Raw genomic sequence first — 57,671 nt, forward strand, 5'->3', positions numbered from 1 at the left:
CAACGCACTCCATGGCGGCAACCGGGCACACGTCGGTGCTGGCGGTGACGGTAAAGCCTTCGGGCACCTCGGAAACGGCGTCGCGGTGGCTCATCCACACGGTCTGCTCCATGGGCGTGGAGTTAAAGAGCTTGGCGCCAGCCGTGCGCGTAATGGTAGCGCGGCCGTACTCGCCCACCTCGGAGTGACCGACCTTGCCGCCGAGCGTCACGGCCGTGATCTGATGGCCGTAGCAAAAGCCCAGGACGGGAAGGCCCAGGTCAAAGATGGCAGGATCGATGGACGGAGCGTCCTCGGCATACACAGAAGCCGGGCCGCCAGAAAGGATGAGCGCAGAGGCGTTCATCTCGCGAATCTCATCGGCCGAGATGTCGCAGGGAACGATCTCGGAATACACGTTGAGGTCGCGGACGCGACGGGCAATGAGCTGACCGTACTGCGCACCAAAGTCGAGTACGAGGACCTTTGCGGAAGCCTTTTGATCCATGGTTTCCCCCTCTTGTTGGCGGGGAGCCGGTGCCCACCCGCGTGAATGAACGAAAATAACTTTCATAGTGTACACGTTATATGGGGTTTCTCGTCCCTCGCAGCCATCAGCGCACGGCAAACGCACGACCGGTGCCCTATTTGACGGCAATTGGAGTGATACTAAACGTTACAGATGATGTAATACGTTTGAACATTGGACGCCCTGTGCCACAATACTGCCGAACGACCCCGCCTCTGCGGCGGCAAATACGATAGGAATACCAGCATGAAGCGCATCCTTCTCATCGCCACGGGCGGCACCATCGCATCGACCGAGGACGGCAATGGCCTCTCCCCCGCCCTGACCGGTGAGGAGCTCGCCCAGAGCGTCCCCGAGATCTCGGGTCTTTGCGAGTTCAATGTCGTGCAGCCCATGAACATCGACAGCACCAATATGCGCCCCAGTGACTGGATGCGTATCCGCGACGTCATCGTCGAGGGTTATGCCGACCACGACGGCTTCGTGATTCTGCACGGCACCGACACCATGAGCTACACCGCGGCAGCGCTTTCCTACCTGATTCAGGACAGCCCCAAGCCCATCGTGCTCACCGGCTCGCAAAAGCCCATGGGCAATCCCTTTACCGACGCCAAGCTCAACCTGTACCAGAGCCTGCTCTATGCGCTCGACGAGCACTCGCATGACGTCTCGATCGTGTTTGGCGGCGTCGCCATTGCCGGCACACGCGCCCGTAAGCAGCGCACCATGAGCTTTAACGCGTTCATTAGCGTCAACTATCCGCCCATCGCCTATATCCGCAACGACCGTATCGTGCGCAGCGGGCTTCACGGCACGCATCAAGGCGAAAACCCGGTGCGCTTCTACGACCACATCGACCCACGCGTGTTTGTGCTCAAGCTCACGCCCGGCGTGAACCCTGGCGTTCTGGACGCTCTGGCCGATAGCTACGACGCCGTGATTCTGGAGACCTTTGGCATTGGCGGCATCCCCGAGTTCGGCGAGTCCGGCGAGTCGTTCCAAGAGGCAATTTTCCGCTGGGTCGATTCGGGCCGCACCGTCGTTATGACCACGCAAGTCCCCGAAGAGGGCCTTGACCTGGGTGTTTACGAGGTCGGCCGTGCTTACGCCGACCATCCGGGCATTCTGCGCGGCGATGACATGACCACCGAGACGCTCGTGGCCAAGACTATGTGGGCACTCGGCCAGTCACGCGATGCCGCCGAGATTCAGCGCCTGTTCTACAGCCAAGTCAACCACGACCGCGTCCCGATGGCGTAATTCAGTTGTCGACGGGTATCCCCTATTCGATACCCTCGAGAAGCTCTGACACCGTCATGCCAAGGGCGGGCGCGATCTTAAATAGAACCTTGAGCGTGAAATTTGCCGTTCCATCTTCGATTCTGTCGAGATAGGGGCGGCTGATTCCTGCTGCCACACAAAAATCGACCTTGGAGATACCAAGGTCCCTGCGCGTCTCTTCGACCCGCCTGCCAAGAATCTGTTTAGCACGTTCGTCCATGCAGACGAGTTTGAAATGGAGCCGAACATAAACGTAAACTATAGTTTACGTTTTGCCGAATACACAGGAGTTTTCTATGTCGGGTTCTTCGGTCCGCACGTACCGAGCCACGCTTCGCACAAACAGCGCACCGCCCAAGCTCGTCGTCGTTGAAGCAGAATGTCTTTCGCCCGATGAGCGCACAGCATTTGCATTGCTATCAAGTCGCGTCGCCGCCGTTCTGGTCCCTTGCCCGGCGCAAGGCGAACTTGCCATCCAATGCCAAGCGCACAGCTGCTCGCTCAATCAGGCTGCCGTAATCACAACCAGCCAACGCGGTCTGCCCCTTCTCCTAGAAGCCGGTACCGCGCTCACCCTTCGCGGCGCCGGATACGAAAACGAGGCCGCCGCCGATATGGTCTTTAAACCACGATCGAGCGGCGGCCTCGCAGCAGCCATTGAATATGCGTGCAGGCTCGTTGCCTAGAAGAACAAGTTAGAAACCAAAGCCAAAGCCCGTTCCGGTAATCGCCGAGTACATAAAGTAGACGTTGATTACGTTGAGAAACACACCCGTGATGCAGCCGTTTCGCAGGTAGCGCTCGCACACGATGCGCGCCATGGCGGCGGAGTCATCATTGTTTTTAGCCTGGCGTCCTGCCGTAAAGTACGTCGCCACGCTCAGCAGTAGGTTGAGCACCGGCAGTGCCAGCAACTCGTAGCTCTTGCCCCAGCGCGTCACCTCGCCGGCTGCGTTAAACTTCGTTGCCACCTCGGGACCAATGTTGGGGATAACACACGCTGCGACCACCAGCGGAATCACCGCAAGTACGAGCAGAGCAATACCCATGTAGCCAGCTTTTTTGCCATACTTAAACATATGCGTCGTCCTTACACGTTAAAGCGGAAGTGCACGACGTCGCCATCGGCCATGACATAGTCCTTGCCCTCAATACGCAGCTTGCCGGCAGCCTTGGCGCCCTGCTCGCCGCCAAGCTCGATGTAGTCGTCATAGCCAATGACCTCGGCCTTAATAAAGCCGCGCTCAAAGTCGGTATGGATGACACCGGCAGCCTGCGGAGCGGTCGCACCCTGACGCACCGTCCAAGCCTTGACCTCCATCTCGCCAGCCGTAAAGAACGACTGCAGGCCGAGCAACTTGTAGGCCGCCTGCGCGAGCACGTCCAGACCGGGCTGCTCCAGGCCCAAGCTCTCCAGGTAGTCGGCAGCGTCCTCGGGATCGAGCTCGGAAAGCTCGGCCTCGATCTTGGCGCAGATGGGCAGCGGCTTGACGCCGTCGATGGGCGCCAGGTCCTCGTTGAGCATGTCCTCGTCTACGTTGGCCACATACAGGATGGGCTTCATAGTGAGCAGGAACAGGCCCTTAGCGGCGGCGCGCTCCTCATCGGTCATCTCCATGGATGCGGCGCGCTTGCCCTCGTTGAGCCAGGCAAGCAGGCGCTTAGCGACCTCGAACTTGGGCATGAGCTCCTTGTCGCGCTTGGCCTCCTTCTCGAGCTTGGGCAGCTGCTTCTCGAGCGTGCCCATGTCGGCCAGGATGAGCTCGGTCATGATGGTGTCGGCATCGCCGGCGGGATCGACGAACTCGCCCGTGCGGCCCACCTCACGCATGACGTTGGGGTCCTTAAAGTAGCGCACGACCTCGCAGATGGCGTCGGTCTCGCGGATGTTTGCCAAGAACTGGTTGCCCAGGCCCTCGCCCTCGTTAGCGCCCTTCACCAGACCTGCAATGTCGACGAACTCGACCGTAGCCGGCACAATGCGACCCGGATTGACGATGTCGGCGAGCTTTTGCAGGCGGCTATCGGGCACATCGACGATACCCACGTTGGGGTCGATCGTGGCGAACGGGTAGTTGGCGGCAAGGCCGGTCTTTTTGGTAAGCGCGGTGAACAGCGTCGACTTGCCCACGTTGGGCAGGCCCACGATACCGATGGAAAGGGACACGACAGCTCCTTTTGGTACAGGTACTTCAAACCTCATAAGTATAGCGCCGCCGCAGCATCCGGGCGAATCCGGACACCGCGGCGGCGCAAATGAAGCAGAGATGCGTGAGAATTCGAGACAGCAGTCCTTACTTAAGCTCGGGCCAGAAATCCTTGTTGACCTCGATAAGCTCGTCCAGAATCTGCTTGGCAACGCTCGCCGAAGGAATGGTCTTGGAGAGCGTGAGTGCCTGCCAGAGCTTCTGGTAGCTGCCCTCGACCCAAGCCTGGACAACGAGCTTCTCGACGGAAACCTGCTGCTCCATCAGGCCCTTCTGGAACTGCGGAATCGGGCCCTGGCAAATCTTCTCAAAGCCGTTGGAACCGACGATGCAAGGCACCTCGACCATGGCCGTCGGGTCAAAGTTGGGCACAGCGCCATCGTTGGGGACGATCAGTAGGAAGCGCTCGAGCGTATTCTCGGCCAGTGCGCAGGCAAGGTCGACGATGTAGTTGGCATGTACATCTGGCTCAAAGCCGCCGTCTTTAGCCGTACCCTTGGCGATGATGTCGCGGCAAGCGCCAAAGACCTTCTTCTCGCGGCCGTCCATAACCTCATTGGCGCGAGTGTAGTTGGGGTCAGACGTCTCGACGACATAGTCCGGGTACAGGTAATACTTGAGGTAGGTATTGGGAATCGTCTCGGGATCGACAGCATAGACATCCTTGGCCTTGCCGAAGGTGTGAATCCAGCTCTCCTCGACATGCTGCTCCTTACCAGCCTCGTGCTCGATGCCGTCCAGGTAGCCGTTCTTAGCCATGTGCTCCTTAATCTGCGGCATGAGGTCGTTGCCGTCCTTGTCGTAGATTTTGCTCCACCAACCAAAGTGGTTGAGGCCGTAGTAGCTATACTGCAGCTCGCGACGATCCTTGATGCCGCACATACGGCTCATCTTATCCATGAGGTCGATCGGCATGTCGCAGATGTTGATGATGCGGCTGTTGGGGCGCAGCACGCGGCAGGCCTCGGCGACGATGGCCGCAGGGTTGGAGTAGTTGAGCATCCAAGCGTTGGGGCTGTACTTCTCCATGTAGTCGAGGATCTCGATGACGCCACCGATGGAACGCATGCCGTAGGCGATACCGCCGGCGCCGCAGGTCTCTTGGCCAACGCAGCCGTACTTGAGAGGAATCTTCTCGTCGAGCTCACGCATAGCGTACAGTCCAACGCGGATGTGAGCGAGGACGAAGTCAGTACCGGTAAAAGCGGTTTCGGGGTCGGTGGTGTAGTTAAACTCAACCTCGGGAGCGTTCTCGTGGAAGTAGATCTCGCAGGCCTTAGCCACGGTCTCCTGGCGCTCGGCGTTGTTGTCGTAGAAGGTCACCTTGTTGACCGGGAAGCGGTCGCGCTCCTCAAGCAGCATCAGGGCAATGCCCGGAGTGAAGGTAGAGCCACCGCCGGCAATGGTCACGGCATAGTTTTTCTTGGACATGATGTCCTCCTCATTCTGGCCGCTTGCTCAATCCATCCCCGCACGCGGCCTGTACGGTTTGGAATTGTTACCTAGAAGTGGAGTTTTTTATCTCTAGAATCGGCCTTGCGGTGCATACCGGCTCTGCAAGGCCGATTGTTTCGATGGACGATGGTTTACAGAAGACTCTCGAACTTCAGAAGACTCTCGAACTTCTCGCGAACCTGCGGGACGGTAAGGCCGATGATGACCTGGATTGACTGACCTTGGACCACCAAGCCATGCGTACCGATCGCCTTGAAGGAAGCCTCGGGTGCAACGACGCCCTTGTCCTTGACGTTAACGCGCAGACGGGTAGCGCAGTTAGTTACATCGATGATGTTATCCGCGCCACCGAGCAGATCGAGGATTTTCTCGGCAAGCACCAAGCGCTCATCATCTTTACTCTGGGCGACCGATTTGCCAGCAGCAGCACCGCCCTGCTTTTGCTTGTAGTCGGCCTTGGACTTGAGCTCGACCTCAACATCGTCATCCTCGCGACCGGGGGTCTTAAAGTCGAACTTGACGATCAGGAAACGGAAGACCACGACCCAAAGGGCGGTAAAGCACAGACCGACAAGGATGGAGATGGCGTACTGCAGACCGTGTGCAGCCCAAAGGGGCAGCCAGTCCCACGAGAGCATCGAGATGATGCCTCCGTCAAAGATACCCACGACGCCAAGGAGGTTTTGAGCCATGCAGCCAAGCGCTCCGAGCACGCAGTGGACGACGAACAGGCCGGGCGCGATGAACAGGAAGGTGAAGTCAAGCGGCTCGGTAATACCGCAAAGCATAGCGGTAAGGGTGACCGGGATCAGCAGAGCCTTGACGCGCTGCTTGCGCTCGGGTTTGGCGGTCATATAAAACGCAATGGCGACGCCAAGCGAGCCGAAGACTTTAGTCCAACCAGGGCAGGTATAGGCAGCCCAGGGTGCGGCATCCTTAAGAGCAATGCTCGGATCGGCAGCCAGTTGGGGCAGGATGTTGGCCCAAGCAGCAAAGATGCCGCCGTTGACCGCCGCGTTGTCGTAATAGAACGGCGTATAGATAAAGTGGTGCAGGCCTGTAGGAATCAGCACGCGCTCGAAGAAAGCAAAGACGCCCACGCCAAACGTACCGGCGGAAAGGATGAATCCCTGGAAGGCAGCGATAGCAGCCTGAACATGCGGCCATACCAGGCAGGCGATAAGAGCGACCGGAACCATAACGAAGAAACCGATCATATAGATGAACACGGAGCCCGAGAACACGCCCAGCCACTCAGGAAGTTCGGTGTCGAAGTACTTGTTGTGAAGCATCGTGGCAATACCTGAAATGATAAGCGCACCCATGATGCCCATATCAAGCGTTTTGATGCTTGCGATAGTGGCAAGACCAGTACCGCTGCCCGCCTCGACAGAGTAGTCGACCCCAAAGACAGGGCCCCACTGCCCCAAGATTGTGCTTACAAAGTAGTTGAAGGTAAGGTAGATGGCCAAAGCCTCCATGCAGCAGCGAGCGTTCTGCTTGTTCGCGAGCGAGATTGGCAACGCTACGCAAAACAGCAACGGCATCTGGTTAAAGAGCGTCCAACCACCCTGGAGCAGCACATTCCAGCAATCAAACCAAAGATGGCCCGCAGTGGCCATCTCGCCAAAGATCGCCTCGGTGGTAAACAACGTACCCAGGCCGACGACGATTCCGGAAAATGCGAAAAGAATTGCAGGCGTGTACATTGCACCGCCGAAACGTTGTATCTTTTGCATCATGACGGGGAATCCCCCTCTCTTCATTCGGAGCGACTGCGGTTTTGGCTTCACTCGAGACCGCAGACGCGCCGTTTGCGTGTACCTCGTGCAATAGGACGGGTGGGCCCGCTTCCCTGACTTCTTGCGCTTCTATTTTTATCATATCACTTATCTAGACAAGTTAATACGGTTTCCATGTTCGGTCAACGGTCGATAATTGACGATGAACGGTTTATTTCAAAGGTTTTGCCTGTTATTGCCTGTTTGTGTAAAACTTCTAAAACAAAATATTTATCAACTTGTCTAGATAGGCTTGTATAAGGGTGTTTGCATACCTATACTTCATTACAACATTCACCGCCACGTTAAGGAGTCACCATGAAAAGCGCGGTCTTCTATGGAAAGCACGATCTCAGGGTCGAGGATTCAACAAAACCGGCCGTGGGCAAGCGTGACGTTCTGATCAACGTCAAAGCTTGCGGCGTTTGCGGCACCGACGTGCATATCTATGAAGGCGACAAGGGCGCAGCCGACGTTACCCCGCCCACAATCCTTGGTCATGAGTTCGCTGGCGTTATCGAGGCCGTGGGCTGCGATGTCACCGGCTTTAAGCCGGGCGATCGCGTGTGCATCGACCCAAACCATCCCTGCGGCTGCTGCGAACCCTGCCGTGACGGAATCAACCACTACTGCGAGCATATGACCGGCTACGGCACTACCGTTAACGGCGGCTTTGCGGAGTACTGCTCCGTCGATATGCAGCAAGTCTACAAGTTGGGCGAACACACCAGCTTCGAGCAGGGCGCCATGACCGAGCCCGTGGCGTGCTGCCTGCACGGCATCGATATGTGCAACATCAAGCCCGGCAGCACGGTTGTCGTTATCGGCGGCGGCATGATCGGCCTGCTCATGATGCAGCTTGCCAAAAACGCTGGTGCAACCAAAGTCGTTTTGCTCGAGCCTGTCGAGGGCAAGCGCGAGGTTGCGCTCAAACTCGGCGCCGACCTGGCAATCGACTCCATCCGCGAGGATGTCCCCGCCCGCCTGGAGCAGGAAGGCGTCGGCAACGTCGATGTCGTTATCGAGTGTGTTGGCAAGCCCGTCACCATCGAGCAGGCCATTAGAATCGCCGGCCACAAGGCTACGGTCATGATGTTCGGACTTACCAAGCCCGATGAGACAATCACCGTCAAGCCCTTCGAGGTCTTCCAGAAGGAGCTCGTGCTCACCTCGTCTTACATCAACCCTTACACCCAGCGTCGCGCGCTCGAGCTCATCGACTCCGGCAGGCTCGACGTATCCTCGATGGTCGCCAAGGTGGCTTCCCTCGACGAGCTCGGTGCCATCCTATCGAACCCGGCACTGCGCGCCATGGGCAAATATATAATTGACCCCAGTAGGTAATTCGATCGACGCCCGTGCGGACGGCTCCCCACCTGCCGTCCGCACGCGCACATCTAGGAGACCGTCATGGCGCGAGCCATCTTTCAAACTATTTATGACAACGTGAAGCAGTCGATTGACGACGGCACATACGCCTATCAGAGTTATCTGCCTTCGGAGACTGAGCTCACGCAGCTGTTTGACTGTTCGCGCATGACGGTCCGTCGCGCTATCTCGATGCTTGCGGCAGATGGTTACGTGCTCCCCCAGCAAGGCAAAGGCATGCGCGTCATTCGCAACATCAGTGACGAGAAGAGTCGTGGCGGCGGCGGACTCGAGACCTTTAAGGAAATCGCGACCAGCCGAGGCTTTGAGCTCAAGACTGTCACCACCGTCTTTGAGCTCCTCGTCTGTAGCAAGGCACTCTCCAAGATTACCGGATTTCCCGAAGGCTGCGAGCTCACGCGCGCCAAACGCATCCGTTATGCAAACGGACATGCCGTGTGCTCCGACGACTCCTATTACCTAAGCTCACAGGTACCGGGACTGACACCCGAGATTGTCAACGATTCAATTTATCGTTACCTCGAAGAAGATCTTGGCATTAAGATTGCCACGGGCAAACGCGATGTAACGATTGAGCATCCCACGCCCGAAGATGCGCGCGTGCTCGATCTCGACGACTTTAACGCACTCGCCGTTATACGCGGGCAGACCTACAACGCCGACGGCATCCTTATGGAATACACCGAGACCAAACAGGTCCCCGGGTTCTTTTTGCTCCATGAAACCGTGACGCGCAACGGCACCGGTCGAACCGGCCACCAAAGCAGCATGAACTAACCATCTATTAGTTGCGGTGGGATAGTTCCTAGAATGACCAGCTTAAGGGCAAAACAGGAACTATTCCACCGCAATTTTTTTGGCTGGTGGGGCAGTATCTGTCCCACCGGCCATCATTTACGCTCTTTTAGCTAGTCCGCGAGCTTCTCCACCTGATCGAGCATCTTGCCGAGTTTGGCCTTCGCCTCGGCCTTGACCTTCTCAGCTTCTTCGTGAGCCTTCGCCTTCTGGGCGGCCTTCTCCTCGGCCTCGGGGTCGACGACGATCAAGTTGGACGCATCGTGCTCAACAAGCTTGAGCGCATGTTCGGGACAAACCTTGACACAGGCACCGCAACCCAAACAATACGTGGATTCCAGTGCAAAGCGACCGCTTCCTACCAAATCGCAGGCGAACGTGGGGCATACATTGACGCACTCGCCGCACGACGTGCACTTGTCAAAATCGCACTCCGGCGTGCTCACCTGCATGTTCTGGGCAAGCTCGGGGTGGTTTTGCAGCGTCGAGAGCACCAGCTGCTGCCCGTGCGTGAGCGAACGGCGACGCTTGGTCGTCGTGGTGCCGCACATGGTGTTGAGCGTGCGCTCCAGCTGGGTAATCTGGTGGCGGTGGGCTTTGAGCTTCTGCGTCACCGAGGCCAGCGCCGCCGTCGCCGGGTTGAGCTTGGTCACCGTCAGGCCCGTGGTGCGGGCGATCTTTTCCATGTACTCCTTGCGCTCGTACTCGCGGCGCTTATGGCACTTGAGGCTCTTGGGGTCGACCTCCAGGCCCATACCCGTACCGGCCCATTCCTCGGCCTTCGCAATCGCCTCGCCCAGCATGTCCTCGCCACCGGTGTTGCGGCATTTATCGCACACGCCCAGCGGCAGATACACGCTCACGTTGGGATAGTCGGCCAGTACCGAGAACCAAGTCTCGGCCGTAATATCGCCCACGCAGGCAACGACGACCTCATTCTCGCGCGGCATGCGCTTAAGGGCACGCGTGCAGGTAACGTAGGCGGTCTCGTGGCTCGTGGCCGCCGAGACAATGTCGTCATACAGGTTTTTGGGCGCCAGGCGCGGCGAGATAATCGCCTCGGTCGGGCAGGCGGCGGCGCACAGGCCGCACTTGCGGCAGGAGTCGAGAATCTCGATGGCGTCTTCCTCGACCTCGATGGCGTCCACCGGGCACACATCCATGCACGCGGTGCAGCCGCTCTTTTCGTTTTTGCAGGTCAAGCACGGAATGGTGTTGCCGCGCGGACGTTCCTTGTAGTCGGCAGGATTCCACTGCGGCGCCGACGGATCGAGTGCATCGGCCACACCGCCAAGCGGGTTTTTAAGAAAGTCGAAACCCTTGCTGATCTCGATAATGTCATCAAACAGATCGTGTTCCTGCGCCATGCGCGGCCCCTCCCTGAGCAGTGCAAACAAGCAAGAGATAATAATACGCTATCGGTCCACGCCTCGGGCAAATTTCACGCGGCGCATCTTTGCGGCAAATAGCCCATGGCCTATCGCCGCCTCGATTGCACAAGGTCAATCAAGCGCCAAACTATGCCTCGCGCATGAGCTGCACGAGCTTTTGTTTGGTCACCTTGGCCTGCTCGTTGGCCATGTTGCGCTCGTTTCTAAAGACCGCATTTGCAACACTTTGCAGATCGGCATCGGAAATCTCGCCAAGACCCAGCTCCTCGAGCGTCGTCGGCAGACCGACGCGCTGGCAAAACTCGAGCACCTGATCAAGCTCGGGCGCACGCTCCAGGCGCAGCTGCACCACCAGGCCAAATGCCACGGCTTCGCCATGCATGGCCTTGCACTCGGGCAGGATCGTCAGACCGTTGGCGATGGCATGCGCCAACGCCAAGCCACCGCTCTCAAAACCGACGCCCGAGAGCAGAATATTGCACTCGATCAGACGCTCAACCGCCGGCGATGTACGGCCCTTTTTGAGATCGCGCTTGGCAGCGACACCGCACTCCATGAGCGTGTCGTAGCAGGTACGTGCCGCGACCAGGGCCAAGTGCCCCGGCGCGCCACCGTGCTCGTTGGCGCCGTGCGCCGCAGCGCACGAACGCGCCTCGAAGTACGTTGCCAGCGCATCGCCCATACCAGCAACCGTCATACGCAGTGGGGCCGCCGCGACCACGTTGGTATCGACCACGACCAGGTCTGGATTCTTCTCGAGCATCAGGTAACGGTCGAACGACCCATCCTCGTGGTACAGCACCGAAATCGCGCTGCACGGACCATCCATCGAGGCCGCCGTGGGGCATACGCACAACGGCAGCTCGGCATAAAACGCTACTGCCTTGGCGATATCGAGCATCTTGCCGCCGCCAATACCCACCACCATGTCGCAATACTCAGCCTGGGCTTCCTTAGCCATTTTTACAACGGCCTCTTCCGTACACGGACCGTCATAAATCTTAAAGAACGGCTCACTCAGATCGTCGTCCAGAAATCCATCGACAATCTGCCTGCACAGCCGATCCTCGGTGCCCTGGTCAAACAAGACATAGGCAGCGCAACCCAGCCATGACAAATACCTGCCCTGACGCGAAAGTTCGCCCGGCCCTTGAACATACCGGCCGGGACCGCCATAAACCATGGGAAGCGCCATACGAGAATCCGCCCTTCATCAAACAACGATTGGTGCAAAGTAACCTGCCCCCTTTGCACCATAGCAAAAAGGGGCAAAGCCATCTGCTGGCTTTGCCCGTTCCTTAGCTTGATTTACTCATCCATAAGGTAGTAGTGGCCCAGCGCGTCGGCACCCAGGATGGCGTTTGCGACCATCTCGGGCGTCACCTCAAACGGCATGTTGCACATGGTGTCATCGGGCGCGCAGGCGGCCTCGGCAACAATCATGGCCTGCTCGCGCGTAAGCTCGGCAACGCCAAGTTCCTTCATCGTGACCGGCAGGCCCAGCTCAATGCAGAAGCCCAAGACTTCCTCGAGCTTCTCGGTCGGGGCATCCTCGAGTACCAGCTGAACGATGGTGCCGAAGGCGACCTTCTCGCCGTGATACATGCCGTGGCACTCGGGCAGCATCGTCAGACCATTGTGGATTGCATGGGCAGCAGCAAGGCCCGAGCTCTCAAAGCCAATGCCCGAAAGCAGCGTGTTTGCCTCGATGATGTGCTCGACGGCAGGCGTGAGCGCACCCTTCTCCAGCGCAACCTTGGCCTTGACGCCATCGGCCATAAGCGTCTCGTAGCAGAGCTTGGCGAGCGCCAGGCCGGCCATCCCGCCCTTGCCGCCGGCGCAGGTGCCGCCGTCGGCATCGTGCGTTGCCTGGGCCTCGAAATAGGTTGCGAGCGCATCGCCCATACCGGAAACCGTCAGGCGCACCGGGCTCGCCGCGATAACCGTCGTATCCATAAGGACAATGTTGGGGTTTGCCTTAAGGAAGAGATATTTATCGAACTGGCCGTCGTCGGTGTAGAGCACCGAAAGTGCCGAGCACGGTGCATCGGTCGAGGCGATGGTGGGGCAAATGATAACCGGGGACTCCAGGTAATAGGCGACGGCCTTCGCGGTGTCGAGGATCTTGCCGCCACCGACGCCGACGATGATGTCACAGCCGTTGTCGCGAGCGAGCGCAACCAGGCGATCGACCTCGCCCTTGGAGCACTCGCCGTTAAAGTCCTCAAACAGCAGCTCGGCCTTAGCCTCGGCAAAACCGCCCTCAATCTTGGCGCCGACACGTTTCTTGCCCGAAGGCGTCACGATGACGAGGGCCTTGCCGCCGAGCGGCTCAACGTAGGAGCCGAGCTTTGCAAGCTCATCGGGACCCTGGATATACTTGCTGGGGCTATTGAAAATTGCAGCCATGTTAATCCCAATCTCTAAAGAAAAAGGGCTCCGCACAGCTGTGTGCGGAGCCCCTCATCAGAACAAGGCGAACTGATTAGAACGTAACCGGGGTGTCGGTGTAGACGCACTCGAGCAGCTGCTCCATCTCCTCCTGGGACGGCTGGCGCGGGTTGGAGCCCGTGCAGGCGTCGAGGATAGCGTTGGCGGCAACGTCGTGCTTCTTGGCCTCGAACTCATCGTAATCGATGATGGACTCGTCGGCCTTCACGCCCTTGGCACCGTAGTTCTTGATGCCCTGCGGGATATCGAGCTTGTCGTTGAGGTCGCGGATCTCCTGAACCAGAGCCTCGACCAGCTCGTCCTCGGTCTCGCCGGCGAGATGCAGGATCTCCTTGGCGATGAAAGCGTAGCGGCTCTTGGCGCGAGCATCCTTGGCGTTGAACTGGATAACCTTGCCCAGGTACATGGCGTTGGCGCAACCGTGGATGATATGATCGCCGGAGAAGGCGGCACCGGTCTTGTGAGCCATGGAGTGGACGATGCCCAGCAGACCCGAGGAGAAGGCGATGCCGGCGATGCACTGAGCGTCATGCATGTGCTGGCGAGCCTCATGATCGCCAGCATAGGACTTGGGCAGCCACTCGACGATCTCGCGGATGGCGTGCAGGGCGTTGGCGTCGGTGTACATGGAGCCGGCAGTGGAGACATAGGCCTCGATGGCATGGGTCAAAGCGTCCATACCGGTGTGAGCGCACAGCTTGGCAGGCATGGTGTAGGTGAGCTCGGGGTCGACGATGGCGACATCAGGGGTGATGTTGAAGTCGGCCAGCGGGTACTTGATGCCCTTGGCGTAGTCAGTGATGACGGAGAACGCGGTGACCTCGGTAGCGGTACCGGAGGTAGAGGAGATGGCGCAGAAGTGAGCCTTCTGACGGAGCTCGGGGAAGGAGAACGGGACGACGGCCTCCTCGAAGGTCTCCTCGGGATACTCGTAGAACAGCCACATAGCCTTAGCGGCATCGATGGGCGAGCCGCCGCCAATGGCGACAATCCAGTCGGGCTCGAACTCGCGCATGGCCTCGGCGCCCTTCATGACCGTCTCGACGGACGGGTCGGACTCGACGCCCTCGAACAGCTTGACCTCGAAACCGGCCTCCTTAAGGTCGGCCTCGACGTCCTGCAGAAAACCGCCGCGACGCATGGAGCCGCCGCCGCTCACGATGATGGCCTTGCTGCCCTTGAGGTTCTTGACCTCGTGACGAGCGCCCTCACCAAAGTACAGATCGCGAGGATTGGTAAAACGTCCCATACTGTGCCTCCTAAACAAGCCCCTCTTAGACTTGCGTATATAACGGAGCACCCGATTGGCTCCGTTAGGACCATTTTGCGCGTTGCCGGCGATGACAATGCGCAATGTCTAAACGTCTCAACGCTCAGACAAACACTATTTTACCGTTCTGGTTGGTCAGTTATTCATCTAAAGCCGCCAATGATGAAACGTTTTTTCTATCCCTGAAGACCCTTGTGCGGCATCCATACTCCCAAGCTGGGCAAACGTTTTATCAAGGCTGACTACATATCCCGGGCAGGACTGTGCCCCTCCAAAATATGCACCGTTCGCCGCCAAAAATCGACCGTTTGCGGCACCGTGATACCACTCGGTCGTCCAAGGTGCCGACATTTGTGTGACATCCGTCTTCGTGGTGCAAAGGTGCAAGTCCAAGTGCGGCACCCCCGGTGTGCCACATGCGGGTAAACTAGAACCTTATATAGAGATATTTGAACCCTAACCGCAGCAAAGGAGGCCCCATGGCATTCGATCCCATTCAAGAAGATTGCCATCGCCTCGTTCTTGAGGCCTTGCGCCGCGACAATATCTCGCTCACCGACGGCCCCGCCGTCGAGCGTCTGATGGAGCAATTCACCCGCAACCCCGCGCCGCTCATCGTGCACGACCGCGACCGCGCCGGACATCTGATTGCCAAGGTGGTCGAGGCCGTCGACTACCGAATTCCCTTTATCCCTGACGATGCCCAGGCAGAGCAGGAAGAGGCAGCTGCCGAGAACATGCTTCGCGAGGCGGCCGCACTCGATCCGGCCAACTGGGATGCCCAGCGCATGCTGACGGCACTCACCGCCGACTCCAACGAGGACTACGTGCAGTATCTGGTGTCCAAGTGCGACGAGGTGGAGCACGATCTGGCACTCAAGATCGCCTCGGCGCAAGACCCCTACGAGCGTGAGGCTGCAGGCGACCTGACCCGCCGTCCCTACCTGCGCTGGCTTGCCGCCTTAGCATCGCGCGCGCTCATTAGCGGCCGTTACCGCATGTCACTGGAGGCAGCGAATCGCAGCTTGGACTTTGCGCCCAACGACCCCGCAGGTGTCCGCCACACCGCGATGCTCGCCATGGCAAAGCTCGAATACCCCGCCGAGGAGCTCAAGCGCTTTCGCTCCGCCCACTCCGTCCCCTATCTCGCCAACACGCCGCTGCGCCGTCGTCCCAAGGACGCGGAGCGCGACTTAGACCCGTGGACGCTCATCGCGCTGATGAGCGCTGCCTGGCGCGAGCTAGACTACGAGGACGCCGAGCACTACCTGCGCATCCTTGCACGCTCATGCCCGCACGCAGCCGAGGCGCTCTACTTCCAAACCGAATTTCCCGATGGCGTCTATGCCCGCGTCAACGTGGGCGTGGGCTCCACCGATGAGCTCGTCCTTGCACTGTCCGAGGCGACGCCGGTGCTGCAGGAGGGCCTGGGCGCTCCCGACAACGCCAGCTTTGCCGCCTGGGTCGCCACCAGCGACATCGTGCGTTCCCAGATCGACGAGCGCATCCTGCGCGCAGCCGAGCAGGGGCTTCCATTTAAGGGAGGGGACCTCTAATGGATCCAAGCGTCTACATCCCCGCCTACTTGGAGCGCACCTATCTGGCGTCGCACCCCGAGCTCACCGATGCAGCACGCGAGCTTGTCCATAACGACATTAGCGCGAATCCCCAAAAGTATGCGCAGTCCGAGCATGCCCAGGCACTGCTGTCCTATGCCGGTGTTCACTGCCACCTGCTCGACGAGCTCCATCGCATCGAGGACATGGGCAGCGACGAGGAGTTTGAGCAGACGCGCAACCGCCTGTTCGACGATATGCGCGATGAGCTGCTCAAGATCGTCCGTATCGATGCGCTTGCCGTCGATGCCCAGTTGCTCGCCATCATCCTGGCCGACACGCCCGTTGACGCCTGCCTGGGCGACCTGATGAAGCTCGAGGCGACCACGGCCGATTACCTCCAACAAAGCGTGCCCGGGTTCGATATGGAGGCCCCACACTACTGGGCCAACAAGGTTTTGACGGACGGTGTGACGGCGTCAGATCTCACCGTGAGCGAGCCGGCACTTATCGGGTGGCTCCACACGCTCGAGGCCATCTCGCAGCTGTGCATGGCGAGCGCCCGCTACCGCGCTGCCGCCAACTACGCCCGCCGCGTCCTTAAGGCAGAAGGCTATCCCACCCGAGCTGCCGGCACCGTGTTGCTCGCCCTCGCTCGCCTGGAAGACCAGGACGGCTTTTTTGCCCTGGCTCACCAGCTCGAGGAACAGGTGGGGGCCGATGCACTCGAGAACTCCCCCTGGTACCTGCTCGCCCGCACGATCCTCTTGTTCAAAACGAACAAGATGCGTCCGGCGGCGCGTGCGCTGCGTGAGTTCGCTAACCGCTGCGAGGGCGGCGCGTTCTTCTTGCTGAATCCCATGTACCAGACACCGTACCTTCCCTGCCGACCCGAGCCACGCGATCCCTGGGATCTTTCGCACCAAGCCGTTTGGGAAGCGGACGGCATTATCTCGGACACCCCCGACTTTGCCCCCTGGGCCAATGCCTGCGAAGACGTGTCGCAGCTTGCCCAGGAATTTGCGCGCCGCTACGGATTTTAGTGACGCACTCGACCCGACCATGTCGTTTACGTTAGGAACGGTTTCATGAACCTCCGCTCATCTCTTGCCTGCACCTCGAGCGATATCGCTCGCTGGGGACTGCGCTCCGTCCTTAAGCGCCAGGGCGGCGTACTCCCCGGCCGCATCGCCATGAAGATCGACCCCGAGTTGCTGAGCGACCTCGCGGGCCTTGTCGACCGCAGCGTAGTGATCACCGGCACCAACGGCAAGACCACCACTTCGAACCTGATCGCCGACGCCGTTGCCGCCAGCGGCGTCACCGTGGTGTGCAACCGCGCCGGCAACAACATGGAGCCGGGCGTGGTGGGCGCACTGCTCGAGGCCCGCGGCGGCCTTAAGCACACTGCCAGCGGCAAGCGCGTGGGCGTTTTTGAGTGCGATGAGCTTTACACCGTACGCGTTCTGCCCAAGCTCAAGCCGACGTACTTTGTGCTGCTCAACCTGTTCCGCGACCAGCTAGACCGCTACGGCGAGATCGACCATACCCAAGACGTCATCGCCCATGCGTTGGAGCTCTCTCCGGCAACAACGCTCATCTACAACGCCGACGACCCGCTGTGTGCCGCGATTGCCGCGCGCGTTCCCAATGCAAGCATCGCCTTTGGCATCGACGGCGCCACCAACACCGAGTCCGACCGCATTAGCGACTCACGTTTTTGCTCACAGTGCAACGCACCGTTGGAGTACGACTATGTGCAGTACGGACAACTTGGCGCCTACCATTGCCCCTCGTGCGGCTGGGCCCGCCCTGGGCTTGTCCGTCGCGTGACGGGCGTGGAGCTCGGCTGCGACGGCTACGGCTTTGACCTGGTCTTTGGATCTGCGCCCGACGCTGCTGCCGTACACATCGCCACACGCTACAACGGCCTGTACATGGTCTATAACGTTGCCGCCGCCTTCTTTACCGCGCACGAATTGGGCGTGGACGCGGCGCTTCTGCAGCCTACGCTCGATGCCTATGTGCCCGCCGGTGGTCGTATGGGGCGCTGGGATATCGCCGGCCGCACCGTCGAGGCCAACCTGGCCAAGAATCCCGTAGGCTTCGATCGACAAATCCAGTCCATCAAAACGGCCGGCGGCAGACTCTGCGCTTTCTTCCTCAACGACAACGATGCCGACGGCCACGATGTATCGTGGATCTACGACGTCGACTTTGAGCGCATCGCCGACACAACGGGGCTTGTCGCCTTTGCCGGAGGCACACGCGCGCACGACATGCAGGTGCGCCTCAAGTACGCCGGCATCGATGCCGCGATTATCTCGGACGTCGCGCAGGCAATTGGCGCCGTGGCAGACGAGGCCGCCGATGACACCTTCTACGCCGTCGCCAACTACACGGCCTTTCCACCGCTGGTCAAGGAGCTCGACGGACTTAAAGACACCGATGCGGCTACGGTTGCCGCCCACGCTGCAAAGTGCACCAATGGCAGTGCCGTCCCCGTTGGCGTCGCGCCAGTCGAGCTCTCGCGCCCGCTGCGCATCGTCTACCTGTATCCCGATGCCCTCAACCTCTATGGCGACGGCGGCAACGTCATCGCCCTCGAGCGCCGCTGCGCCTGGCGCGGCATCCCCGTTCGCGTGGATGAGGTCCGCATGGGCGAGGTGCTCGATCTGCATGATGCCGATATCGTCATGATGGGCGGCGGATCCGATCGCGACCAGCTAGCCGTGGCACACGAGCTGCTCGCCCAAAAAGACAAGGTCGCAGCCTATGTTGAGGACGGCGGTTCGCTGCTCGCCATCTGCGGCAGCTATCAGCTGCTCGGCCGTTCGTACTATATGGGCGAAAATCGCATCGATGGCCTGGGCGTCATTGCCGCCGAGACTGTGCGCGGCTCCGACCGCCTGATCGGCAACGTCGCCGTCAAGACCGACCTGGCGCCCGAGCCCTTTGTTGGCTTCGAGAACCACGGCGGCCGCACGCTTTTGGACGCCGATGCCACGCCGCTTGGAACGTCCGTCGTCACGGGCACCGGCAACAACGGCGACGATGGCTTTGAGGGTCTCATCTACAAGGGTGTCATCGGCACGTACCTACACGGACCGGCACTGCCCAAGAACCCCGAGCTCGCCGACTGGCTCATCGCCCACGCCCTCGAGCGCCGTGGCGACGCACAGGCCGCCGCCCTGCTGCCGCTCAAACCCCTCGACGACACCTACGAGCACGCCGCCCACGACGCCGCGATGAAGCTCCTCCCCTAGCACCCCACCACCACAAAGGGGACAGGCACCTTTGTGGTGGTTTTGACCCGTCCCAGCGGTTTGTCTCAATCTGTAACATCTAGACCGTTAAAAGTCGTCTTACTGTTACAGAATGAGATGTTCGTCCCGACGCCTGCCTTTTGTCTCGATCTGTAACACATAGAGCCGATTTATCAGCCCAGATGTTACAGATTGAGATGTTTGAAAATCGGGATAGAGAGCCAGCTCCTATGTGGTGGTTTTCCAGTTTGCCAACGATATACGCGCCGGCAAAAAAGTCTGCTATACTCTTTCCCGCTGTCCCCATCGTCTAGCGGCCAAGGACGCCACCCTTTCAAGGTGGATATCGCGGGTTCGAATCCCGCTGGGGGCACCATTTGCATTTTGTTCGAACCCGCGCGATGTTAAGTCGTGCGGGTTCGTTTTTCATCTTGGCCTGTTTTCGTTTCGGCACATGTGCGCCAAATGTGCGCCAAAACAGGTTACATCTTTTGAGATGCCTCACACGAAACGCTTGCCCGGCAGCACGTCCATAATAGATCTGAGCAGCAAAAAAGGGGCCTCGCACAGGCGAGACCCCCTTCGCGCGCAAAATCAAACGTGTCTGTTACACGTAGAACAGAATGTCATCGTAGGTCGGAACCGGCCAGTAGTCGGCAGCCACGATCTCTTCCATGGCGTCCACGGCGGCACGCAGCGTATCCATAGCGGGAACAACCTCGTGAGCGTACACGTTGGCCTGCTCCTGGCCATCGAGGGCCTCGGCCTTCTGATGCACGGCGTCGAGCGCCTTGATGGAGTCGTTGATGGTAGTGATGCCGTTGCAGAGCTTGTTGAGCGTGTTCTGCTCACACTGCATGGCGGCCTCGGCGCCGGCGGCACGGATAGCCTCAAGGCCCTTAGCGACCTTGGTGGCATAGGCGGTAATGACCGGGCGATAGGTACGGCGTGCCTCGCGAACCATCGTGGTGGCCTCGATGTTCATGAGCTTGTTGTACTTCTCGAGCTTGCAGTCGTAGCGGCACTGAGCCTCGGCCTTGGTCAGGACACCCGTCTCCTCAAAGAGCGCAATGGCCTTATCGGAAACAAAGGCGGGCAGGGCATCGGCCGTGGTCTTGTTGTTGGCAAGGCCGCGCTTCTCGGCCTCAACGGGCCACTCATCGGAGTAGCCGTCGCCAGAGAACAGGATGCGCTGGTGATCGGTCAGGACCTTCTTGCAGTACTCGAGCGCGGCGTCCTGGAACTTATCCTCGGGCGTGCCCTCAAGCGCGTCGGCGAAGGACTTGAGCGACTTGGCCACGGCGGCATCGAGCACCAGGTTGGAGTCGGAGACGTTCTGCTCGGAGCCGCAGGCACGGAACTCGAACTTGTTGCCGGTGAAGGCAAACGGGGAGGTGCGGTTGCGATCGGTGTTGTCCTGCATCAGCTTGGGCAGGGTATCGGCGCCCAGGTCGAGCACGCCGCGCGTGGCATGGACGGAAGCCTTGCCATCGATGATCTTCTCGACAACCTCGGTAAGCTGGTCGCCCAGGAAGATGGACATAATCGCCGGAGGAGCCTCGTTGGCGCCCAGACGATGGTCGTTGCCGGCCGAGGCAACAGAAGCACGCAGGAGCTCCTGATAGTTATCGACGGCCTCGATCACCGCGGTGAGGAAGACGATGAACTGCAGGTTGTCGAGCGGGGTGTCGCCCGGATCGAGCAGGTTCTCGGACTCGGTGCCAAGCGACCAGTTGTTGTGCTTGCCCGAACCGTTGATGCCCTCGAACGGCTTCTCGTGCAGCAGGCAGACCAGGTCGTGGCGGGAGGCGATGAGCTTCATCTTCTCCATCATGACCAAGTTCTGGTCGATGGCCTCGTTGACCTCACCGTAGACGGGGGCGAGCTCATGCTGGCAGGGAGCGACCTCGTTGTGCTTGGTCTTGGCGGGAATGCCGAGCGCCCACAGCTCGTCGTCCAGATCCTTCATATAGGCCGAGACAGTGGGGCGGATAGCGCCAAAGTAGTGCTCCTCGAGTTCCTGGCCCTTGCAGGGGGCAGCACCAAAGAGGGTGCGGCCGGTGATGACCAGGTCCTTGCGCTTGCGGTAAGCGTCCTTCTTGATCAGGAAGTACTCCTGCTCGTCGCCCACGGAAGGAACGACCTTCTTTGGCGTCTTGCCGAACAGCGCCAAAACGCGCTTGGACTCACGCGAGAGCGCGGTCATGGAGCGCAGCAGCGGGGTCTTCTTGTCCAGGGCCTCGCCCGTGTAGGAGCAGAAAGCCGTGGGGATGCACAGGACATCGTCCTTGATAAAGGCGGGGCTGGTGGGATCCCAAGCGGTGTAGCCACGGGCCTCGAAGGTGGCGCGCAGGCCGCCGTTGGGGAAGCTGGAGGCATCGGGCTCACCCTGGATGAGGTTCTTGCCCGTAAACTTGGTAATGGCGGTGCCGTCGTGGTTAGGCTCGAGGAAGCTGTCGTGCTTCTCGGAAGTGATGCCCGAAAGCGGCTGGAACCAGTGCGCGTAGTGCGTAGCACCCTTGGAGATGGCCCAGACCTTCATGGCATGGGCAACGGCGTTGGCCACATCTAGGTCGAGCGGCTCACCGCCCTCGAGGGTTGCAGCAAGGCGCTTCCAAATGTCCTTGGGGAGGCAGTCCTTCATGACTTCCTCAGAGAACACCATGGTCCCGAAGCGGTCAGTAAGTTCGGCCATACGGAACTCCCTTCGTATCGGCACCGCGTGAGAAGCGGTGTTGATTACTAACGAACGAGCCTTAGCTTAGACTCGCCGTGTTTCCGCGACATTACCGTTATGTTGCTGTCACGAAACCAATCAATGAGGTTACAGCAACACAGGATTATTACCACCCTCAACAGCCAACGAACTGCATAAATTGCAGACCTCCCCGCATGGTTTAAGGGTAGTCTTTTGGGACGGGGCTTTTTTAGCTACCCATCCGGTATCTTCGAAGCTCAAGGCAATATTTGACATAGGGTAGCTAAAAAAGCCCCGTCCCAAAAAGACTACCCTGGGCAACTGGTTGATGGCTATAGAGGCACGTCCCAAATGAGCTACGTTGTTATAGGGAATGACGATAGCGAAGCATCTTCGATTGGTATTCCCAAATGGCAAGTAAAACTCCAGCGTGGCGCAGCGGTGCTGTAGAATCCTTACAACACATCGCACTAAAGTATCTAAAGGAGCACGATATGCGCGTCGACGAGGTTTTTAAGCAGGCGGCATCCCTGGGCACCGTGCCCGTTTCGTTTGAGATGTTCCCGCCCAAGGGCGAGCTCACCCTCGATACGGCTCGCAAGGTGGCAGGCAGTCTGTGCAAGCTTTCGCCGAGCTTTGTCTCGGTCACCTGCTCTGCCGGCGGCTCGGGCAACGGCGCCACCACCGCCCCCATCGCGCATATGATTGCGAGCGAATTCGATACGCCCTCGGTGGCGCACCTCACCTGCGTCGGCCGCACGCATGCCGATATCGCCGCCAAGATCGATGAGTATCGCAGCGCCGGCGTGGAAAACGTGCTGGCCCTGCGCGGCGACCTTCCCGCCGGCGCGACCGAGGACGACAAGCCCGCTTCCGACTACGCCTATGCCCGCGACCTCATCCCCGAGCTTGTCGACGCCGGCTTTTGCGTGGGTGCCGCAGCCTACCCCGAGGGCCACATCGCCTGCGAGGACCTTAACCTCTCGGTCGAGCACCTCAAGCAAAAGCAGGATGCCGGCGCGAGCTTCTTTGTGACCCAGCTCTTCTTTGACAACGAGTGCTTCTACCGCTTCCGCGAGCTAGCCGACAAGGCGGGCATCACCGTGCCCATCACCGCTGGCATCATGCCGTTTATGGGCAAGTCGCAGATCAGCCGCATGGTCTTTATGTGCGGCGCGTCGCTGCCCTCCCCCGTCATCAAGATCCTCGCCAAGTACGAGAACGACCCCGAGAGCCTGCAGGCAGCCGGTGTGGATTATGCCGCCCGCCAGCTTTGCGACCTCAAGGAGCACGGCGCCGACGGTCTGCACCTGTACACTATGAACCGTCCTGCAATCGCCGCGACCATTATGGAGCGCCTGGGGTAATGGAAAAACCGCACATCGATACAACCACTGTCGAAGTGCCGGCCGACCTTTCGTCGGTGGCGCTTTACCGTGTCGATGCTGCCCACCACCCCCGCGTCGATCGCGCCGAGATGCTTCGCTATCTGGGCTACGGCGGCCAGCAGATCGAGCCCGAACTGTCGCAACGCATTGAGCTTGTGGTCGAGCGCCTGGAGTTGGATATCGAGCCACGCGGTGTACGTCGCGTCTTTGCCGTCGATGCCACGGGCGTCGACGAGCAGGGCGAACCTTGTATCCGCCTGGTTGGCTCCAATGTCGAGCTGCGGGGTCGCGATATCTACCGCCACCTTAAGGACGCCCGCATGGCCGCGCTGATGGCCTGCACCCTCGGCATGGCCGCCGAGCGCCGTCTGCGCACCACCGGAGCCCAGCAGCCTCTGGAAGGTGCCGTGCTCGACGCCGCATGCTCGGCATATGTTGAGGCAGCCGTTGAGCAGATGGACCAGCAGGTCAAGGCTGCGGCTGCCGCACACGGACTCGCCGGCAACTGGCGCTTTAGCCCCGGCTACGGCGACTGCCCGCTCTCGGCTCAGCGCTCGATCGTGGATGCGCTCAACGCCACGCGCCTCATTGGACTCACCGTCACACCCACCAGCCTGCTCATGCCCACCAAGAGCGTGACCGCGGTGATTGGCCTGTTCGACGGTGAAGTCCACGACGCCCAAACCCGCCCCACCTGCAATATCTGCCGTATGCGCGAACACTGCCGCTTCCGCGCCGCCCACACCACCTGCTATTCGTATTCTGAATAAAATGTCAATTGATGGCTCGGTATCGAGGGAATCGCATCCGTTTGTAAGCAGATGTCCTCGCAAACAAGTACCATAAGAGGCCAAATAACAACTATCTGAAAGCCAGTACATGCACAACATTCTGCAGTTCTCGCCACAACTTACCGCGCTTGAGTTTTTTTCAGGCATTGGCCTGGCTCGTGCCGGCATGGCAAAAGCCGGAATCAAAACAATCTGGGCAAACGACATAGACCATACTAAATGCGCCATGTACAGCCAGCGTTGGGGCGATGAACATCTAGTCGAGCAGGATGTCCACGCACTCGATCCCGACCTGATACCCCAAGCCGACATCGCATGGGCATCAAGCCCTTGCACAAACCTATCTCTCGCGGGGAACCGGGAGGGGCTTATCTCTGGCAAAGAGTCTAGTGCGTTCTTTGGCTTTATTAAGGCCATCGAAGGAATGGGCGATCGCGCCCCGCGGGCAATTGTTCTCGAAAACGTCATCGGCCTTGCGACGTCTAATAACAGTGATGACTTTAGACTCGTTTGCCAGGAATTTAATCGATTGGGCTATTCATGCGATGCCTATTTTATCGACGCACGGCACTGGCTTCCCCAGTCTCGCCCCCGCATGTTTGTCGTCGGATTAAAAAATCCCCTTCCCAACAGCCGACTCGATTCCTCGCTTCGACCTGAAAAGGTCTCCTGGATTCACTCCGACCCTTCGCTCATTACACACATCTCTCACCTAAACGAGCCGAGTCCACTTCGCATGACAGGCCTCGCAACGGTAGTTGAAAATATTCCCGAGGACGACAAGCGTTGGTGGGACAAGAACCAAGTGCAAGCATTTACCGATTCACTTGCGCCACATCAAGAAGATCGCCTTCAGCGCTTCTTAAATGCCAGTGCAAAAATTGTTCGCACTGCTTATCGTCGCACGCGGTCGGGCGTTGTACGCTGGGAAATCCGCGAAGAGGAAATTGCCGGATGCCTAAGAACGGCTCGCGGCGGCTCATCAAGACAGGCAGTCGTTATATGCGAAAACGGAAAGTTAAAAGTTCGCTGGATGACTGGAACTGAATATGCTCGTCTCCAAGGTGCCGGCTCATATCAATTTAGCGGCTTCTCGGATGCTCAGATTCGTTATGCATTCGGCGATGCAGTTGCCGTGCCAGTTGTCACCTGGCTTATAAAAAATGCAGTCAAGCCCGCGTTAATGTCTTCAAGGAATGGAGTGAGCGATGATGGAAATGGCAAATTACTCCTTGAGCGAGCCCAATAAAAACGTCTTGAATGCCATTGAGCTCTGGTACGAATCCAAGCGAAACAAGCGAGGCAATGTCAACCGCAACGTCATGGCGGTTGGCATAGGCATAAGCGAGCTGTTGCAAAACCGTTTCCCGCTCACCAACGATTACGTGCAATCGGACAAGGGGAGCCAAGTACGAGGCCTAAGTGGGGCATGCATCAAAACAGTTTTAGCCAGACATGGGGAAACGCGCGCCTTCGCATCAGAAGGCGGCAGGACCTCACGCGGCACGCTTCCAATGGCGCTTGAGCTTGCCGCGATCATCAACTCTACCCTGCCCAGCGACACTTGTGAAGACGCTCGTCTTGAAGCTGCGAATGCAATCGCCAACTTCTTCGTCGAGCGTATCCAGGTCGACTTCTTCAACCGGCAGAGAATCAAAGTCGAAATCGATCTTCAAAAACCAATTTCTGCCATTGTCGAAGATATCCTGGCCGAAGCAAGCCTGCGATCCGATAAACCAACAGGCACGGTCGCACAGCACCTGGTAGGTGCAAAACTTGAAATGTTATTTCCAACCATAGAAATCGGAAAGGACAACTCAAACGCTGCTGACCAGCAGACTGACCGTTCTGGCGATTTCCAAATCAATGATGCTGCATTTCATGTAACTGTATCGCCGATGGCCAAATTGACCGATCGATGCCGAGATAACATTCGAAATGGCATTCGGCCCATCGTTGTTGTCCCCCGCAATAAAGTTTCCTTCGCTTACGGACTGTTCGAAAGTGAGGGGCTCGGCGATTGCGTACAGGTTATCGCGCTCGAATCGTTTATTGGCATCAATATTGAAGAATTATCGTTCTACAAGCGAAGCCTAATTCGATTAAATGTTGCACGACTTCTTGTCTACTACAACAAACGAATCGAAGACATCGAGCCCGACAAATCCCTACAAATAGAAATCCCTCAGTGGGCTCTAGACGAAATGGACGCACATGGCGAATAGCTCAAACATACTTATCACCCATGATTCTGACGGCGCTGCACTGGCGGCACCTGTCAATACTGCGCGCTGCAACGGCGCCGCGTACAAGACGCGCACGATCGACGACCTGCACATTAAGGATGAACGCCTGCGTGCGGCCATCGAGGGCACGGGGCACCTGCTGTTTGACGGCGGCATGGGCACCATGTTGCAGGCCGCCGGCATGAAGGCGGGCGCTCTGCCCGAGCTGCTCAACTTTGAGGAGCCCCAGGTTATCACCGATATCCAACGTCAATATGTCGGGGCTGGCTGTGACGTGATCACCGCCAACACCTTTGGCGCCAACGCCCACAAGCTCGACGGTGCTGCCACCGTGGCAGACGTCTTTGCCGCGGCCGTCACCTGCGCCCGCGAGGCCGGCGCCCGCTACGTCGCCGGCGACATCGGCCCCATCGGCGCCCTGCTGCGCCCCCTGGGCACCCTCAGCTTTGACGAGGCCTACGACCTCTTTGCCGAGGAAGTGCACGCCGGCGTCGCTGCGGGCGTCGACCTCTTTATTATCGAGACTATGACCGACCTGGCCGAGATCAAGGCGGCAGTCCTCGCCTGCCGCGAGAACTCCGACCTGCCCGTCTTTGCCACCATGACCTTTGAGGAAGACGGACGCACCTTCCTGGGCACGAGCCCCGAGGTCGCCGCCATCACGCTCGACGCCATCGGCGCCGACGTTTTGGGCATCAACTGCAGTCAGGGACCGGCCGAGCTCCGCGGGCTCGCCGAACGCATGCTCACCGTTACCGACAAGCCCGTTATGGTGCAGGCCAATGCGGGACTCCCCCGCGTGGACGACAACGGCAACACCGTCTTTGATGTCCAGGCCCCCGAGTACGCCGAGGCCGTCGCCGGCATGATCGAGGACGGCGTGAGCGTCGTGGGCGGTTGCTGCGGTACCACGCCCACGCACATGGCCGCCTTGCGCACGCTCATCGACAACCACACGCCCAGCTCGCGTCACCGCAAGCCCAGCATGTCGGTCACGAGCGCCCAGACCGTGGTGGACCTTCCCTGTGACGGCCACAAGATCGCCGTCATCGGCGAGCGCATCAATCCCACCGGCAAAAAGCGCCTACAGCAAGCGCTGCGCGACGGCGACCTGGACTACGTCGTGAGCCAGGGCATCAGCCAGCAGGAGCAGGGCGCCGACATCCTGGACGTCAACGTGGGCCTGCCCGAGATCGACGAGGTCAAGATTATCCAACAGGCCACCGAGCAGCTCCAAGGCTCCACGCTGCTGCCGCTGCAGATCGACTCCACCGATCCCGCCGCCGTCGAGGCCGCCGTACGCCGCTATGCCGGCAAGCCCATCATCAACTCCGTCAACGGCAAGCAGCAGATCATGAATGAGATCTTTCCGCTGGTCGCCCACTACGGCACCAACGTTGTCGGCCTCACGCTCGACGAAGGCGGCATCCCCGATACCGCCGAGGCCCGCTTCGCCATCGCCGAGCGCATCGTGGCCGAGGCTGCCCGCTACGGCATCGGACCGGACCGTATTCTCATTGACTGCCTGGTCATGACCGCCTCAACCAACCAGCGCCAGGCCGAGCAGATCCTGCGCGCCATGTCCCTGTGCAAGGAGCGCCTGGGCGTCAAATGCGCGCTCGGCGTGTCGAACATCAGCTTTGGCCTGCCCGCGCGGCCGCTCCTGGGTTCGGTCTTTTTGGCTGCCGCCTTTGGCGCTGGCCTGGACGCCCCCATCATGAACCCGGGTTCCAAGCGCTTTATGGATACCGTCTACAGCTATCGCGTCTTGAGCGTTGAGGACGAGGGCTCGACCGGATACATCGAGCGCTACGCCGGCTGGACCGATCCGTACAAGATCGCCGCGAACCCGGCGGCGGCCCAGGCGGTATCGACCGACGCTGCGCCCGCTGTTGGCACCGCCGGCACCGACGGCAACGACGACCCGATTCGTCGCATGGTCGTCTCGGGCCGCAAAGGCGAGATCGCCGCCGAGACCGAGCGTCTGCTGGCAGACCACGACGCCATGGACCTCATCAACAATCACTTTATCCCCGCCCTCGACGAGGTTGGCGTCCTCTTTGACCAGGGCAAGTTCTTCTTGCCGCAGCTTATGGCCTCGGCCGAGGCCGCACGCGTGGGCTTCGACACCATCAAGCGCCTGATGCCCGCCGGCGAGATTGCCGACAAGGGCAAGATCTGCGTGGCCACCGTCAAGGGCGACATCCACGATATTGGCAAAAACATCGTTAAGATGCTGCTCGACAACTACGGATACACCGTCTTTGACCTGGGCCGCGACGTCGATCCGCAGGAGGTACTCAAGACCGTCAAGAAGCGCGATATCAAACTCGTCGGCCTCTCGGCGCTTATGACCACCACCGTCGTGGCCATGGAAGAGACCATCAAGCTGCTTCATGCCGAGGTGCCGGACGTCAAGATCATCGTAGGCGGCGCCGTACTCACCCCCGAATACGCCAAGCAGATCGGCGCGGACTACTACGCCAAGGACGCCGCCGAAAGCGCCCGTATCGCCGAAGAGGTCTTTGGGCGGTAACACAACGGAAACAACCCCGCACCAAAACGTGCCGCACGCGCCACTTGGCACGTGCGGCACGTTAGAATAGAAAAGACTATGCTCGTTTTGGCAGATAGGAGCGCAAGGATGGCGATCACGCCCGCAGAAATCGCGGAAACCCGCGGCATGGTTGAGGAGCAGAACCTCGACATCAGGACCATCACCATGGGTGTTTCGCTCATGGGTTGCGGTGACGAGAACCTCGACCGCATGTGCACGAAGATCTACGACCACGTGACGCACACGGCTGAACATCTGGTCGAGACCGCCGAGAACCTCGAGCGCGAGTACGGTATCCCCATCGTCAACAAGCGCGTTTCCGTCACCCCGGTGGCGCAGATCGCCGCGTGCTGCAAGGATGAGGACCTCACCCCCATCGCGCATGCCCTCGACCGCGCGGCAGAGACGCTCGGCATCGATTACCTGGGCGGCTTCTCCGCACTCGTCCAGAAGGGCATCGGCGACGCCGACCGCCGCGTCATCCAGTCAATCCCCCAGGCGCTCGCTACCACCAGCCGCGTCTGCTCCAGCGTCAACGTCGCTAGCCTGCGCGCCGGTATCAACATGGATGCCGTGCTCATGGCCGCCCAGACCATCATCGACGCCGCCAAGCTCACGGCCGACCAGGATTCCGTTGGCGCCTCCAAGTTTGTCTGCTTTGCCAACATGGTCGAGGACTCCCCGTTTATGGCGGGCGCCGTCCACGGCGGTGGCGAGGCCGACGCCGTCATCAACGTAGGCGTCTCGGGCCCCGGCGTTATGGCCGCAGCCTTGGAGACGCTGCCCGATTCCGCATCGATGATGGAGGTCGCCGAGAAGATTAAGCAGACCGCCTTTAAGATCACCCGCGCCGGCGAGCTCATGAGCCGCGAGGCCGCCCATCGTCTGGGTGTCGAGAAAGGCATTGTCGACCTGTCGCTGGCTCCCACGCCTGCCATCGGCGACTCCGTCGCGCGCATCCTCGAGATCATCGGCGTGGGCACCTGCGGTGGCCCGGGCACGACCTGCGCCCTCGCCATGCTCAATGATGCCGTCAAGAAGGGCGGCGTCATGGCCAGCTCCAGCGTGGGTGGTCTCTCCGGCGCTTTCATCCCCGTGTCCGAGGATGCCGGCATGATCGCCGCCGTCGAGGCCGGTGCGCTTTCGCTCGAGAAGCTCGAGGCCATGACCTGCGTGTGCTCCGTCGGCCTGGACATGATCGCTATCCCCGGCGACACCCCGGTCGAGACCATCGCCGGCATCATCGCCGACGAGATGGCCATCGGCGTCATCAACAACAAGACCACGGCCGTCCGCGTGATCCCTGCCATCGACAAGGGCGTGGGCGACTGCGTCGAGTACGGTGGCCTGTTCGGCCGTGCACCCATCATGCCGGTGAACCCCAACGCCGGCACCGTGCTTGCCCATCGCGGTGGACGCTTCCCGGCACCGCTGAACTCGCTGAAGAACTAGCTGAGGGGTTCGGGCGAGGAGCCCCGGGGAGGGCAAATATATAAGGTCGCCTGCTCGAACAGTCCTGACTCGCACGGAGAGCACATTAAGTGCTCTCCGGCTCGTGCGGAACTCGCGATCGACCTTATATATTTGCCCTCCCCGGGGCTCCCGCACAACGGGACCTCAGTTGGGTTCTATCCCGGTTGCAGTTGCTTCGCTCCTGCACCACTAGGCTGGTGTGGCGGTTTGGCGTTGGATCGGTTCTTTCTGATATATGCTGGTTGCGGCTCTTCTTTTGGGAGGAGTCGCTTTTTTGTTGTGAGGGGAAATGGCCCGTGGCTGATGATTTGATTCATTCTGAGCTGCTTTCCGCGGATTGGAATGGCGAATGGTGCGCTTGCAAGCTAGTCGGCGGCGGGCTGATGATTCTTTTGAATGGGATAAGCGAGCTTGGCATTTTCGGCCACTTGAGACTGCTCCGTATGCCCGGGATTTTATAAAGCTATTGGCGCTTGAGCCCCGCGAGTCGGTGCTGGATATGGGATGTGGGGCTGGGTCGATTGCTATTCCGCTTGCTCAGGCTGGGCATCCTGTGATTGCGGCTGATTTCTCCCCTGCTATGTTGGGCACGCTTGATGCTGGCATTGAGTACTATGGGCTCGAGAATCGCATTACGCCGCTTGAGCTTGCTTGGGATGATGATTGGGATTTGGTTGGACCGGTCGCAAAGGCGGTGGATGTTGCCTTTGCCAGTCGGTCGGTTACGACGACTAATCTAAAAGGTGCGCTTGCCAAGCTTGATCGTACGGCTCGTCGGCGTTGTGCCGTCACGATGGTCGCCAACTCCAGCCCGCGCTATGATCTGCACCTGATGAACGCCATCGGCGCCTCGGTTACCTGCAGCAATGGCTTTGTGTATGCCTTAAATATCCTTATTCAGATGGGTGCGCTGCCGCAGGTCACGTACTTTGAATCGCATCGTCGCGATACCTTCGACAGCCTTGAAGCAGGTGTGGCGGATTTTTCCCGTATGCTCGAGCATGGCAACGAGGATAAGATCGACCGCCTGCGCGACTACATCGCTCAACACATGATTGAGAACCCCCATGCCGGTGAGCCGGGCTCCAAGGGCGTGCCGCAGGGGCGCTATATGCTCGATCATGTCCGCAAGGTTCGTTGGGCGTTTATTGCATGGGAGCCGGTCTCTGCGCCCAGCTCATAGCCTGTTCGCAGCCCGCACCGCCCACTCACTCGGCATCCGCATTCTTTGCGAACTGGGCAAACGCACTCCACACCGCGCCGTTCCTGCGCTATCGTGGGACAGCTCACGTAGATTAAGGCCCCGTCGCGGGGCGCCCCATACATAGAAAGCGAGAACCCATGGCACTGACAGGAGCCCAAGTCAAGCAGCTTCGCAGCATGGCCCATCACCTCAACCCCGCCATCATCATCGGCAAGTCCGATGTCAACGAGGGCACCGTCGAGCAGACGGTCGCCTACCTGGAGAAGCACGAGCTCGTTAAGTGCTCCGTGCTGGACGGCTCCAGTCTTTCCGCCCGCGAGGCCGCCGAAGAGCTCGCTGAGCGCTGCCACGCCGAGGTCGTCCAGGTCATCGGCCGCAAGTTCTCGCTGTATCGAGAGTCCTCGCGCAAGGATATCGAGAAGATCAAGCTCGTCTAAGAGCCAATGATCCGGCGAGCCAACACATAGCAAGCTTACGGGCGCCCAAGTACTTCGGGCGCCCGTTTTTTTATCGCTCGACCAGCACGCGGTTGAGCCGATCCTCCACCAAGCGCTCATATAGACGCCGCGTCTCGGGCTCGGGTACGCCATTGACCTGCTCCCTCAGATGGTGCATATGCCCGCTGTACAGCTCGACGATATCGCGCCTCCGCCCCGCCGCGCTGTAGACACGCATGGCACAGCGCACCATATCCTCACGCGCCGTTTCCTGCCGAAGTCCCGACTCCGCCAGCCAAATCGCCGACTGCAGATCGTTTTCTTCTAGAGCGGCATTTGCTCCCTTAATCATGCAATCGATGTACTTTGACTGCATAATGCGTCGCATACGCAAAAAGTAGGTTGGATTACAGCCATTGGGAACATACAGCGGTCCGGCATAAAGCTGCTCAATCTTAAGGCACAGCTCAACTAAATGGGGCCCGCGCGCACCCGTACGATTTCCCAAAACCTCACGGCTTATCTGGTCAAACAGCCGCACATCGGTCTTGACGTAGTCGCCGTTGAGTCCGATGCATTCATTTTGGATGAGTACACACGACTTGCCATCCGGCGTCGGTCCCAAAGCCGACCGCAAGCGCGATATCGTCGAGTACAGGTTGTTACGGGCGCTATTAAACTCGGCATGGGGCCACAGCTCCATTGCCAGCGTCTCGCGGTCGACGAGCGCATCCATGCCCAGTGCAAGCCGCTCGGCAAGCGTCGCCGCCTTCTTGCGGCGCCACATTTTGTCCGTGATGGGAAACCCGTCGCGCTCGGCGCGAAACGCACCAAACATGCGAATCTCGATATGGTCGATGGTATCAACGGCTTCAACCTCGCTGGCCTGGAACAGGCGCTCGCCCTCCCCTTCCAAATCGTCGCGCAGCGAGTACCGCGACAGCTCTCGCACGGGAAGCTTCTTGCGTATCCTGGCCGCCGGCTCGCCCAGACAATGCATGGCAAGGCGCGCAAAGAGCCGATACGACGGCTCTAGAATCCCCGCACGATTCATGGACATCCAGGCCGCAAGGTCGCTGTCTCGGCCCGCACAGGCCAAATGCAGCGCCACCATCCAGGCCTCCGCTCCACCAACCTGTGTCTGGCTTATATCGAGTAACTCCGCTTCCTCGCGCACCGAAACCATCGAGGTGTTACGCAGATACGCCGCGCGCTCCAGCAGCAATGCGTTATCGCGCATGTACGCAATCGACTCCTCGGCAAGTTTGAGCACTTGGACCGCACGGAACTTTGCATTAACCGGCCGTCCCTCTGCCAGCGACTGCCAGCCTTCTAGCAACAGGCCAAACAGCTGAATCTGGTTGTCGCGCATGCGCACGGCAAAACGATCGAGCTCGTTGAACGCCGCGTCGTCGGTTACCGGCAAGCCGGAAAGGAGCCGCCGTGCCGCCAACACCATACGCACCCAGATAGCCATCGCCTTAAGCCCACGTACGTCGAGCGCCTCCCGCACCACCGTCATCTCGTCGTCGCGCTCGTCGGTTCCCGCGAACGACCCATCAAAGAGCTCCACCAGCATGCTATCGGCCCGTGTAACAATCCCCGCAATGTCGAGCTCACAGTCGTAGGCCTTGCTCGTTTTGAGCCGCTGTAGAACGCCGCCGTCATCTCCCCGCTCGGTCAGACAGCGCTTGACCTCGATATGCGCGGACAACATATCGAGTGCAGTATGGGATGCCTCGATTTCTGGCACGGCCAGGTTCGCAGGAAGCCCAAGCCCGTTGTCCCCATAGCAAACAGCCGTCAGTGTCTGGGCCACCCTCCATGAAACAGGGCCTATTTCGCAGGCCGCCCGTTCGCCCCCGCGCTCGATAACCGATGCCATATAGCGAGCGAGCTTTGTATTGGACACGCTGACCGCTGCCAGATATACGCCAAGCGCCTCGGCAGGCGTTGGCTCTGGAGCCGGATCGTCGACATCGATCGTGCCCAACGCCGCTCGGCAGATATCGGCCCCGTGCCCCGTCAGAGCAAGATCGACCCCATACTGACCAGCAAGTTCAAGGACCGCATCACGGTCCAAAAAGGCGTCCGCCAGGCCCATCGCCGCATCGCATCGGCCCGCCTTAAGCAAAATCCGGGCCGCCCTCGGAACAAGTTCGGGGCGAACCTCGGCCACCAACTTACGCAAACGCAAGCGTCCGTTATCCTCCGTACCCAGACACGTAAAACTCCGCTCGGCGGGGTCCAAGCCAAAGATCGGGTAGTCGCGTACAAAGTAGGACTGGTCGACCATCGACAGCCTCACCCCACAAGCCTCGAGTTCTGCGATATTGCCCTCGCCCATCAAAATCATGAGACATGCCACGCAAAACAGCGCATTATTGTCGAGCGAAGCCAGATCGGCAAGTGCCGCGCCATATACGTTGACAATCTCGTTTTCGAGCAGACCGGCTACGTCGCCTTGGCCATAAAGACCCGTCTGCAATGCTGAAACGAGCTCGGGCACGCCCTGCGTGAGCTGATAAAAGTCGAGCGACGTGCTGATCGAAAACGCCGATGCCCACGCCGAATACTCATAGGCATGCACCTTGAGCATCTGCGCATTGATCTTAACCGAATCGCCCAGCCCGTGAATCAGCTGACGATTTGAAGGACGGCAGGAGATAAAGACCCCTACCCCCATAGAGCGCAGGCCGCGAATCCTGTCGATGAGGTCTTCGGTATCGTGCTGATCGAGGTTTGGCACATTATCAATCGCGATAAGGGAGTGCGGTTTGTCTTTGAGTTCTTCGGTAACCACCTCGAGCTGCATAAACACCTCGCGCCCAATGGCGCGATCGGCCTCGATAATCCGCACGGGGCCTCGCGTCGGGTCGCATTTAACCTCATGGGTGTACTGCAGCAGCACCGAGGTCTTCCCAAACCCGTCGGGCGCATAAAGAACCACGATGCCGGCCTTTCGGCCCTTGGCTATAAGCTCATTCATCAAGCGTTCGCGGCGCACCATATAGCCTCCGCTCAGCGGCATCAGCTCGAGGTCGTCTATACTGCTCAAATCGTTTACCATGCCCACTCCTCAACTCGACCGTATGGACACTGTAACCGCAAGACCATACAGGCCGCGCTATGAATAGAGCGACCTTGTGCTTTAGGTTGTCTTTTGGTACGCAAGCGGCAAGTTTTTGTACAGCAAGGGCAGATTGTTATTAATCCCCCGACTAATCGGTCTTTAAGCAGGTAAATGAGCTTGTCAGCTTGTCCCATCTAAGCGGCAGTGTAACGTAAATGAACAAGGTTCAGCCATGTCATTCAACTCGCCTAGCACCCGCTACCGTCTACGACCTTTTAGTGGCATTTTTGCATAGAATATGGTATGGGATGAATCAAGCTGTTGGGCATCCAGCATTCGTCAAGCTTGCGGCAAAATCTTGGTCAAGTGGGCGGAAAGGGATAGCAAAAAGGCCCCCGCAATGCGGAGGCCTTAGGCAAGGCTATGTCGAGGTGCAGGATTCGCGCTACTCGCAGAGCGAAAGGGCGGCCTCGTCGGCAACGACAACGCAGTTGGTGTGCAGCTGTAGGATCGAAGCCGGGCACTCGGGCGTAACCGGGCCATAGCACATGTCATGCACGGCCTGAGCCTTGGCCTCGCCGTTGGCGACGACCAGGATCATGCGGGCATACATGATGGTCTGGGTACCCATGGTGTAGGCCTGACGAGGGACATCGTCGATGCTGTCGAACAGACGGCTGTTGGCCTGAATGGTGCTCTCGGTGAGATCGACGCAGTGCGTGCCCTTGGAGAAGTGGTCATCGGGCTCGTTGAAGCCGATATGACCGTTGTTACCAATGCCGAGCAGCTGAAGATCGGGATAACCGGCGGCAGCGACGACCTTGTCGTACTCAGAGCAGGCAGCGGCGGCATCGGGGTTGGAACCGTCGGGCACATGCGTGTTGTTCAGGTCGATGTTGATGTGATCGAAGAAGTTCTTACGCATAAAGTAGTGATAGCTCTGGGGATCGTCGTGCGAAAGGCCGCGATACTCGTCCAGGTTGTAGGTGCTGACCTCGGCAAAGTCGACGTCGCCCTTCTTGTACCAAGCAGCGAGCTGCTTGTAGGCACCGATCGGGGTAGAGCCGGTGGCAAGGCCCAGCACACAGTCGGGCTTGAGGATAACCTGCGCCGAGATAATATTGGCGGCCTTGCGGCTCATATCCTCGTAGTCTTTAGCTTTAATGATCTTCATTACGCATCCTTTCTCGTACAAGAGAGGCAAGGCTCCCCTTACAAGCACTTGCCCGCGGCCTGCGTCGGCCGCAACCAACGTGTGCGGCCACCAGGGCGAGGTCGCGTAATGTATGTGTCTCGTGTCTAGCCGCGTCGAGGCCCCTGCCCGTCCACGGTGACCCGAAGCCTTTTAGCTTCGGACAAATCCCATCTTGCCACGGAGGGCGCCCTCTTTCAAGGGCGCCCTCCGTAAACGTGTTTGAATTGTAGGCTAATGGCCACGTGCACTTGCTAGCGCTCGCGAGCAACGATGAGCTGGTCCATCTCTTCGACATGCACGCCAACGGAGCCCTTGATGCTCGAGAACTCAACGGAGTTGCACACCAAGATGGGAACCGTCACATCGTAGCCCTCGGCAGCAATTGCCTCGCGATCAAACTCAATGAGCACATCGCCCTTATGGACGATGTCACCCACTTGCGCATGTACGGTAAAGTGCTTGCCCTCGAGCTGAACAGTGTCCAAACCAACGTGGATGAGCACGTCCAGGCCATCGACCGTGTTAAGCGCAACGGCGTGCCCCGTGGGAAAAATGGCCTCGACCTTGGCATCAGCCGGTGCAATCACACGCGTTCCGGTGGGCTGAATCGCCACGCCCTGGCCCAAAAGACCGGTGGCAAACGTCTGGTCGTTTACCTCGGAGAGCGGAATGACGTCGCCCGAGATGGGAGCATCCAGCGTAAGGACTCGACCACGCATACCAAAAGACCTTAGGACTTTAGTGAACATGCTCCCCCTCGGACATACCAATCAATCAAATAACCTTAACAGTTTACCACTTGGCACCCATTTTTGACCATTAGGGAAGTTCGCGCTTGACAACCTCGACGATGTCGTCGACAACGCGCTGGGTCAGCTCGTGCGTCTCGGCCTCGGCCATCACGCGGACCAGTGGCTCGGTACCGCTCGGACGCACCAGAATGCGGCCGCGGCCGTCAAGCTCCTTCTCGGCAGCAGCGACGGCATCCCAGATGGGCTGGCAATCGTCCAGACCAGCCTTGTTGTCGGAATGCACGTTAACGAGTACCTGCGGGTACTTCTTCATGATGCCGGCAAGATCGGTGAGGGTACGACCGGTGCGCTTGAGCACGGCCAGCAGCTGCAGAGCCGTCACCAGGCCGTCACCGGTGGTGTTGTGCTCCAGGAAGATGATGTGGCCGGACTGTTCGCCGCCGATGACGGCGCCGTCCGCGAGCATGCGCTCCAGAACGTAGCGGTCGCCCACGGCAGTCTGAACCATCTCGAAGCCCTGCTCCTTCATAGCGATGGAGAAGCCAAGGTTGCACATGACGGTCGAGACGATCTCGGAGTTGGCGAGCTTGCCGCGAGCGGCGAGGTCAGAACCGCAGATAGCCAGGATGTAGTCACCGTCGATCTCATTGCCCTCGCTGTCCACGAACAGTACGCGGTCGGCGTCGCCGTCGTGGGCCAAACCGATGTCAGCATGGGTGCGCAGTACGAGCTCGCGCAGGGGCTCGAGGTGAGTGGAGCCGCACTCAACGTTAATGTCAGTGCCGCAGTAATCGGTGTTGATGGCATGGACCGTGGCACCCAAGCGCTGCAGAGCGGCGGGCGTAGTCTGGCAGGAAGCACCGTGACCGCAGTCGACGGCAACGACCAGGCCGTCGAGCCTCAGGCCATCAAGCGTATCGATGGCGTGGTCGACGTATGCCTTGCGGGCATCCTTCATCTTAATGATGTGGCCCACGCCGGCACCGGTCGGCAGCGTGTCGGCAGCCATGGCTTCTTCGGACATTACCCAGGCGCTGATCTCTTCCTCGACAGCATCGGGAAGCTTCATGCCCTTGCGGCTAAAAAACTTGATGCCGTTGAACTCCGGCGGATTATGCGAAGCAGAGATGACGATACCGCCGTCGAGCTCGTTCTGAACGGTGAGCAGGGCCACGGCCGGCGTGGGGATGACGCCGCAGCAGTGCGGACGGCCGCCCTCGGCCATGATGCCGGCGGTCAGAGCGCTCTCGAGCATGGTGCCCGAAAGACGCGTGTCGCGGCCGACACAGATATCCGGACCAAGGAACTTGGTCGCCGCGCGGCCCAGGCGAAACGCGAGGTCGCACGAGAGGCCGGCATTGGCGACGCCACGGACGCCGTCGGTACCGAAGATGTTCTGGGGCATAGGATCGCTCCTTCCCTAGCAGGCGATATGCAACCGCCCACCCTAGTCGAAAAAGAAAAGCGGGACCCGCCGAGGAATCGGCAGGCCCCGCTTGTACATTGTATCTCGAAAGGAGATAAAACCTTAGCGCTTGGAGAACTGGGGAGCGCGGCGGGCCTTCTTGAGGCCGTACTTCTTGCGCTCGACCACGCGAGCATCGCGCGTAAGGAAACCGGCCTTCTTGAGATCAGCACGGTAGTCGCCAGCGTTCAGAAGAGCGCGAGCAATGCCCAGGCGCAGAGCGCCAGACTGACCGGAGATGCCGCCGCCATCGCACAGAGCGATAACGTCGAACTGACCGGCGGTGTCGGTCACCTTGAAGGGAGCAAGGGCGTTCTCAACGAGCTGATGACGGCCGAAATACTGCTCGGCGTCACGCTTGTTGATGGTCACCTTGCCGGTGCCGGGGACGAGACGGACGCGGGCGACGGCGTTCTTACGACGGCCGGTACCCTGGTAGACAACGGTGTTCTCAGCCATCTTTAAGCCTCCAGCTCAATCTTCGTGGGGTTCTGGGCAGCGTGCGGATGCTCGGCACCAGCGTAGACCTTAAGCTTGGTCATCTGGGCACGGCCGAGGGTGGTCTTGGGCAGCATGCCGCGAACAGCGCGCTCGATGACCTTCTCCGGGTGCTTCTCCATAGCCTGGCGGAAGCTCTCAGCCTTAAGGCCGCCGTTGTAGCCGCTGTGGCGATAATAGGTCTTCGTGTCGGCCTTGTTACCGGTAAGCTGGACCTTATCGGCGTTGATGACGACAACGAAGTCGCCGCAGTCGCTGTTGGGCGTGAACTGAGGCTTGTTCTTACCGCGCAGGATCATTGCGATCTGGGTGGCAAGACGGCCCAGGACAGCACCATCGGCGTCGACGAGAACCCAGTTGCGCTGGACCTCGCCCTGCTTGGCGTAGTGAGTCGATTTCGAAATCACTTAGACTCCTCCATGTACAGTACGTGTTGTTACAGAGATTCACGGGGCTCTGCAAGTAACCCGTCCATATTACCCCGCTCGCCGTACGAGTCAACAGGTATTTTGGCTCCGACCAGAGTTTCTGCACATGTCGTCCATGGGTCATGACGTCGCGACACTAACGCTCGACAAACGCCTCGATATCTCCCAGCAAGCGCTTTGCCTCCTGGCGGCCCTGAATATACAGGTCGAGGAGCTTTGCCGGATCGTGCTCAACATGGCCGACCTCGACCGGCTTTTGCGGAGCAACGACCAGCGCACGGCCCTCACGCTCATACTTCCACAGATGCATGCGCTGGATGTTATAGCGGTCGTGACGCGTCTCGATAGCCTCAAGCAGATAGGGGTAGTCGGCATAGCGGGCTCGTGCGGCGGGCATAAACTCGTAGGGCTTTTTCTCGTACGAGCGGTCCTGCGTGACAATGACGACCGCGCGATCGAAGCCTGCCTCCTCCAGCACGTGCTCGATGGGTACCGAATCGGCTACGCCACCGTCGACGTATTTGTGCCCGTCAATCTCGACCGGTGGCGTCACCAGCGGCAGCGACGTCGATGCGCGCACGGCGTCGAGGTCGAGCACGGCACTTTTGACCGACAGGTACGCGGCGGTTCCAAAGAGCATGTCCGTCGCGACGGCGTACATCTCGATGGGGCTCGCGTCGAACGTCTCGCTGTCAAAGGGATCCAGACGGTCCTGGACATCGTTGAAGATAAAGTCGTAGCCGACGATGGAGCCCGTGGACGCAAACGATGCGGCGCCCATGAAGCGGTTGTCGTTGCAGAAAGCCAGGTTGATGCGGTTAGCACGGCCGATCTGGTGCGACTTGTAGTTCACGCCGTTGAGGGCGCCGGCCGATACGCCATATACCGCCGGAATCTCGACGCCGGCCTCCATGAGAACGTCGAGAACGCCCGCGGTAAACTGCCCGCGAAAACTACCGCCCTCCAGGACGAGCGCGACCCTGCCGGCGTTCTTTGCTTTATCTTCTGCAGTCATGTTGACCTCCTGCTGTTTCGTTTTGGCCTTCTTCTACCCAGTTTTGGGATGGAGGGCGTGTAGGTTTTGGAGTTGAGGAGGGCGGGGCGGCTCGCGGAAAGCACGTCCCGTTCTGAGGGGCGATTCCGGGATGGACTTTCCGCTAGCCATTCATTTGGAAACTGCATCCCATTCCGAATGAGGATTCCGGGATGTATTTTCCGCTTGAGCTGCCATTGGGAAAGTATGTCCCACTCTACGGCTCGATTCCGGGTCGCAGTTTCCGCTTGAAGCGCCACCCGGAAACTACGTCCCAGTCTGAGCGCGGATTCCGGGACGCGCTTTCCGCCTGGGCTTCCATTGGGAAAGCGCGTCTCACTCTGCGTTGCTGCGGGGCACGGCAGGCTGCAGCGCGATCGGCATCGCGTCTATATCTAGTCGAGGCATTGCGCGGAGAATCCGCGTATTTGCTTCGCAAATCCGCACCGGCTTCGGCCGCCTGCCGGCGTCCTCGCCCGCGGGCTAAAAACGCTCACGCCCTGCATAGAGTTCGATTCTCCGCGGTACGGGCTGGAAATAAAAAGGCAGGTAGATACGAATATCTACCTACCTATTACTTGTGGTGGAGGCGCGGAGAATCGAACTCCGGTCCACGAAAGCCCCCTGATTGGCATCTCCAAGCTCAGTCGCTGGTTTTGTCTCGGACGCTTTGCGCGCAGCGACACGCTCGCGGCGTCCTAACCGGTTCGGTCTTAGCCTGCACCATACCGATTACGTGCGCAGGCGCATTCCCCTAAAATGACGTCGCGCCGGTGTCGGGGAAATCACCGGGTTGACGCGCCGCTATAAACTAAGCAGCGAGAGCCATAGGCTCAAAAGAAGAGTTGTTGTCAATTCAATTTGACGGTACCCCTGTTTAACGAGGCAAGGAGACCTCGACTTGCTTCCTCTCTCAGAGCTATCGTGTCGAAACCAGTCGCCCCCGAATGTCGGGAAAGTCTGGGTGGCATCGGGCGCACAAGCACCCAACAGCCGTCGACTTTTCAAAGAACACGCGGGACATGCGCCGCTTGTGGAGTGCTATCTTACCACGTTCTAAAGGCAGACAGCTGTTCTATGCACGAGCTGTGAAGACCACAATGTGTGCCGCACTTCGCACTTTTGCTACCGATCGCGTAACGTATATTTTCGCCAAACAAAATTGACCCGTCGAAAGGACCGTTATGGATACCAAGCAGCAACTCGTCAATGCCCTCGCAGGCCTGGGCTCAACCATTACCGAAGCCATGGATGTCATCGAGGGCTTTGTCCCCTGCGGACATCCCGCCCTCACGGTATCGAACGCACTCGTCGCGCTGGACGCTGACGATGATGCAGCTCTCGCCCAGCAGCTTGAGACCGTCGAAGACTTTATCGACCACGTGAGTGAGAACCGCGGCGTGGCCGCCTACCACGGCATCGAAGTCGAGCTCGCGGGTCCCAAGGCTGATCTGCTCTCAGCAATCCGCGAGGTAGGCGCCCTCATGCAAACCGCAGGCGTCAAGAACACCCAGGTCAACGAGTGGGTCTATCGCAGTCTGGCAGTACTCGACAGCTCCGACGAAAAGGCAGCCGAGCAGCTCGCAGAAAGTCCCGCCATTAAGGCCGAGCTTTTGTAAATAGCAGACGCGGGCCCCTTGGATCATCGTCGTCCAAGAGGCCCGCAAGCAGTTCGCGTCAACCGATAGCCGCGCCGCCGCGTTTGGCCAAAGCAAGAATCGGCATCATTTGACGAGGTGTCTTTGCTGCAAGATCGGCATGTTCGAGCAGTTTGCGATCGTTAGTTACCAAGTAATCAACCTGCGCGCGCTTGCATGCGGCGAGCACCAAGTTGTCCTCGTAATCGCGATGGAGCGTCAGATATTTGTTGGCCAGCCAAAGATCCGACGCATCTGCACCCACGGCCGTGGCGTTTTCGGTCATATTTCGAACAAACGCCAGCGCCGCATCGCCAATCGCGCGGGCAGAAGCCTCGTCGAGCGCTCCCCCGCTGGCAAGAACGCTACGCTTCAGCTCGTGTTGGACAACGTACAGCACGTCCTTAGCGATATGCACCGGAAAGAACAGCAACGCCCCCGTCTCCATCGCCCGCCCAATAAACGCACGCGCGGCAAGCGACTCGGCATGGTCGACGCAAAACGAATCAACCCATACGTTGGCATCCACCATTATTTTGAGGGGAGCCCCGCTCACACGATCATCCCCTTTTGGCGATAGCGCTCGTCCATGGCTTCCGAATAGATTGTGTCCCAATCGCGATCGTCGGATACGTGCGACGTAGCGATGCCCAGGTCCGCGTAAAGCTGATCCGCCGCCGCCCATGATGCGGCGAACGGAGTATCGGGCGCGACGGTCTGCCGCCGGTCGTCGACGGCCGCAAGCACTTCCTCGCACTGCCCGCCACCCTGCGCGACCTTGGCCACCACCTTTTTGATGAGCTCAGGCAGTGACCTGCCCGAAAGCTGCAGCGCTTCCTCGGCGCGCTCTTTAACCGAGCGATCTACGCGAACATTCACCTGCGCCATGCTGCCAACGGTAGCCATCTCAACCTCACCTTCAGAACTTACTAGCAGTGCTAGCACGATCATATATCTGAGCTAACATCTCGTCAAACAAAAGAAGGCCTGCACCCTGGCGGCTGCGATGCCGCCAGGGTGCAGGCCATATACTCAATCGAAAACGCTAACGCAGGTACGCCTTTGCGTTGCCCAGGCTGTAGGCGATCGTTGAGCCGTTGTGCAGCAGTGACGACGTCTGCGGAGTGATCCTGCCGATAATACCCAATGCCAACAGCGCCGAGTTGGTGAGCATCACCTTAGAATAGGAACTCGTCAGACGATCAATGAGGCCCTGGCTCATGCGGCGCAGGCGCACGAGTGCGGCGAGATCCGTGTCGGCCAGGATGATGTCGGCGACCTCCTTGGCAGTGTCGCTTCCACCGCCCATGGCCAGACCCACATCGGCCAGGCCCAGCGCCGGTGAGTCGTTGACGCCGTCGCCCACCATGGCAACGTGGCGCCCCTCGCGCTTAATCCGCTCCACATAGGCGTACTTGTCCTCGGGCAGCAGCTCGGCCTTAAACTCGTCGACACCCGCCTCGCGCGCAATGCGCTCGGCCGTGCGCTCGGAGTCGCCCGTAAGCATAACGACATGTTTGACGCCCAGCGCATGTAGGTCGGCGATGGCCTCACGGACCCCGAGCTTGAGCGGGTCCTCGATGCCGAGCACGCCGACGACCTTGCCGTCGACCGCCAGGTACAGCGGCGACAGGCCCTGCATCTGGGACTCAATGCGTTCCTTAATGTCGGAATCGAGCTGCGCACTCTCGTCCTCAAATACAAAGTGCGCGGAACCGATGATGGCGCGACGCCATTCGATGGACGAAGCGATGCCGTGCGCCACGATGTACTCGACGGCGGCATGGCGCTCGCGGTGTTCGAGCCCACGCTCGCGAGCAGCGTTGATGACTGCGCGCGCCACCGGATGCGGGAAATGCTCCTCCAGGCAGGCAGAAAGGCGCAGGACCTCATCCTCGCTCCAGCCGTCGGTCGTCAGCACGCAAGCCAGGCGCCGCTGCACCAGCTCATGAAGGGCAGCGCGCAAAAATGCGATGTAACCGGCCACGACAAACACCGCACGCAGAGGCGTCGGCAAGAACCAGCGGCGCGCGTAGTGGGCGCCGAAAAGTGTGGCAAAATCCATGACGAGCTTGTGCTTGCGTGGCTCAAGCTGCATCACGTAACCCGTCTTTGCGTCGGCAATGGCCTGGGCATCGAGCGCACCGACGGCGGCCAGCACGGCATCGCGGTGCGGCTCATCGTATTCGAGTGCCATCTGGCCGATGCGGCCATAAACGCGCACCTTGTGCACGCCGTCGATATCGCCGCTAAGCTTAAGAAGTGCATCGAGATCACTCTCTGGCACAGGACCCGCCAATTGAAGACGGGTCCTGCCGGGGATCTCGCTCATAATCGAGAATCTCATAGTTTGTGCCTGGGAGCGTTACTCGGCTGTCTCGTCAGCAGCGGCCTCGCTCTGGGTGATTTAGGCCGCCTCGGCAACCATGTCGTCGACATTAGCCTTGGCCTGCTCGACCATGTCCTGGTAGGCGTTCTTGATGCGCATGCCGCACGCGATACCCTGCACGCAGGCGTTCTTGACCGGGGCGCTGGTGAGCAGCTTGATGCCGTCCGTGCCGAGCAGAAAACCGCCACCGACAAGCAGGGTATTGAACGTCGACTTCTTCATGTTGCTTCTCCCTTTTGCCGCATTGGACGCGGCACGGTGCCTCAGCACCCGAGTAAACAAGTTTGCTTGAGAACACTTTTAGAAAATTGTTTAGTTTATCTAACTATTAAGGTCAACAAATGTTAACTTTTTGGAAATCTTGGTGCCCAAATTCCTTTCAGCCCACCTGACCCGAACGGCCGAGTCGTCACGGAACCCGGGAGCCCCGGCAGGGCGGGCGCTTCCTCAAAATGAGTTCCCTTCAAAACAATGGGCGTGCCGACGGCACGCCCATTCACTCTATTCCATTCAGCCACCTGACCCGAAAGGCCGAGTCGTCAGGGCGGGGAAGGCCATCGGGCGGGCAGGGCCCGGGCCTTTGCTCGCAACGAGTTCCGCACGCAAAGGAGGCGCCAGTGGCGCCTCCGTCTTGCGCAGGACTGTCCGAAGTTGAGAGTAAAGGCCCGGGCCCTGCCCGCCCGATGGCCTTCCCTGCCCGTGTGCTACGCGAGCGCCTTTCTCAGCAACTCGTTGAAGAGCTTCGGGTTGCCCTTGCCGCGACTCGCCTTCATGCACTGGCCCACCAAATAGCCAATGACCTTCTGGTTGCCGTCGCGGTACTGCTGCGCCTGCTCGGCACAGTTTGCCAGCACCTCGTCCACAATCGGCTGCAGCGTGCCGGCATCGCTCACCTGACGCATACCACGCTCGTCGACGATCTTGTTGGGGTCGTCGCCGGTCTGGGCCATGGCCTCAAAGACCTCGTGCGCCTGGTTGGAGCTGATGGCATCGGTCGCCAGCAGCTTGGCAAGAGCCGCCACCTGAGCCGGCGCGATGCCGGACTCGGTGAGCGACACACCCGCGTCCTTAAGGTAGGCGATCATCTCGTTGACCAGCAGGTTCGCGACCGTCTGGGCCTCCTTGCCAGCCATGCCGGCAGCAGCGGCCTCAAAGAACTCGGCAAACTCCGGGTCGCCGGCGATCTGCTCGGCGTCGGCGGCCTTAATGCCAAAATCGGCCTCAAAGCGGGCGCGCTTGGCATCGGGCAGCTCGGGAATCTCGCCGCGGCAGCGGTCGATGAACTCGTCATCCAGATCGAACGGCGCCAAGTCGGGGTCGGGGAACAGACGATAGTCGTCGGCCGTCTCCTTGACGCGCATGACCACGGTGCGCTTGCGGCTGGGCTCCCAGTGGCGGGTCTCCTGGTAGATGATGCCGCCCTCCTCGAGCACCTCGGCCTGACGGCAGATCTCGTAGGCAAGGCCGTCATGCAGGCTCTTAAACGAGTTGAGGTTCTTGAGCTCGGTCTTGGTGCCCAGCTTGGTCTCGCCGCGGCGACGCAGGCTCACGTTGCCGTCGCAGCGCATGGAGCCCTTCTCCATGGAGCAGTCGGAAATACCCAGCGTCACAAAGATGCGACGGAGCTTTTCCATAAACAGACGCGCCTCCTCGGGCGTGCGCAGATCGGGCTCGGTCACGAGCTCAATCAAAGGCGTGCCGCAGCGGTTGTAGTCGACGAGCGACTCGGCCGCGGCGGTAATGCGGCCCTCGGCACCGCCCACGTGCACCATCTTGGCGGCGTCCTCCTCCATGTGGATGCGCAGGATGCGGATGGGCACGGTGTAAGAACCGTCCTCGCGACGCTCGGGCATCTGCATGTTGGAGGCATCGTAGCTGGCTAGGTGGCCGGCGCGCTGATTGCCCTCGCGCATCGTGGAGGACATGGACGTGGACAGGCCCTCGGCATTGGCCGAAGCGCTCGCCAGGCTCTGGGCCTCGGCCTCGCCAAACGCGCAGTCGGGGCGCTCGGCGGCACCGCGACCGGTCACGTCCAGATCCAGATGACCGTACATGGCAAAGGCGACCGGACCCTGCGTGGTCTGGAAGTTCTTGGCCATATCGGGATAGAAATAGTGCTTGCGGTAGAACATCGAGTGGCGCTGGATCTCGCAGTTGGTCGCGAGACCGGCCTTGACGATGCTCTCGATGGCGCGCTTGTTGGGTACCGGCAGGGCGCCGGGCAGGCCCAGGCACACCGGGCACACGTTGGCGTTGGGCTCGTCATCGTGGCTGAGCTTGCAGTTGCAGAACATCTTGGTATCGAGTGCGGTGAGCTCGGTATGGATCTCCAGGCCGATCACGGCCTCCCAATCCTGCAGGACCTCGGAAAGCTCCTTCATTACAGCTCGCCTCCCTTCCCGGCAAAATCGGGCGCGACGGAAAGCGCGGGCGCACCCGTGGCGGCATCGGCAAAGCCGCGCTCCAGGGCGCGGGCAAACGTGAGCAGCTGACGGTCCTTAAACGCCGGACCCACCAGCTGGGCAGAAACGGGCAGCTGAGTATCCTCGCCCAGGCCCAGCGGCACCGAGATACCGCCGTTGCCGCAAATGTTGAGCGAGATGGTGTACATGTCGGAGAGGTACATCTGCGTGGGGTCGCTGATCTCGCCGAACTTAAAGGCCGTGCGCGGCGAAGCGGGCATAAGAATGGTGTCCACCTTGGCATACGCGGCGTCGTAGTCCTGCGTGATAAGCGTGCGAGCCTTTTGCGCGGCATAGTAGTACTTGTCGTACACGCCCGAGGAGAGCAGGTAGGCACCGAGCATCTGGCGGCGCTTGGCCTCGGCACCAAAGCCGTGGGCGCGGCTGAGCGAGCTCTGGTCGGACAGGTTGGCGCAGCCTTCCTCCTGGTAGCCATAGCGAATGCCGTCAAAACGGGCCAGGTTTGAGAACGCCTCGGCCGGGCCGATGACGTAGTATGCGGCGATGGCGGCGTCCAGGTGCGGCAGGTCGACCTCGACCAGCTCGGCACCCTGGTTCTGCAGCTCCTGAGCGGCGCACTGAACAGCGGCCTTGACCTCGGGCGTCAGGCCCTCGGCCTCCATAAACGCGGGGATGATGCCCACGCGCTTGCCCTCTATGCTGTCGTTGAGATGCTCGGTAAAGTCGACGGCGCAATCCTGGCTGGTGCAGTCGTACGGATCGTGGCCCGCGCCGGTAAGCGCATTCATGGCCAGTGCGACATCCTCGACCGTGCGGCCGAAGGGGCCCACCTGGTCGAGCGACGAGCCAAAGGCAACTACGCCGTAACGGCTCACGGCGCCATACGTGGGCTTAAAGCCCACCACGCCGCACAGCGACGCCGGCTGACGAATGGAACCGCCGGTGTCCGAACCCAGCGAGAGAGCGACCTCGCCCGCGGCGACGGCGGCAGCGGAGCCGCCCGAGGAGCCGCCAGGCACGCGCTCGGTATCCCAGGGGTTGTTGGTGCGGTGGAACGCCGAGCTCTCGGTAGAGCTACCAAAGGCAAACTCGTCCATGTTAGCCTTGCCCATGGGCAGGCAGCCGGCGTCGAGCATGCGCTGGACGCAGGTGGCGGTGTAGACGCTCTTGTAGTTCTCGAGCATGCGGGAAGCGCAGGTGGTGCGCGTGCCCACGAGGTTCATGTTGTCCTTAATGGCCAGCGGCACGCCCGCGAGCGGGGGCAGCGGCTTGCCTGCGGCACGGTCGGCATCCACGCGCGCAGCGGCCTCGAGCGCGAGCTCGGGCGACACCTGCAGGAATGCCTGGACCCCGCCCTCGCGCGCCTCGATGGCGGCAAGAGAGGCCTGGGCCACCTCGGTAGCGGTAAAGTCACCGGCGGCAACGCCCGCGGCGATCTGGGCGGCGGTAAGGGAATCGAAGCTCTGCGCCATTACTCGCTCTCCCCCTCTCCCAAAATGGACGGCACACGGAAGTAGCGGTCGCGCGCGCTGCCAGCGTTTTCGAGCGCAACGTCGAGCGGCAGGTCGCGCTCGGGCTCGCGCAGGTCATCGCCCATCACGTTGGACAGGCTTCCGATAGGATGGAACGTGGGCTCCACGTCGGGCAAGTCATATTGCAAGACGGGCTCGAGCATCTGGACGGCGTCGTTCATGTAGGACGTCATCTGGGTGAGCTCGTCATCGGTCAGTGCGATCTTTGCGTACTCGGCGATGCCGCGCACGTCTTTCTCGCTGAGTGCCATAGGCGCTCCCTTCCGCATAACAGATAAACCGCTCTAGTATACAAGGCAACGCCGGCTTGGAGCAGACGCTTTACCCAAATGCAGCGAAAACGTAACGAGGGCGGCGGTTGGCAGGCTGCGGGCCGGCGGTTCTGCAACGAAACCGCACCGTCCATAGTGAATACCGTCCCGCCCACAACGAAAACCATCACAACATTCGACGCTTTTCGTCAAAATCGCGATTTTCATCGAATGTTGTGATGGTTTAGAAGTCCCGACCACCACAAAGGTGCCTGTCCCCTTTGTGGTGGTTCTCTTTGTGGTGGTTCTGAAGAATGTCTTATGCCGAGGCCTTGGCCTTGCGGCGCTTGCGGACCGCGTGGATCACGATGTCCAGCAGCAACAGCACAATGGCCACGACTACAATAAGCACGGCAAACTCGCGCTTGCCCCAGTGGCGGCCGGCCAGCGACTTTTGCTTGTCGACGTCCTTCTTGTTGTACTTGGTGCGCACGCAATGCACCAGCAGGCGATGGTCGTTCACGCCGTAGGGCGTGCAGGTGACGAGCGTCACCTTGTCGGCGCCGGGCTCGATGGTCAGCGACTCCATCTCCTCGGGCAGCACCACCTCGGAGTCCACCATCTTGTAGGCGAGCGTCTTGTTCATGGTGTGCAGCAGCACCAGGTCGCCGGGCTCCAGCGAGTGAATGTCGTCGAACATGCTCAGGTTGCGCATGCCCGAGTGCGCGGTGAGCACGCAATGCGTCGAGGTGCCGCCAACCGGCAGGCTCGTGCCCTCCAGGTGGCCGACGCCCGCCATGAGGACTTCCTCGCTCGTGCCGTGGTAGATGGGCATGCTCACGTCGATGGAGGGGATCTCGACCCAGCTCATCATGGGGTCGCGGTCAAAGATGAGCTGCTGAGCGTAGGGCTCGATCTGGTCGGTGGGAAGCTCGGTGGCCTCGCCCGCCAGCTGCTCGTTAAAGGAGCGCGCCTGGAGCAGAATGCGCTCGCGCTCTTCGGCAGACAGCGCGTCCACGGTGCTGGACACGGTGCTGATCTGGTTGAACACGCCCGAGGCCTCGAGCCGGTCCAAGATCCACGGCCAGGTCATAAGACCCACGCCAATAAGGATGATGACGATGGTGATGAGCCGATCGGCCCAGCGCGGCAGTCGCTTGCGACGGCGTTTGGACTTTGGTTGAGGTTTGGGCTGAGGGCTTGAGCCACCGTTGGCCGCGGCGTTATTGCTCTTCATATGTTTGGCGCCCTGCACCATCGCCGGTCACTCCTCTACAACTCAAGTTGTTTAAGCAAATAATAGCCGATTAACGAGCTTCCGCGCCGGACAACGCAGCTAGACAGCATTGCGCAGCGCGAGCATAGGCCAGCATTTGAGTTTTCAAAATGTCCCGAATCGGCGGGGCGATTCGGGATACAATAGCTACAGGAAACGACGCACCCCGCGTAAGTACTTAGGAGCGCGGGCGACCAGTTTCCGACGTTGTTAAATGCCCGGGCCTCTAACCCCGGGCATTCTTATTTGCGCTTGTTACGGCGCAAATGCCTTCTACCGTCCGCACCGCGCGTGCGCCTACGGACCTTAAACCGAACCTCATACGAGTCAAGAAACGCGATGACGAACGAGCCCACCGCCGCGAGGGCGGCGAGCGCGTTAAGGAATTTCAGCATTTGGGGACCTCCGATCGAGTCGTCGGCCGCCCGCGCACGGGATGCGTCGCAAGGGTATTTTACTGCGAGCACTCGCACTTACAGCTGGTAAACGCAATATTTGCAAACATCTGTTCGATATTCATACGCTTGATACATCGGGCAATGGAGCCTGGCTGCGTTATCCCAAAAAGAACGGGGCAGACTCCAGTGCGGAGTCTGCCCCGAAAAGAGAATAGCAAAGCAAGAACGTCGATGGACGAGAAAAGTGTCCGCAAGTCTCATGGCCATCACATCCCACCTGCCAAAGGGATGGATGAGTGAGCGTTACTCCTGCTCGGACTCCTCAGCCTGCTTACGGCTGCGGATGAGGTGTGCCACGCCGATGCACAGCACTGCGCTGCCAGCGATCCAAGTGAAGGTCACGCCGTTAAGACCGGTCAGCGGGAGGCCGGAGCCTTTCTTGTTCTTGACGGTAAGGGTAACGGTGCCGCCACCAGAAGAGGAATTGGTGACGAGACCAGAACCATTCTTGGATGTGGTCACCGTCAACGTATTCTCGCCCTCATTCTGATTAAGACCCGTGGCAGTAATGGTGAACGTGAATTTGGGCACGGTGTTATAGCCGGGGAGCGTATGGGTCTCCTCGACCGTGTAAGCGCCAGCATCGAGGCCCTTGACGCTGATTTCGCCCTTATCATCAGTCGTAAAATCATAAGCAGTATTGCCCAAAGAGCCGTTCTCTTAGACATACTGGGCGCCGGCGCCCTCATCGGTTCCCTTGGAAGAGGTGCCGGGCGGAGGGCGGAGCATGGCCACCGGACCCATCGAAACACATCTCCACCGTTCCTTCAACTGGGAAAATGCCGCCCCGGGGCCCGGGAGGGACCCCGGGGGCTTTCGGCTAACTGCGGGAACGGCCTATCCGCTCAATGTGTTCAGCTGAGATTGGAAATCAACCGGAGAAATCGACCCTCCTAAAAGGAGGCCATGTATGAAGACTGCATATCCCTTTTGCCTCCATATACACAAGAAGCGCCCCTCGGGCGCTTCTGAGAGGCTCCCCCTGGGATGTATCCCAGGGGGAGCCTATGGACCTTAAGGGCCGCTGCGAACCGTTCGCAGTCGGGCCGTCGAAGGCCTCGTTACTTAAGCTCGGGCCAGAAGTCCTTGTTGGCCTCGATCATGTCGTCGAGAATCTCCTTGGCGACCTTCATGGACGGCACGGTCTTGTTGAGCGTGAACGCCTTGAGCGCCTTCTCATACGAACCCTCGATGCACGCCTCGACCACGAGCTTCTCGGAGTTGAGCTGCTGCATCATGAGGCCCTGCTGGAACAGCGGGATGTTGTCGCGCGAGATGACCTCGGGGCCGTTCTTGCCGATGTAGGCGGGAAGCTCGACCATCGCGTCGTACGGCATGTTCGGGATAGCGCCGCGGTTCTGGCAAATGACCAGGAAGCGAGCGAAGGCGCTGCACTTCGAGCGATATTGAGCACCAATGCGGGCGCTACCGCAGGTGTCGCCCGCGATACTCGGGTGAATAAGCATCGGAATCGGGGGAAGCCGAGGAGGCTGAAGCAGAGGAGGCGAAGGGGGCCGCAGGCCTGGAGGCTCCCACGGCCCACCCGTTTCCGCCATCGCCACCAGCCGCGTCGGCGTCCAGCGTCACCGCGGCGGCAACGGCGGCACGCTGCGCCGCGCGGCGCTTCTTGCGCACGTGCCCGGCCGCAACGAGACCCGCAACAATCGCCAGCAGCGCGCCCAGAACGCCCAGCGCCACCGCGGTGGTGTTGATGCCCTGTGCCTCCTCGGGCACGGGCACCTCATTCGGAATCTCCGCACGCACACCCGATACCAGCAGACGGTGCGAGTTCACGCCGTAGGGCGTGCAGGTCATGAGCGTCACGCGGTCCTCGCCGGCGGTCACGCGCAACTTGGAATCGTCGTCGGGCTCGATCACGTCTATGCGGTCGATCTTGTAACCCAGCTCCTCGCCCAGCACCTCGATGTAGAACGAGTCGCCCACCTGCAGCTCATCCAAACGCGTAAACAGGAGCGAGCCCGGCACGCCGCGGTGGCCGGTAAGCACGGCGTGCGTGTCCGCGCCACCCACGGGAAGCGACGTTCCATACAGGTGCCCGGCACCCGCGGCGAGCACCTCAGTGGAAGTGCCGTGGTACACGGGCAGGTTCACGTCGATCTTGGGGATACGCACCGAGCACATAAGGCCCGAACCTGCGTCGAGCAGACCCTGGTACGTGGTGTCTTGCGAGGCGATGGAGTCCTTGGCACCTGTTGCGGTGGAGGCGCCGGAGGTGCTACCGAACGGGTCCACGACCTCGCCGATGACGTCCTGACCACCGGCAGCCAGCTGCTCGTTATAGGCGCGAGCGGCCGCGAGGGCCTCCTCGGCCTGCGGGTAGGGCCAGCCGTCCACGGTGTTTTGCGCAGCGGTAACGGCGGCCGTTTGCTCAGCCTGGGAAATAGCACGCAGGACAAGGGGCGTGGCCACGATGGCAAAGCCGGCGGCAAAGCACAGGAGAGAAAGCAGGCGTAGGACGAGGGGCGGTTTGCGTCGGCTGGGGGAAGCCGGGCGCGAACCGCCCCTCGTCCTGCACGACGTCGATACGGGCTTGATTCCTTCCATGTGGTTCACCTCCAAAGGTACGGGTGGAAAGTGGGCGCGGCGCGAGAACGCGCGGCGCATGAGTGGTTGCGGCTCAATGCGCTGTGCCCCGCCGCGGGTCTAGGCGCGACGGGGTACGGCGAAAGAGGAATATGGCAACGCGGCGCGCAGGCGCTGATAGGAGACGACGATCGCCCGCTCGCCGCGTCATCAAGCTAGGGAATTAGGCGCGCATACGTGCACTCAGGGCGAAGGCGGCGCCAGCAGCCATGAGCAGCACGCCCACGGTGATGAAGACCTTGATGCCCAGGTCGCCGGTCATAGGCAGCTCGGTGAGATTCTTGGCGTTCCAAATCTTGATGGTCGAGCTATTAACGGAGACGCGAGAGTCGGTATTCTTTGCGTCCTTGGCATAAGAGACAGCAGTGATGGTCTTCTGGCCCTCGGGATCGTCGGACTTCACCGTAGCGGATACCGTAAAGGTGAACTTCGGCAGGGAGACGGCGGTGTAACCATTGGGAGGAACGATCTCCTCGATCTCATACGTGCCAGCGTCGAGACCATTAAAGTTGATGACGCCCTCGTTATCGGTGGTGAACACGCCAGCTTCGGCACCACCCTGAGTATCCTTAGTCGGAGTCGTAGTCAGGATCTTCCATGCGCCGTTCTCGTAACCGAGATAGCTGTTTCCCGCCTTGATAGTGAACTTAGCACCCGAGAGCTTAGTGGTCATGTCCTTGGCGGTCTTCTCGATGTTGAACTTATAAGAGTAGACATTCACCTCGTTACCAGGAATGGTCTGCTCATCGGAGGTGTTGTTGGGGTTGTGCGACCAGGTGAGTGAGTCCTTGTTGGGGTTGCCCTGGATGGCGGTGGAGTCAGAAAGCTTGGCATCTGCATCAAGAGTGGCACTCACCAGTACGGTCACCTTTGCGCCCTCCTTCAGCTTAGTAGCACCCTCACTCTGGTTCACGTATTTACCAAGGTCGATGACGGTATCTACACCATTGGTGTACTTTTCATCGGTATCAGTAGTGGGGGCATAGGAAACACTGTAGTCGGTATCCGCTTTAAGAGCGACGTCTCCAACCATGAGCCGTTCAACCTTTACGCCCGTGGGGTTGCCATCGACAACCGAAGAAATGGCAGAACTAGCAGTGTCTTTGATCTTGAACACACGATTGGTCGAATAGCCGGTGTAGTACGGAACGGTAGTCTCAAGCGTGTAGTACACGGTGTCGCCCACGGAGAAAGACGGCTCATCGTTGTAGGTACCGTCAGCATTGGCGAGATGCTTGGAGATAGTCGGAATCACGTTCTTCACAGTAACGATGCCATCGATATCGGTGTCCGCAATGCTCGTCGGCGTAACGATGGGCAGTGAGAAGGACTCCTTGTCAGCAGCGGGACTGGTAACGTCCTTCAGGAACCAGATACCCGGGACGCTAAAGGTTTTCACATTGGCGTTGTCGGCCGTAGACGTGGTGAACTCGGTTGCAGCAGAAGTGCCGGGGAAGGTCTTGTCCTCGAGGTTCTGGGCAAAAGTGCGCAGCGCGGCATCGTTGTTCCAAGACGGGGAGAGGTTAGAGGCTCTGCTATTGCTAAACACCCGCATGATCAGGAAGCCCATAGGGTTGTTCGACGCGTTGCCCTCGGACACAAAGAAGTTCTTGTCCTGCTTGTAGGCAGTAAGCACGTTCCGGGCATCGCCCGTCCCATCAATGACAGCATTGAAGTTCATCGCGCCCTCGATGGTGCTCACGAGCGCATCGGTGGTATCAATCGTATAGGCAATCGACTTGTCATTGCCAACAACAACGTCCTTCAGCTCGGCAAGCTGCCAGCCGTTGAACGTGTGATCGGCAGCATCCGTCGAGTGCTTGTTGATCGTAATGCTGTAGACTGGCGCAGCCTTGGCCGTGGACGCTCCGCCCACCAGGCCGGTTACGGCGATCGCTACGGCGGCGGCGCCGGCGATCAGCTTTTGTACGAATCGGTTCATGATTCCCCTTTCAGAAATGAGCCCGACATTCATAAACATCTATCTACCAGCGCCATCGGACGGGTCGTCCTGGCGGCGCTTTGTAGCGAACCAATACGCTCCCGCAGCGATGCCGCTCAGAAGCATGAGACCGGCGCCCACGAGGAGCATGGAGTTTTCGGTCCACCCCGCGCCGGTGAGCGGGAGGTCCGTGAGGACTTTCACGTTGTTGAAGGTGGAAGCGGGGATGGCGTCGGGCGCGGCGGCGGAGGGTTGAACCTCGACGCCCTGCCCGTCCTTACCCAGGGCGTTGCCCATGTCGTCCTTCACCTGCGTGACCGTGGTGGAGGTGGTGAGGCCGGAGTACTTGCCGGTCATCTCGTGCAAATCGGCTTTCACGGTGACGGCCACTTGGTACTCGGCCTTGGAGTAGCGGAGCTTGTCGATGGCATCGGCGTCGGGCGCGACCTCCTTCACCGTGTAGATGTAAGTCTTGGCGCCCGTCGGGTTCGAAGCGTCGTTCGTGGCGAGGTACTCTTTGGAGAACGAGATTTCGCCAAAAGATGCCTCGATGTCGTTGACCTTGGTGGAGTCTGCGGGAGCGACGGAAATAGTCTTCGGGTCAGGCATAGGAGCGCTATCCTTATTTGGCCCCGTAGCCTCGATGCTGAAGTCGAACGCAACGTATTTACCGCTGGAATCCTTCGGCCAGTCCGTATTACGGACGGATTTAATCACCGGGATCTTCACGGACGTGGTGGCAAGAGCGTCGGAAATGTAGACGTTGTTCCCGGCAATCGTCGGGCTCTTTCCCTCGGTCCACGTAATGGAGCCGTCCTTGAACACCTTGAACTCGTAACCCGCGTCATTCAAGTTGTAGCCAATCGGAGCCTGGGTCTCAACAAGCGTGTACGTACCCGGCAGCAGGCCCTCGAGCTTGAACCTGCCATTCGTGACGTCGGCATCGGCCCACGTGGTCTCGCCCGAAGCCGACTGGTCCCTCACGGTCCAAGACTGCGCCTCGATCGTACCATCGGCACCCAGTTTCGCAAGCTTCCACTCGGAACCAGCCAAAGGAGTGTATCCCTTGTCTCCTTCCTCAACCTTGGTCCAAGACACCGTACCGGTGATCTTGGTGTTGGAGATGGCGCCCGTGGTGTTGGAAGGTGTGAACGGAACCTCGTTCCCGTTCTCATCCACGTAGCCCTGGACATAGTTCACCGACTCACCAGCATTGTTCATGGTTGCGTAGTAGATCTTGTCCGAAACCTGGTAACCCTCCGGCGCCGTCTCCTCTTTGATGTAATAGGTGAATGCCGGATTAGAATCCGAGATCTCCTTACTCGGATCGGCCTTCTGGTTCAAATAGTTGAACTGAAGCTTGCCATCAGTAGAAGCGTAATCGTTGGCAGCGCCATCCGTTACCGTAACGATGGGACCCGTCCCGTTCTTGGCATCTATGACAGTGCCGTATATCGTCCACGAGGAACCGGAAAGCAGCTTAGTACCATCCGCAGCGTCGACCTTGCTCCATGCAATGGAGGAACCGTCCGGTGTATACGAGCCAGACCACGGGAAGTTGTGACGCTCCTGATCCATATCGATGACGGAAGCCGAGTTACCCTCATCAAATGCTGCGGCAACCTTCGGGCTGTTCATTGAGAAATCGACGCCCACATAAACGCGACCGTTGGTAGTCACATGGTCGTCGAAACTTCCGTTGGGAACGAGAATCGATCCGATCATAGCCGCCGCAGGATCGTCGTCAGTCCACTTGGCACCAATGGTTGCGCCACCGTATTCCCAGTCCGCGCGGTCCTCTCCCGCGATGCCGCCCCGAATGGTAAGGCTTTGCGTATCGACAAAGTTCCACATGACGGATTGAGAAGCCGTCGCGTATGCCTCGCCCAGCGGTGTGCCGGAATATTGAGTTTCGTAACCACGCGAAATCTCGGTACCGTTCCACCAAAAGCGCCAGCCATTGTGAAACTCAATATTCGAAGATCCGGTAACGTTCACAACAACCGAGGCGCCCTTGGGAATGCCCTCGAATGCGAAATCAACGCCACGATAATACTCGTTGTTGTATGTATTGCTCAGCTGAGAAGCATCGATGGTGAACACCTGCTGCATAGAGGTGTTGTCACCCTTAAACTTGATAAGACGCTCGCTATTCTTGAATTGCCTACCATTGAGCGACGTATCGGCGCAGTCCGGATATATGGTCTTATACGACTCATCAAACACCAGGCCATAATTACAATCCGTATTGTCGTACTTGTTGATGATATAGCGGTTGTCCTGATGGCACGCCGGAGCAACGCTGCAGCTCACTTCGCCCGTCTTCGCGAACGAATTCAGCTGGTTAGAGAGCGTGGTGAGATAGCCTGTCTCTCCGCTGTAATTCGAATAGTCCTTGCCATTAATGTTGTTGAGGAAGTCGACTTGTTTGAACAGCGAACTTTCGTCCGCATTTTCCCCTTCATAGAAGTCGCCCTGAGTTTTCACCACAGACTGGCGCCTGTCGTCAGAATTCCAATAGGTAATGGGACCCGCGATTGCCGCGGTATAGTCGTCGCCAATGGCTTCAGC

The 57,671-nt window shown here is 59.7% G+C and carries 48 protein-coding genes, 1 tRNA gene and 1 other RNA gene (2 of these 50 only partly in view); 18 read left to right on the top strand and 32 right to left on the bottom strand.

Annotated features, from left to right (window positions below; genetic code table 11):
• Positions 1 to 487, bottom strand: partial view of a glutamine-hydrolyzing GMP synthase gene (guaA, locus tag DXC90_RS02460; RefSeq protein WP_117583320.1) — the start only. The gene continues 1,112 nt to the left of window position 1, outside the view; 487 of the gene's 1,599 nt are visible here — the first part of the coding sequence; the start codon lies at positions 485 to 487; its stop codon lies beyond the left edge, outside the window.
• Positions 488 to 754: 267 nt separating this feature from the next.
• On the opposite strand from guaA, the gene DXC90_RS02465 reads away from it, so the two are divergent.
• The gene (locus tag DXC90_RS02465; RefSeq protein WP_117734621.1) at positions 755 to 1,768 is read left to right on the top strand and encodes an asparaginase; all 1,014 of its coding nucleotides are present in this window, start codon (positions 755 to 757) and stop codon (positions 1,766 to 1,768) included.
• Between the two features lie 22 nt (positions 1,769 to 1,790).
• Here DXC90_RS02465 and DXC90_RS02470 read toward each other — a convergent pair whose 3' ends face one another.
• Positions 1,791 to 2,009, bottom strand: coding sequence for a helix-turn-helix domain-containing protein (locus DXC90_RS02470; protein WP_099432713.1), 219 nt, complete (start codon positions 2,007 to 2,009; stop codon positions 1,791 to 1,793).
• A 76-nt stretch (positions 2,010 to 2,085) separates the two neighbouring features.
• Here DXC90_RS02470 and DXC90_RS02475 point away from each other — a divergent pair, with 76 nt between their 5' ends.
• Positions 2,086 to 2,475, top strand: coding sequence for a hypothetical protein (locus DXC90_RS02475; RefSeq protein ID WP_117734622.1), 390 nt, complete (start codon positions 2,086 to 2,088; stop codon positions 2,473 to 2,475).
• 9 nt (positions 2,476 to 2,484) lie between these two features.
• On the opposite strand, the gene DXC90_RS02480 is transcribed toward DXC90_RS02475, so the two are convergent.
• The 4 genes from DXC90_RS02480 to DXC90_RS02495 all read right to left on the bottom strand — a co-directional run bounded on the left by DXC90_RS02480 (position 2,485) and on the right by DXC90_RS02495 (position 7,193).
• Positions 2,485 to 2,868, bottom strand: coding sequence for a DUF1648 domain-containing protein (locus tag DXC90_RS02480; RefSeq protein ID WP_089572786.1), 384 nt, complete (start codon positions 2,866 to 2,868; stop codon positions 2,485 to 2,487).
• Between the two features lie 11 nt (positions 2,869 to 2,879).
• Positions 2,880 to 3,956: a redox-regulated ATPase YchF gene (ychF, locus tag DXC90_RS02485; RefSeq protein ID WP_055309950.1), complete on the bottom strand. Its 1,077-nt coding sequence runs from the start codon at positions 3,954 to 3,956 to the stop codon at positions 2,880 to 2,882.
• 127 nt (positions 3,957 to 4,083) lie between these two features.
• On the bottom strand, positions 4,084 to 5,427 hold the full coding sequence (locus tag DXC90_RS02490; protein ID WP_117734623.1) for a 6-phospho-alpha-glucosidase: 1,344 nt from the start codon (positions 5,425 to 5,427) through the stop codon (positions 4,084 to 4,086).
• Positions 5,428 to 5,582: 155 nt separating this feature from the next.
• Positions 5,583 to 7,193 carry an alpha-glucoside-specific PTS transporter subunit IIBC gene (locus tag DXC90_RS02495; RefSeq protein WP_117734624.1) on the bottom strand — a complete coding sequence of 537 codons (1,611 nt, stop codon included), beginning with the start codon at positions 7,191 to 7,193 and terminating at the stop codon, positions 5,583 to 5,585.
• 357 nt (positions 7,194 to 7,550) lie between these two features.
• Between DXC90_RS02495 and DXC90_RS02500 the strand changes: the two genes are divergently transcribed.
• Together DXC90_RS02500 and DXC90_RS02505 are read left to right on the top strand one after the other, a co-directional pair.
• Positions 7,551 to 8,576, top strand: coding sequence for a zinc-dependent alcohol dehydrogenase family protein (locus DXC90_RS02500; protein ID WP_117734625.1), 1,026 nt, complete (start codon positions 7,551 to 7,553; stop codon positions 8,574 to 8,576).
• A 66-nt stretch (positions 8,577 to 8,642) separates the two neighbouring features.
• Positions 8,643 to 9,398 (top strand): GntR family transcriptional regulator, encoded by a 756-nt coding sequence (locus DXC90_RS02505; RefSeq protein WP_117734626.1) that lies wholly within the window; start codon positions 8,643 to 8,645, stop codon positions 9,396 to 9,398.
• Positions 9,399 to 9,529: 131 nt separating this feature from the next.
• Here DXC90_RS02505 and DXC90_RS02510 read toward each other — a convergent pair whose 3' ends face one another.
• The 4 genes from DXC90_RS02510 to DXC90_RS02525 form a co-directional block, all read right to left on the bottom strand.
• The gene (locus tag DXC90_RS02510) at positions 9,530 to 10,783 is read right to left on the bottom strand and encodes a 4Fe-4S binding protein (protein WP_117734627.1); all 1,254 of its coding nucleotides are present in this window, start codon (positions 10,781 to 10,783) and stop codon (positions 9,530 to 9,532) included.
• A 151-nt stretch (positions 10,784 to 10,934) separates the two neighbouring features.
• Entirely contained in the window at positions 10,935 to 12,002 is a 1,068-nt protein-coding gene (locus DXC90_RS02515) for a glycerol dehydrogenase (RefSeq protein WP_117734628.1), read from the bottom strand.
• Positions 12,003 to 12,115: 113 nt separating this feature from the next.
• Complete coding sequence (locus DXC90_RS02520; protein WP_117734629.1) at positions 12,116 to 13,216, bottom strand: glycerol dehydrogenase; 1,101 nt, start codon at positions 13,214 to 13,216, stop codon at positions 12,116 to 12,118.
• Positions 13,217 to 13,292: 76 nt separating this feature from the next.
• A complete protein-coding gene (locus DXC90_RS02525) occupies positions 13,293 to 14,507 on the bottom strand; it encodes an iron-containing alcohol dehydrogenase (RefSeq protein ID WP_117734630.1) in 1,215 nt (404 codons plus the stop codon).
• 500 nt (positions 14,508 to 15,007) lie between these two features.
• Here DXC90_RS02525 and DXC90_RS02530 point away from each other — a divergent pair, with 500 nt between their 5' ends.
• From DXC90_RS02530 to DXC90_RS02550, 4 genes are all read left to right on the top strand, one after another.
• Positions 15,008 to 16,084 (top strand): hypothetical protein, encoded by a 1,077-nt coding sequence (locus DXC90_RS02530; protein ID WP_117734631.1) that lies wholly within the window; start codon positions 15,008 to 15,010, stop codon positions 16,082 to 16,084.
• Positions 16,084 to 17,127: a hypothetical protein gene (locus DXC90_RS02535; protein WP_117734632.1), complete on the top strand. Its 1,044-nt coding sequence runs from the start codon at positions 16,084 to 16,086 to the stop codon at positions 17,125 to 17,127. Before DXC90_RS02530 ends, DXC90_RS02535 begins: the two co-directional genes overlap by 1 nt.
• Before the next feature lie 45 nt (positions 17,128 to 17,172).
• Positions 17,173 to 19,350 (top strand): MurT ligase domain-containing protein, encoded by a 2,178-nt coding sequence (locus DXC90_RS09665; RefSeq protein WP_233502112.1) that lies wholly within the window; start codon positions 17,173 to 17,175, stop codon positions 19,348 to 19,350.
• Between the two features lie 299 nt (positions 19,351 to 19,649).
• A tRNA-Glu gene (locus tag DXC90_RS02550) sits at positions 19,650 to 19,726 on the top strand.
• A gap of 231 nt (positions 19,727 to 19,957) precedes the next feature.
• On the opposite strand, the gene DXC90_RS02555 is transcribed toward DXC90_RS02550, so the two are convergent.
• Entirely contained in the window at positions 19,958 to 22,045 is a 2,088-nt protein-coding gene (locus DXC90_RS02555; protein ID WP_117734633.1) for a glutamine synthetase III, read from the bottom strand.
• A 497-nt stretch (positions 22,046 to 22,542) separates the two neighbouring features.
• Here DXC90_RS02555 and DXC90_RS02560 point away from each other — a divergent pair, with 497 nt between their 5' ends.
• The 9 genes from DXC90_RS02560 (at position 22,543) to DXC90_RS02595 (ending at position 32,144) form a co-directional block, all read left to right on the top strand.
• The gene (locus DXC90_RS02560; RefSeq protein WP_117734634.1) at positions 22,543 to 23,415 is read left to right on the top strand and encodes a methylenetetrahydrofolate reductase; all 873 of its coding nucleotides are present in this window, start codon (positions 22,543 to 22,545) and stop codon (positions 23,413 to 23,415) included.
• A complete protein-coding gene (locus tag DXC90_RS02565) occupies positions 23,415 to 24,206 on the top strand; it encodes a hypothetical protein (protein ID WP_117734635.1) in 792 nt (263 codons plus the stop codon). Before DXC90_RS02560 ends, DXC90_RS02565 begins: the two co-directional genes overlap by 1 nt.
• 109 nt (positions 24,207 to 24,315) lie before the next feature.
• Positions 24,316 to 25,476: a DNA cytosine methyltransferase gene (locus tag DXC90_RS02570; protein WP_117734636.1), complete on the top strand. Its 1,161-nt coding sequence runs from the start codon at positions 24,316 to 24,318 to the stop codon at positions 25,474 to 25,476.
• The gene (locus DXC90_RS02575) at positions 25,436 to 26,452 is read left to right on the top strand and encodes a DUF4928 family protein (protein ID WP_117734637.1); all 1,017 of its coding nucleotides are present in this window, start codon (positions 25,436 to 25,438) and stop codon (positions 26,450 to 26,452) included. Before DXC90_RS02570 ends, DXC90_RS02575 begins: the two co-directional genes overlap by 41 nt.
• Entirely contained in the window at positions 26,442 to 29,009 is a 2,568-nt protein-coding gene (locus tag DXC90_RS02580; RefSeq protein WP_233502113.1) for a homocysteine S-methyltransferase family protein, read from the top strand. Before DXC90_RS02575 ends, DXC90_RS02580 begins: the two co-directional genes overlap by 11 nt.
• Positions 29,010 to 29,117: 108 nt before the next feature.
• The gene (locus DXC90_RS02585; RefSeq protein ID WP_117734638.1) at positions 29,118 to 30,482 is read left to right on the top strand and encodes a PFL family protein; all 1,365 of its coding nucleotides are present in this window, start codon (positions 29,118 to 29,120) and stop codon (positions 30,480 to 30,482) included.
• A gap of 317 nt (positions 30,483 to 30,799) precedes the next feature.
• On the top strand, positions 30,800 to 30,964 hold the full coding sequence (locus tag DXC90_RS09570) for a hypothetical protein (protein ID WP_199406600.1): 165 nt from the start codon (positions 30,800 to 30,802) through the stop codon (positions 30,962 to 30,964).
• 5 nt (positions 30,965 to 30,969) lie between these two features.
• A complete protein-coding gene (locus DXC90_RS02590) occupies positions 30,970 to 31,686 on the top strand; it encodes a methyltransferase domain-containing protein (protein ID WP_233502114.1) in 717 nt (238 codons plus the stop codon).
• Between the two features lie 158 nt (positions 31,687 to 31,844).
• Positions 31,845 to 32,144: a YhbY family RNA-binding protein gene (locus DXC90_RS02595; protein WP_006234690.1), complete on the top strand. Its 300-nt coding sequence runs from the start codon at positions 31,845 to 31,847 to the stop codon at positions 32,142 to 32,144.
• 70 nt (positions 32,145 to 32,214) lie between these two features.
• Here the strand turns inward: DXC90_RS02595 and DXC90_RS02600 are convergent, their stop codons facing one another.
• The 8 genes from DXC90_RS02600 to ssrA all read right to left on the bottom strand — a co-directional run bounded on the left by DXC90_RS02600 (position 32,215) and on the right by ssrA (position 41,533).
• Positions 32,215 to 35,214: a BTAD domain-containing putative transcriptional regulator gene (locus tag DXC90_RS02600; RefSeq protein WP_117734639.1), complete on the bottom strand. Its 3,000-nt coding sequence runs from the start codon at positions 35,212 to 35,214 to the stop codon at positions 32,215 to 32,217.
• Positions 35,215 to 35,662: 448 nt separating this feature from the next.
• Entirely contained in the window at positions 35,663 to 36,391 is a 729-nt protein-coding gene (gene nagB, locus DXC90_RS02605; RefSeq protein ID WP_117734640.1) for a glucosamine-6-phosphate deaminase, read from the bottom strand.
• 272 nt (positions 36,392 to 36,663) lie between these two features.
• A complete protein-coding gene (locus DXC90_RS02610; protein WP_022094632.1) occupies positions 36,664 to 37,161 on the bottom strand; it encodes a PTS glucose transporter subunit IIA in 498 nt (165 codons plus the stop codon).
• Between the two features lie 70 nt (positions 37,162 to 37,231).
• Positions 37,232 to 38,569, bottom strand: coding sequence for a phosphoglucosamine mutase (gene glmM, locus DXC90_RS02615; RefSeq protein WP_117734641.1), 1,338 nt, complete (start codon positions 38,567 to 38,569; stop codon positions 37,232 to 37,234).
• Positions 38,570 to 38,692: 123 nt separating this feature from the next.
• Positions 38,693 to 39,088 carry a 30S ribosomal protein S9 gene (gene rpsI, locus DXC90_RS02620; RefSeq protein WP_022094634.1) on the bottom strand — a complete coding sequence of 132 codons (396 nt, stop codon included), beginning with the start codon at positions 39,086 to 39,088 and terminating at the stop codon, positions 38,693 to 38,695.
• A 2-nt stretch (positions 39,089 to 39,090) separates the two neighbouring features.
• The gene (gene rplM, locus DXC90_RS02625; protein WP_022094635.1) at positions 39,091 to 39,534 is read right to left on the bottom strand and encodes a 50S ribosomal protein L13; all 444 of its coding nucleotides are present in this window, start codon (positions 39,532 to 39,534) and stop codon (positions 39,091 to 39,093) included.
• A 157-nt stretch (positions 39,535 to 39,691) separates the two neighbouring features.
• On the bottom strand, positions 39,692 to 40,570 hold the full coding sequence (locus DXC90_RS02630; protein WP_117734642.1) for a patatin family protein: 879 nt from the start codon (positions 40,568 to 40,570) through the stop codon (positions 39,692 to 39,694).
• Between the two features lie 599 nt (positions 40,571 to 41,169).
• Positions 41,170 to 41,533: a transfer-messenger RNA gene (gene ssrA, locus DXC90_RS02635) on the bottom strand.
• A 239-nt stretch (positions 41,534 to 41,772) separates the two neighbouring features.
• Here ssrA and DXC90_RS02640 point away from each other — a divergent pair.
• A complete protein-coding gene (locus DXC90_RS02640) occupies positions 41,773 to 42,207 on the top strand; it encodes a hypothetical protein (RefSeq protein ID WP_117734643.1) in 435 nt (144 codons plus the stop codon).
• 58 nt (positions 42,208 to 42,265) lie between these two features.
• Here the strand turns inward: DXC90_RS02640 and DXC90_RS02645 are convergent, their stop codons facing one another.
• From DXC90_RS02645 to DXC90_RS02700, 13 genes are all read right to left on the bottom strand, one after another.
• Positions 42,266 to 42,781: a PIN domain-containing protein gene (locus DXC90_RS02645; protein ID WP_158550205.1), complete on the bottom strand. Its 516-nt coding sequence runs from the start codon at positions 42,779 to 42,781 to the stop codon at positions 42,266 to 42,268.
• Complete coding sequence (locus DXC90_RS09500) at positions 42,778 to 43,131, bottom strand: hypothetical protein (RefSeq protein WP_158550206.1); 354 nt, start codon at positions 43,129 to 43,131, stop codon at positions 42,778 to 42,780. Before DXC90_RS09500 ends, DXC90_RS02645 begins: the two co-directional genes overlap by 4 nt.
• A gap of 139 nt (positions 43,132 to 43,270) precedes the next feature.
• Positions 43,271 to 44,512, bottom strand: a complete 1,242-nt coding sequence (locus DXC90_RS02650; protein WP_233502115.1) for an HAD-IC family P-type ATPase — start codon at positions 44,510 to 44,512, stop codon at positions 43,271 to 43,273.
• Between the two features lie 120 nt (positions 44,513 to 44,632).
• Entirely contained in the window at positions 44,633 to 44,836 is a 204-nt protein-coding gene (locus tag DXC90_RS02655) for a DUF6110 family protein (RefSeq protein ID WP_117734646.1), read from the bottom strand.
• A 482-nt stretch (positions 44,837 to 45,318) separates the two neighbouring features.
• Positions 45,319 to 46,995 (bottom strand): Asp-tRNA(Asn)/Glu-tRNA(Gln) amidotransferase subunit GatB, encoded by a 1,677-nt coding sequence (gatB, locus tag DXC90_RS02660; protein ID WP_117734647.1) that lies wholly within the window; start codon positions 46,993 to 46,995, stop codon positions 45,319 to 45,321.
• Positions 46,995 to 48,509 (bottom strand): Asp-tRNA(Asn)/Glu-tRNA(Gln) amidotransferase subunit GatA, encoded by a 1,515-nt coding sequence (gene gatA, locus DXC90_RS02665; RefSeq protein WP_117734648.1) that lies wholly within the window; start codon positions 48,507 to 48,509, stop codon positions 46,995 to 46,997. The genes gatB and gatA overlap by 1 nt, the downstream gene beginning before the upstream one ends.
• On the bottom strand, positions 48,509 to 48,820 hold the full coding sequence (gene gatC, locus DXC90_RS02670; RefSeq protein WP_055250987.1) for an Asp-tRNA(Asn)/Glu-tRNA(Gln) amidotransferase subunit GatC: 312 nt from the start codon (positions 48,818 to 48,820) through the stop codon (positions 48,509 to 48,511). Before gatC ends, gatA begins: the two co-directional genes overlap by 1 nt.
• Before the next feature lie 319 nt (positions 48,821 to 49,139).
• On the bottom strand, positions 49,140 to 50,057 hold the full coding sequence (locus DXC90_RS02675) for a class C sortase (RefSeq protein WP_158550207.1): 918 nt from the start codon (positions 50,055 to 50,057) through the stop codon (positions 49,140 to 49,142).
• A gap of 740 nt (positions 50,058 to 50,797) precedes the next feature.
• On the bottom strand, positions 50,798 to 51,202 hold the full coding sequence (locus DXC90_RS02680) for a prealbumin-like fold domain-containing protein (protein ID WP_117734650.1): 405 nt from the start codon (positions 51,200 to 51,202) through the stop codon (positions 50,798 to 50,800).
• 413 nt (positions 51,203 to 51,615) lie between these two features.
• Positions 51,616 to 52,020 carry a hypothetical protein gene (locus DXC90_RS02685; protein WP_233502116.1) on the bottom strand — a complete coding sequence of 135 codons (405 nt, stop codon included), beginning with the start codon at positions 52,018 to 52,020 and terminating at the stop codon, positions 51,616 to 51,618.
• Positions 51,980 to 53,119, bottom strand: coding sequence for a class C sortase (locus DXC90_RS02690; protein WP_117734651.1), 1,140 nt, complete (start codon positions 53,117 to 53,119; stop codon positions 51,980 to 51,982). Before DXC90_RS02690 ends, DXC90_RS02685 begins: the two co-directional genes overlap by 41 nt.
• Positions 53,120 to 53,321: 202 nt before the next feature.
• Positions 53,322 to 55,100, bottom strand: coding sequence for a SpaH/EbpB family LPXTG-anchored major pilin (locus tag DXC90_RS02695; protein ID WP_117734652.1), 1,779 nt, complete (start codon positions 55,098 to 55,100; stop codon positions 53,322 to 53,324).
• 39 nt (positions 55,101 to 55,139) lie between these two features.
• Positions 55,140 to 57,671 carry the 3' portion of a SpaA isopeptide-forming pilin-related protein gene (locus DXC90_RS02700; RefSeq protein ID WP_147326598.1) on the bottom strand. 540 nt of this gene lie beyond the right edge of the window, so the window shows 2,532 of its 3,072 coding nt (coding positions 541–3,072); its start codon lies off the right edge, out of view — the gene reads right to left on this strand; its stop codon occupies positions 55,140 to 55,142.

This window comes from Collinsella sp. TF09-1AT, from assembly GCF_003436895.1.
Taxonomy (GTDB): domain Bacteria; phylum Actinomycetota; class Coriobacteriia; order Coriobacteriales; family Coriobacteriaceae; genus Collinsella.

What these genes read in the sequence shown, in the direction of transcription:
- DXC90_RS02530 (WP_117734631.1), top strand. Translation starts at nt 15,008, where the DNA reads ATGGCATTCGATCCCATTCAAGAAGATTGCCATCGCCTCGTTCTTGAG.
- DXC90_RS02510 (WP_117734627.1), bottom strand. Translation starts at nt 10,783, where the DNA reads ATGGCGCAGGAACACGATCTGTTTGATGACATTATCGAGATCAGCAAG.
- DXC90_RS02555 (WP_117734633.1), bottom strand. Translation starts at nt 22,045, where the DNA reads ATGGCCGAACTTACTGACCGCTTCGGGACCATGGTGTTCTCTGAGGAA.
- DXC90_RS02465 (WP_117734621.1), top strand. Translation starts at nt 755, where the DNA reads ATGAAGCGCATCCTTCTCATCGCCACGGGCGGCACCATCGCATCGACC.
- DXC90_RS02610 (WP_022094632.1), bottom strand. Translation starts at nt 37,161, where the DNA reads ATGTTCACTAAAGTCCTAAGGTCTTTTGGTATGCGTGGTCGAGTCCTT.
- DXC90_RS02585 (WP_117734638.1), top strand. Translation starts at nt 29,118, where the DNA reads ATGGCGATCACGCCCGCAGAAATCGCGGAAACCCGCGGCATGGTTGAG.
- DXC90_RS02470 (WP_099432713.1), bottom strand. Translation starts at nt 2,009, where the DNA reads ATGGACGAACGTGCTAAACAGATTCTTGGCAGGCGGGTCGAAGAGACG.
- gatC (WP_055250987.1), bottom strand. Translation starts at nt 48,820, where the DNA reads ATGGCACTCAGCGAGAAAGACGTGCGCGGCATCGCCGAGTACGCAAAG.
- gatB (WP_117734647.1), bottom strand. Translation starts at nt 46,995, where the DNA reads ATGAAGGAGCTTTCCGAGGTCCTGCAGGATTGGGAGGCCGTGATCGGC.
- DXC90_RS09665 (WP_233502112.1), top strand. Translation starts at nt 17,173, where the DNA reads ATGAACCTCCGCTCATCTCTTGCCTGCACCTCGAGCGATATCGCTCGC.
- rpsI (WP_022094634.1), bottom strand. Translation starts at nt 39,088, where the DNA reads ATGGCTGAGAACACCGTTGTCTACCAGGGTACCGGCCGTCGTAAGAAC.
- DXC90_RS02480 (WP_089572786.1), bottom strand. Translation starts at nt 2,868, where the DNA reads ATGTTTAAGTATGGCAAAAAAGCTGGCTACATGGGTATTGCTCTGCTC.
- DXC90_RS02685 (WP_233502116.1), bottom strand. Translation starts at nt 52,020, where the DNA reads ATGCTTATTCACCCGAGTATCGCGGGCGACACCTGCGGTAGCGCCCGC.
- nagB (WP_117734640.1), bottom strand. Translation starts at nt 36,391, where the DNA reads ATGAAGATCATTAAAGCTAAAGACTACGAGGATATGAGCCGCAAGGCC.
- DXC90_RS02655 (WP_117734646.1), bottom strand. Translation starts at nt 44,836, where the DNA reads ATGAAGAAGTCGACGTTCAATACCCTGCTTGTCGGTGGCGGTTTTCTG.
- DXC90_RS09500 (WP_158550206.1), bottom strand. Translation starts at nt 43,131, where the DNA reads ATGGCTACCGTTGGCAGCATGGCGCAGGTGAATGTTCGCGTAGATCGC.
- glmM (WP_117734641.1), bottom strand. Translation starts at nt 38,569, where the DNA reads ATGCCCCAGAACATCTTCGGTACCGACGGCGTCCGTGGCGTCGCCAAT.
- DXC90_RS02675 (WP_158550207.1), bottom strand. Translation starts at nt 50,057, where the DNA reads ATGAAGAGCAATAACGCCGCGGCCAACGGTGGCTCAAGCCCTCAGCCC.
- DXC90_RS02580 (WP_233502113.1), top strand. Translation starts at nt 26,442, where the DNA reads ATGGCGAATAGCTCAAACATACTTATCACCCATGATTCTGACGGCGCT.
- DXC90_RS02695 (WP_117734652.1), bottom strand. Translation starts at nt 55,100, where the DNA reads ATGAACCGATTCGTACAAAAGCTGATCGCCGGCGCCGCCGCCGTAGCG.
- DXC90_RS02630 (WP_117734642.1), bottom strand. Translation starts at nt 40,570, where the DNA reads ATGACTGCAGAAGATAAAGCAAAGAACGCCGGCAGGGTCGCGCTCGTC.
- DXC90_RS02600 (WP_117734639.1), bottom strand. Translation starts at nt 35,214, where the DNA reads ATGGTAAACGATTTGAGCAGTATAGACGACCTCGAGCTGATGCCGCTG.
- DXC90_RS02575 (WP_117734637.1), top strand. Translation starts at nt 25,436, where the DNA reads ATGATGGAAATGGCAAATTACTCCTTGAGCGAGCCCAATAAAAACGTC.
- gatA (WP_117734648.1), bottom strand. Translation starts at nt 48,509, where the DNA reads ATGGCGCAGAGCTTCGATTCCCTTACCGCCGCCCAGATCGCCGCGGGC.
- DXC90_RS02475 (WP_117734622.1), top strand. Translation starts at nt 2,086, where the DNA reads ATGTCGGGTTCTTCGGTCCGCACGTACCGAGCCACGCTTCGCACAAAC.
- DXC90_RS02565 (WP_117734635.1), top strand. Translation starts at nt 23,415, where the DNA reads ATGGAAAAACCGCACATCGATACAACCACTGTCGAAGTGCCGGCCGAC.
- DXC90_RS02535 (WP_117734632.1), top strand. Translation starts at nt 16,084, where the DNA reads ATGGATCCAAGCGTCTACATCCCCGCCTACTTGGAGCGCACCTATCTG.
- DXC90_RS02570 (WP_117734636.1), top strand. Translation starts at nt 24,316, where the DNA reads ATGCACAACATTCTGCAGTTCTCGCCACAACTTACCGCGCTTGAGTTT.
- DXC90_RS02490 (WP_117734623.1), bottom strand. Translation starts at nt 5,427, where the DNA reads ATGTCCAAGAAAAACTATGCCGTGACCATTGCCGGCGGTGGCTCTACC.
- DXC90_RS02495 (WP_117734624.1), bottom strand. Translation starts at nt 7,193, where the DNA reads ATGATGCAAAAGATACAACGTTTCGGCGGTGCAATGTACACGCCTGCA.
- DXC90_RS02640 (WP_117734643.1), top strand. Translation starts at nt 41,773, where the DNA reads ATGGATACCAAGCAGCAACTCGTCAATGCCCTCGCAGGCCTGGGCTCA.
- DXC90_RS02560 (WP_117734634.1), top strand. Translation starts at nt 22,543, where the DNA reads ATGCGCGTCGACGAGGTTTTTAAGCAGGCGGCATCCCTGGGCACCGTG.
- DXC90_RS02690 (WP_117734651.1), bottom strand. Translation starts at nt 53,119, where the DNA reads ATGGAAGGAATCAAGCCCGTATCGACGTCGTGCAGGACGAGGGGCGGT.
- DXC90_RS02505 (WP_117734626.1), top strand. Translation starts at nt 8,643, where the DNA reads ATGGCGCGAGCCATCTTTCAAACTATTTATGACAACGTGAAGCAGTCG.
- DXC90_RS02515 (WP_117734628.1), bottom strand. Translation starts at nt 12,002, where the DNA reads ATGGCGCTTCCCATGGTTTATGGCGGTCCCGGCCGGTATGTTCAAGGG.
- DXC90_RS02520 (WP_117734629.1), bottom strand. Translation starts at nt 13,216, where the DNA reads ATGGCTGCAATTTTCAATAGCCCCAGCAAGTATATCCAGGGTCCCGAT.
- DXC90_RS02500 (WP_117734625.1), top strand. Translation starts at nt 7,551, where the DNA reads ATGAAAAGCGCGGTCTTCTATGGAAAGCACGATCTCAGGGTCGAGGAT.
- DXC90_RS02595 (WP_006234690.1), top strand. Translation starts at nt 31,845, where the DNA reads ATGGCACTGACAGGAGCCCAAGTCAAGCAGCTTCGCAGCATGGCCCAT.
- DXC90_RS02525 (WP_117734630.1), bottom strand. Translation starts at nt 14,507, where the DNA reads ATGGGACGTTTTACCAATCCTCGCGATCTGTACTTTGGTGAGGGCGCT.